General features: G+C 64.4%; 58 protein-coding genes (2 of these 58 only partly in view). 35 read left to right on the top strand and 23 right to left on the bottom strand.

The genetic code is table 11. The annotated features are described in order from the left end of the window. Positions 1-1,392 carry the 3' portion of a methyl-accepting chemotaxis protein gene (locus Q0603_RS00565; RefSeq protein ID WP_298720386.1) on the top strand. The gene continues 816 nt to the left of window position 1, outside the view, so the window shows 1,392 of its 2,208 coding nt (coding positions 817-2,208); its start codon lies off the left edge, out of view; its stop codon occupies positions 1,390-1,392. 92 nt (positions 1,393-1,484) lie between these two features. On the opposite strand, the gene Q0603_RS00560 is transcribed toward Q0603_RS00565, so the two are convergent. From Q0603_RS00560 to Q0603_RS00550, 3 genes are read right to left on the bottom strand one after another with little or no spacing between them, the layout of a single operon-like run. Then, positions 1,485-1,970 (bottom strand): hypothetical protein, encoded by a 486-nt coding sequence (locus Q0603_RS00560; protein ID WP_298720383.1) that lies wholly within the window; start codon positions 1,968-1,970, stop codon positions 1,485-1,487. A 19-nt stretch (positions 1,971-1,989) separates the two neighbouring features. Then, the gene (gene rlmN, locus Q0603_RS00555) at positions 1,990-3,132 is read right to left on the bottom strand and encodes a 23S rRNA (adenine(2503)-C(2))-methyltransferase RlmN (protein ID WP_298720620.1); all 1,143 of its coding nucleotides are present in this window, start codon (positions 3,130-3,132) and stop codon (positions 1,990-1,992) included. 50 nt (positions 3,133-3,182) lie between these two features. After that, on the bottom strand, positions 3,183-3,764 hold the full coding sequence (locus tag Q0603_RS00550) for an invasion associated locus B family protein (protein WP_298720380.1): 582 nt from the start codon (positions 3,762-3,764) through the stop codon (positions 3,183-3,185). 277 nt (positions 3,765-4,041) lie between these two features. Between Q0603_RS00550 and Q0603_RS00545 the strand changes: the two genes are divergently transcribed. Then, complete coding sequence (locus Q0603_RS00545) at positions 4,042-4,617, top strand: PAS domain-containing protein (protein ID WP_298720377.1); 576 nt, start codon at positions 4,042-4,044, stop codon at positions 4,615-4,617. Between the two features lie 26 nt (positions 4,618-4,643). Here the strand turns inward: Q0603_RS00545 and Q0603_RS00540 are convergent, their stop codons facing one another. Then, positions 4,644-5,540 carry a DMT family transporter gene (locus Q0603_RS00540; RefSeq protein WP_298720375.1) on the bottom strand — a complete coding sequence of 299 codons (897 nt, stop codon included), beginning with the start codon at positions 5,538-5,540 and terminating at the stop codon, positions 4,644-4,646. A 294-nt stretch (positions 5,541-5,834) separates the two neighbouring features. Here Q0603_RS00540 and sppA point away from each other — a divergent pair, with 294 nt between their 5' ends. The 5 genes from sppA to Q0603_RS00515 are packed head-to-tail and all read left to right on the top strand — an operon-like array spanning position 5,835 to position 9,557. Further along, positions 5,835-6,764: a signal peptide peptidase SppA gene (sppA, locus tag Q0603_RS00535; RefSeq protein ID WP_298720372.1), complete on the top strand. Its 930-nt coding sequence runs from the start codon at positions 5,835-5,837 to the stop codon at positions 6,762-6,764. 43 nt (positions 6,765-6,807) lie between these two features. Further along, complete coding sequence (gene ihfB / locus Q0603_RS00530; protein WP_298720369.1) at positions 6,808-7,113, top strand: integration host factor subunit beta; 306 nt, start codon at positions 6,808-6,810, stop codon at positions 7,111-7,113. A gap of 15 nt (positions 7,114-7,128) precedes the next feature. Beyond that, positions 7,129-7,485, top strand: coding sequence for a LapA family protein (locus Q0603_RS00525; RefSeq protein ID WP_298720367.1), 357 nt, complete (start codon positions 7,129-7,131; stop codon positions 7,483-7,485). Between the two features lie 9 nt (positions 7,486-7,494). Beyond that, on the top strand, positions 7,495-8,439 hold the full coding sequence (locus tag Q0603_RS00520) for an ornithine cyclodeaminase family protein (RefSeq protein WP_298720365.1): 945 nt from the start codon (positions 7,495-7,497) through the stop codon (positions 8,437-8,439). Beyond that, the gene (locus Q0603_RS00515) at positions 8,436-9,557 is read left to right on the top strand and encodes an FAD-dependent oxidoreductase (RefSeq protein WP_298720362.1); all 1,122 of its coding nucleotides are present in this window, start codon (positions 8,436-8,438) and stop codon (positions 9,555-9,557) included. Before Q0603_RS00520 ends, Q0603_RS00515 begins: the two co-directional genes overlap by 4 nt. Positions 9,558-9,692: 135 nt before the next feature. On the opposite strand, the gene ddpX is transcribed toward Q0603_RS00515, so the two are convergent. Further along, positions 9,693-10,259, bottom strand: coding sequence for a D-alanyl-D-alanine dipeptidase (gene ddpX / locus Q0603_RS00510; protein ID WP_298720360.1), 567 nt, complete (start codon positions 10,257-10,259; stop codon positions 9,693-9,695). Between the two features lie 53 nt (positions 10,260-10,312). Between ddpX and tsaB the strand changes: the two genes are divergently transcribed. From tsaB to Q0603_RS00490, 4 genes are all read left to right on the top strand, one after another. Then, a complete protein-coding gene (gene tsaB, locus Q0603_RS00505; RefSeq protein ID WP_298720358.1) occupies positions 10,313-11,497 on the top strand; it encodes a tRNA (adenosine(37)-N6)-threonylcarbamoyltransferase complex dimerization subunit type 1 TsaB in 1,185 nt (394 codons plus the stop codon). A gap of 100 nt (positions 11,498-11,597) precedes the next feature. Further along, entirely contained in the window at positions 11,598-12,041 is a 444-nt protein-coding gene (locus Q0603_RS00500; protein WP_298720356.1) for a MucR family transcriptional regulator, read from the top strand. Positions 12,042-12,178: 137 nt separating this feature from the next. Then, positions 12,179-12,619, top strand: a complete 441-nt coding sequence (locus Q0603_RS00495; RefSeq protein WP_298720354.1) for a Fur family transcriptional regulator — start codon at positions 12,179-12,181, stop codon at positions 12,617-12,619. 49 nt (positions 12,620-12,668) lie between these two features. Continuing rightward, on the top strand, positions 12,669-13,568 hold the full coding sequence (locus Q0603_RS00490; RefSeq protein WP_298720351.1) for a lysophospholipid acyltransferase family protein: 900 nt from the start codon (positions 12,669-12,671) through the stop codon (positions 13,566-13,568). A gap of 114 nt (positions 13,569-13,682) precedes the next feature. Here the strand turns inward: Q0603_RS00490 and Q0603_RS00485 are convergent, their stop codons facing one another. From Q0603_RS00485 to Q0603_RS00470, 4 genes are all read right to left on the bottom strand, one after another. Further along, positions 13,683-15,059, bottom strand: a complete 1,377-nt coding sequence (locus Q0603_RS00485) for an FAD-dependent oxidoreductase (RefSeq protein ID WP_298720348.1) — start codon at positions 15,057-15,059, stop codon at positions 13,683-13,685. Positions 15,060-15,066: 7 nt separating this feature from the next. Further along, positions 15,067-16,239, bottom strand: coding sequence for a polysaccharide pyruvyl transferase family protein (locus Q0603_RS00480; protein ID WP_298720345.1), 1,173 nt, complete (start codon positions 16,237-16,239; stop codon positions 15,067-15,069). Between the two features lie 347 nt (positions 16,240-16,586). Then, on the bottom strand, positions 16,587-17,333 hold the full coding sequence (locus Q0603_RS00475; protein WP_298720342.1) for a 2OG-Fe(II) oxygenase: 747 nt from the start codon (positions 17,331-17,333) through the stop codon (positions 16,587-16,589). A gap of 64 nt (positions 17,334-17,397) precedes the next feature. Continuing rightward, a complete protein-coding gene (locus Q0603_RS00470) occupies positions 17,398-17,772 on the bottom strand; it encodes a hypothetical protein (RefSeq protein ID WP_298720339.1) in 375 nt (124 codons plus the stop codon). A gap of 702 nt (positions 17,773-18,474) precedes the next feature. Here Q0603_RS00470 and miaB point away from each other — a divergent pair. The 18 genes from miaB (at position 18,475) to pnp (ending at position 38,002) form a co-directional block, all read left to right on the top strand. Beyond that, positions 18,475-19,848, top strand: a complete 1,374-nt coding sequence (gene miaB / locus Q0603_RS00465) for a tRNA (N6-isopentenyl adenosine(37)-C2)-methylthiotransferase MiaB (protein ID WP_298720335.1) — start codon at positions 18,475-18,477, stop codon at positions 19,846-19,848. Positions 19,849-19,895: 47 nt separating this feature from the next. Then, the gene (locus Q0603_RS00460; protein WP_298720332.1) at positions 19,896-20,987 is read left to right on the top strand and encodes a PhoH family protein; all 1,092 of its coding nucleotides are present in this window, start codon (positions 19,896-19,898) and stop codon (positions 20,985-20,987) included. Between the two features lie 18 nt (positions 20,988-21,005). Then, a complete protein-coding gene (gene ybeY, locus Q0603_RS00455; RefSeq protein ID WP_298720327.1) occupies positions 21,006-21,659 on the top strand; it encodes an rRNA maturation RNase YbeY in 654 nt (217 codons plus the stop codon). Beyond that, a complete protein-coding gene (locus Q0603_RS00450) occupies positions 21,656-22,543 on the top strand; it encodes a hemolysin family protein (protein WP_298720324.1) in 888 nt (295 codons plus the stop codon). The genes ybeY and Q0603_RS00450 overlap by 4 nt, the downstream gene beginning before the upstream one ends. Before the next feature lie 175 nt (positions 22,544-22,718). Next, positions 22,719-24,275, top strand: a complete 1,557-nt coding sequence (gene lnt / locus Q0603_RS00445; protein WP_298720321.1) for an apolipoprotein N-acyltransferase — start codon at positions 22,719-22,721, stop codon at positions 24,273-24,275. Between the two features lie 174 nt (positions 24,276-24,449). Next, positions 24,450-25,670: a methionine adenosyltransferase gene (gene metK / locus Q0603_RS00440; RefSeq protein WP_298720316.1), complete on the top strand. Its 1,221-nt coding sequence runs from the start codon at positions 24,450-24,452 to the stop codon at positions 25,668-25,670. Further along, complete coding sequence (gene trmB / locus Q0603_RS00435) at positions 25,671-26,393, top strand: tRNA (guanosine(46)-N7)-methyltransferase TrmB (RefSeq protein ID WP_298720313.1); 723 nt, start codon at positions 25,671-25,673, stop codon at positions 26,391-26,393. A 22-nt stretch (positions 26,394-26,415) separates the two neighbouring features. Continuing rightward, positions 26,416-27,096, top strand: a complete 681-nt coding sequence (locus tag Q0603_RS00430; RefSeq protein ID WP_298720310.1) for a hypothetical protein — start codon at positions 26,416-26,418, stop codon at positions 27,094-27,096. Positions 27,097-27,188: 92 nt separating this feature from the next. Continuing rightward, positions 27,189-27,380 (top strand): CbtB domain-containing protein, encoded by a 192-nt coding sequence (locus tag Q0603_RS00425; protein ID WP_298720307.1) that lies wholly within the window; start codon positions 27,189-27,191, stop codon positions 27,378-27,380. 18 nt (positions 27,381-27,398) lie between these two features. Next, complete coding sequence (locus Q0603_RS00420) at positions 27,399-28,133, top strand: CbtA family protein (RefSeq protein WP_298720304.1); 735 nt, start codon at positions 27,399-27,401, stop codon at positions 28,131-28,133. Positions 28,134-28,369: 236 nt separating this feature from the next. Further along, positions 28,370-28,888, top strand: coding sequence for a ribosome maturation factor RimP (gene rimP, locus Q0603_RS00415; protein WP_298720301.1), 519 nt, complete (start codon positions 28,370-28,372; stop codon positions 28,886-28,888). Between the two features lie 32 nt (positions 28,889-28,920). Then, positions 28,921-30,450, top strand: coding sequence for a transcription termination factor NusA (gene nusA / locus Q0603_RS00410; RefSeq protein WP_298720298.1), 1,530 nt, complete (start codon positions 28,921-28,923; stop codon positions 30,448-30,450). An 18-nt stretch (positions 30,451-30,468) separates the two neighbouring features. Then, positions 30,469-30,930, top strand: a complete 462-nt coding sequence (locus Q0603_RS00405) for a DUF448 domain-containing protein (RefSeq protein WP_298720295.1) — start codon at positions 30,469-30,471, stop codon at positions 30,928-30,930. An 85-nt stretch (positions 30,931-31,015) separates the two neighbouring features. Continuing rightward, complete coding sequence (gene infB, locus Q0603_RS00400; RefSeq protein WP_298720292.1) at positions 31,016-33,880, top strand: translation initiation factor IF-2; 2,865 nt, start codon at positions 31,016-31,018, stop codon at positions 33,878-33,880. Between the two features lie 33 nt (positions 33,881-33,913). Further along, a complete protein-coding gene (gene rbfA, locus Q0603_RS00395) occupies positions 33,914-34,393 on the top strand; it encodes a 30S ribosome-binding factor RbfA (RefSeq protein WP_298720289.1) in 480 nt (159 codons plus the stop codon). A gap of 29 nt (positions 34,394-34,422) precedes the next feature. Next, positions 34,423-35,295, top strand: coding sequence for a tRNA pseudouridine(55) synthase TruB (gene truB / locus Q0603_RS00390; protein WP_366132429.1), 873 nt, complete (start codon positions 34,423-34,425; stop codon positions 35,293-35,295). A gap of 18 nt (positions 35,296-35,313) precedes the next feature. Next, complete coding sequence (gene rpsO / locus Q0603_RS00385) at positions 35,314-35,583, top strand: 30S ribosomal protein S15 (protein WP_298720283.1); 270 nt, start codon at positions 35,314-35,316, stop codon at positions 35,581-35,583. 265 nt (positions 35,584-35,848) lie between these two features. Further along, positions 35,849-38,002, top strand: a complete 2,154-nt coding sequence (gene pnp / locus Q0603_RS00380) for a polyribonucleotide nucleotidyltransferase (RefSeq protein WP_298720280.1) — start codon at positions 35,849-35,851, stop codon at positions 38,000-38,002. Between the two features lie 81 nt (positions 38,003-38,083). On the opposite strand, the gene Q0603_RS00375 is transcribed toward pnp, so the two are convergent. Then, complete coding sequence (locus tag Q0603_RS00375; RefSeq protein ID WP_298720277.1) at positions 38,084-38,845, bottom strand: transporter substrate-binding domain-containing protein; 762 nt, start codon at positions 38,843-38,845, stop codon at positions 38,084-38,086. 274 nt (positions 38,846-39,119) lie between these two features. Between Q0603_RS00375 and Q0603_RS00370 the strand changes: the two genes are divergently transcribed. Then, on the top strand, positions 39,120-39,992 hold the full coding sequence (locus Q0603_RS00370) for a hypothetical protein (RefSeq protein ID WP_298720274.1): 873 nt from the start codon (positions 39,120-39,122) through the stop codon (positions 39,990-39,992). Here Q0603_RS00370 and Q0603_RS00365 read toward each other — a convergent pair whose 3' ends face one another. The 5 genes from Q0603_RS00365 to Q0603_RS00345 form a co-directional block, all read right to left on the bottom strand. Beyond that, positions 39,993-40,463 carry a PaaI family thioesterase gene (locus Q0603_RS00365; protein WP_298720271.1) on the bottom strand — a complete coding sequence of 157 codons (471 nt, stop codon included), beginning with the start codon at positions 40,461-40,463 and terminating at the stop codon, positions 39,993-39,995. Positions 40,464-40,724: 261 nt separating this feature from the next. Beyond that, positions 40,725-42,239 carry a tripartite tricarboxylate transporter permease gene (locus tag Q0603_RS00360; RefSeq protein WP_298720268.1) on the bottom strand — a complete coding sequence of 505 codons (1,515 nt, stop codon included), beginning with the start codon at positions 42,237-42,239 and terminating at the stop codon, positions 40,725-40,727. A gap of 1 nt (position 42,240) precedes the next feature. Further along, complete coding sequence (locus Q0603_RS00355) at positions 42,241-42,717, bottom strand: tripartite tricarboxylate transporter TctB family protein (RefSeq protein ID WP_298720265.1); 477 nt, start codon at positions 42,715-42,717, stop codon at positions 42,241-42,243. Beyond that, the gene (locus tag Q0603_RS00350; RefSeq protein ID WP_298720262.1) at positions 42,717-43,697 is read right to left on the bottom strand and encodes a tripartite tricarboxylate transporter substrate-binding protein; all 981 of its coding nucleotides are present in this window, start codon (positions 43,695-43,697) and stop codon (positions 42,717-42,719) included. The genes Q0603_RS00355 and Q0603_RS00350 overlap by 1 nt, the downstream gene beginning before the upstream one ends. Before the next feature lie 104 nt (positions 43,698-43,801). Next, a complete protein-coding gene (locus Q0603_RS00345) occupies positions 43,802-45,526 on the bottom strand; it encodes a PAS domain-containing sensor histidine kinase (RefSeq protein ID WP_298720259.1) in 1,725 nt (574 codons plus the stop codon). Positions 45,527-45,658: 132 nt separating this feature from the next. Here Q0603_RS00345 and Q0603_RS00340 point away from each other — a divergent pair, with 132 nt between their 5' ends. Together Q0603_RS00340 and Q0603_RS00335 are read left to right on the top strand one after the other, a co-directional pair. Continuing rightward, positions 45,659-46,978: a deoxyguanosinetriphosphate triphosphohydrolase gene (locus Q0603_RS00340; protein WP_298720256.1), complete on the top strand. Its 1,320-nt coding sequence runs from the start codon at positions 45,659-45,661 to the stop codon at positions 46,976-46,978. A 64-nt stretch (positions 46,979-47,042) separates the two neighbouring features. Continuing rightward, positions 47,043-47,528: a cell wall hydrolase gene (locus tag Q0603_RS00335; RefSeq protein WP_298720253.1), complete on the top strand. Its 486-nt coding sequence runs from the start codon at positions 47,043-47,045 to the stop codon at positions 47,526-47,528. A gap of 15 nt (positions 47,529-47,543) precedes the next feature. On the opposite strand, the gene Q0603_RS00330 is transcribed toward Q0603_RS00335, so the two are convergent. From Q0603_RS00330 to Q0603_RS00295, 8 genes are all read right to left on the bottom strand, one after another. Beyond that, a complete protein-coding gene (locus Q0603_RS00330) occupies positions 47,544-48,221 on the bottom strand; it encodes an amino acid ABC transporter permease (protein ID WP_298720250.1) in 678 nt (225 codons plus the stop codon). Between the two features lies 1 nt (position 48,222). Then, positions 48,223-48,714: an ABC transporter permease subunit gene (locus Q0603_RS00325; RefSeq protein ID WP_298720618.1), complete on the bottom strand. Its 492-nt coding sequence runs from the start codon at positions 48,712-48,714 to the stop codon at positions 48,223-48,225. 12 nt (positions 48,715-48,726) lie between these two features. Next, positions 48,727-48,903 (bottom strand): hypothetical protein, encoded by a 177-nt coding sequence (locus tag Q0603_RS00320; protein ID WP_298720247.1) that lies wholly within the window; start codon positions 48,901-48,903, stop codon positions 48,727-48,729. Further along, complete coding sequence (locus Q0603_RS00315; RefSeq protein WP_298720245.1) at positions 48,903-49,652, bottom strand: amino acid ABC transporter ATP-binding protein; 750 nt, start codon at positions 49,650-49,652, stop codon at positions 48,903-48,905. Before Q0603_RS00315 ends, Q0603_RS00320 begins: the two co-directional genes overlap by 1 nt. A 37-nt stretch (positions 49,653-49,689) precedes the next feature. Continuing rightward, positions 49,690-50,535 (bottom strand): transporter substrate-binding domain-containing protein, encoded by an 846-nt coding sequence (locus Q0603_RS00310; protein ID WP_298720243.1) that lies wholly within the window; start codon positions 50,533-50,535, stop codon positions 49,690-49,692. An 88-nt stretch (positions 50,536-50,623) separates the two neighbouring features. Beyond that, positions 50,624-51,574: an N-carbamoyl-D-amino-acid hydrolase gene (locus Q0603_RS00305; RefSeq protein WP_298720240.1), complete on the bottom strand. Its 951-nt coding sequence runs from the start codon at positions 51,572-51,574 to the stop codon at positions 50,624-50,626. A 6-nt stretch (positions 51,575-51,580) separates the two neighbouring features. Continuing rightward, complete coding sequence (gene hydA / locus Q0603_RS00300) at positions 51,581-53,050, bottom strand: dihydropyrimidinase (RefSeq protein WP_298720237.1); 1,470 nt, start codon at positions 53,048-53,050, stop codon at positions 51,581-51,583. A 129-nt stretch (positions 53,051-53,179) separates the two neighbouring features. Further along, complete coding sequence (locus tag Q0603_RS00295; protein WP_298720234.1) at positions 53,180-54,115, bottom strand: LysR substrate-binding domain-containing protein; 936 nt, start codon at positions 54,113-54,115, stop codon at positions 53,180-53,182. Between the two features lie 163 nt (positions 54,116-54,278). Here Q0603_RS00295 and Q0603_RS00290 point away from each other — a divergent pair, with 163 nt between their 5' ends. The 3 genes in view from Q0603_RS00290 to Q0603_RS00280 are tightly spaced (at most 8 nt apart) and all read left to right on the top strand, a layout consistent with a single transcriptional unit that may run on beyond the window. After that, positions 54,279-54,938, top strand: a complete 660-nt coding sequence (locus Q0603_RS00290) for an aspartate/glutamate racemase family protein (protein WP_298720231.1) — start codon at positions 54,279-54,281, stop codon at positions 54,936-54,938. 8 nt (positions 54,939-54,946) lie between these two features. Further along, on the top strand, positions 54,947-55,600 hold the full coding sequence (locus Q0603_RS00285) for a flavin reductase family protein (protein ID WP_298720228.1): 654 nt from the start codon (positions 54,947-54,949) through the stop codon (positions 55,598-55,600). Next, on the top strand, positions 55,597-55,779 hold the beginning of the coding sequence (locus Q0603_RS00280) for an FAD-binding oxidoreductase (RefSeq protein ID WP_298720226.1). Its footprint extends 1,230 nt past the window's final position; 183 of the gene's 1,413 nt are visible here — the first part of the coding sequence; the start codon lies at positions 55,597-55,599; its stop codon lies off the right edge, out of view. The genes Q0603_RS00285 and Q0603_RS00280 overlap by 4 nt, the downstream gene beginning before the upstream one ends.

Below are 55,779 nucleotides of genomic sequence, written 5' to 3'. Positions count from 1 at the left end.
ATCACCACCCAGCGGATCGATGCGATCAACCGCGTGCGCGACCGCATCGCCGAGGACCTGCAGGCCATCTGCAAGCAGCTGCTGGCGATGCCCGCCGATGGCGGCCTGCGGCGCGCGCTGCAGATCGGCTTCGGCGTGGCGCGTCTGCTGGCCGTTTTCTTCGGTGGCAGCAAGCGGCTGGCCGAATTGCATGAGACCTATCGAATCTGGCGCGCCGGCGCGGAAAAGCGCCACGAGCAAGCCCGCGCCGCCGCTGCGGCCCGCGATACCGAACAGCAGCAGCAGGCCGAACGCCTCGCCCGCGAACGCGTCGCCGCCGTGGAAGTCACCGATCTGGTCAACCGCATCGTCGCCGGCGATCTCAGCAGCCGCCTGTCGCAGGACGGCAAGGATGGCTTCTTCCTGCAGCTCAGCCAGCAGCTCAATCGCCTGGCCGAAATGCTGCAGGCGATGGTCGGCGAACTGGCGGCCGTGACCGAAGCGCTGGGGCAGGGCGATCTGACCCGCAAGGTGGAAGGTCATTACGAGGGCATTTTCGGCCAGCTGAAGGACAGCGCCAATCGCATGGCGGTGCTGCTGGGCGATTTCTCGCTGCGGCTGGCCGAAAGCGCCGAAGCGGTGCGGGTCGCCTCCAGTGAAATCTCCGCCAGCAGCCAGGACCTGGCGCAGCGCACGCAAAGCCAGGCCTCATCTATCGAGGAAACCGCTGCCTCGATGCACGAAGTCACCGTCACCGTGAAGCACAATGCCGATAATGCCCAGGCGGCCAATCAGCTCGCGATGTCGGCGCATGAGATCGCGCAGAAGGGCGGCCATATCGTGCAGGAAGCGGTAGCCGCTGTCGAACGCATCGAAGGCAGTGCGCAGAAGATTTCCGACATCATCGGCCTGATCGACGAGATCGCCTTCCAGACCAATCTGCTGGCGCTGAACGCATCCGTCGAAGCCGCCCGCGCAGGCGATGCCGGCAAGGGCTTTGCCGTCGTGGCGCAGGAGGTGCGCGCCCTGGCGCAGCGCTCGGCCAATGCGTCAAAGGACATCAAGGCGCTGATCGCGGAATCCAATGCCCAGGTGAAGGCGGGCACCGGCCTGGTCAACCAGACCGGCAGCGCGCTGAGCGAGATCGTCGCCGCGATCAAGAAAGTCTCCGATATCGTCGGCGAGATCGCGGTGGCCTCGGCCGAACAGGCCACGGGCCTCGATCAGATCAACAGCGCCGTGTCGAATCTGGATGAGATGACCCAGCGCAATGCGGCAATGGCAGAACAGGCCACGGCTTCAGCCAGCACGCTCAGCCATCAGGCCAGCCAGCTTGCTGCGCTGGTCGGCTTCTTCAAGCAGCAGTCGGATTTTGACGACGAAGACGAACTCGCGGCAGGAAAGGCTGCCTAGGCTGCCAGTCAGATCATACCGGTCAGATCATACCGGTCAGATCATACCGGTCAGATCACGCCAGTCAGATCACGCCAGTCAGATCACGCCAGTCAGATCACACTGGGCAGCTTGTCGAGCACTTCGCCAGTGGATGGCCGCACCAGCACGACGTCTGAGCCTATGACGTAGCGCTGGGTATCCGGCCGGCGCGGCGGCAATTCGCGGGTCAGCGGTTTGGGCAGCAGCCGCAGCTCGGGCAGCAGCGACAGCGGCAGGGTCTCGCCGATCTCCGGGCTTTTGGTCAGCCCCTCAGGCAGCTCCCGCTTCTCGCCCTTGCTGCGCGAGGCATGTTTCCGCTGGCTGCGCAGCTTGGTGAAGTAATAGGGAATCAGCCAGCGTTCGGAGCGGCTGAAGGCGACGCTTTGGTCAATCGGCGTCTGCGGTTCTGTTGGCGCCACCTGAATGGCGGGCGGCGGAATCTGGGCCTCCGGCGGAGGCATCTCAAAGAACGATGCGGCATTCTGCGCCGCCGCCGGCATCGCCGCAGCGAGCGACAGCGTCACGATGGCAGCCGGTATGATCGCCGCGCCTTTCATGCACTCCTATCCATGCGCCTTACACCGGCAGGTTTGCGGCCGCCGCTTCCTTGGCGGCCTGCTCGCGCAGGATTTCTGCCTTGCTGCGCTTCACGCTGGCCGATTTCAGCTGGCCGCAGGCGGCCATGATGTCGCGGCCGCGCGGCGTGCGCACCGGCGAGGAATAGCCGGCGTTGAAGACAATGTCGCTGAATTTGCGGATCGCCTCGTCGCTGGAGCATTCGTAAGGCGCGCCGGGCCAGGGATTGAACGGAATCAGGTTCACCTTGGCCGGAATGCCCTTCAGCAGCCGCACCAGTTCCTTCGCATCAGCTGCGCTGTCGTTGATGCCCTTCAGCATCACGTATTCGAAGGTGATGCGGCGCGCATTGCTCAGGCCCGGATAGCTGGCGCAGGCCGCCAGCAGTTCCTTGATCGGGTATTTCTTGTTCAGCGGCACGATCACGTCGCGGATGTCGTCGCGCACGGCATGCAGGCTGATCGCGAGATTGACGCCAAGCTCCGCGCCGCAGCGCTCGATCATCGGCACCACGCCTGCAGTCGAAAGCGTGATGCGGCGCTTGGAGATCGCGATGCCTTCATTGTCCATCACGATCTTCAATGCCTTCGACACATTGTCGAAGTTATACAGCGGCTCGCCCATGCCCATCATGACGATGTTGGACAGCATGCGGCCTTCCGGCGGCGAGGGCCATTCGTTCAGATGATCGCGTGCCAGCATCACCTGGCCGACGATCTCGCCGGCCGAAAGATTGCGCACCAGCTTCATCGTGCCGGTATGGCAGAAGCGGCAGGTCAGCGTGCAGCCCACCTGGCTGGAGACGCAGAGCGCGCCACGGTCTTCCTCTGGAATGTGCACGCATTCGGCTTCTTCGCCATCGGCGAATTTCAGCAGCCATTTGCGCGTGCCGTCGACGCTTTGCAGATCGCGCGAAGCCTGCGGCCGGCTGATGCAGAATTTCTCGGCCATGCGCTCGCGCATGTCCTTGGCCAGCGTGGTCATCACGCTGAAATCCCGCACGCCGCGGTAATAGATCCAGTGCCAGAGCTGATTGGCCCGCATCCTGGCCGATTTCTCGGGCTCGCCGGCAGCGATCAGCGCGGCAGCGATCTCGGCCCGCGTCAGGCCCAGCAGATCGGTCCGGCCATCGGCGGACGGCATCGCCGCCGGTGCGCGTGCGGCAATGTCAGGAACGATGGCAGCTTGAGCGGTCACGAAGTCGCCCCGGCGATGTTGCAGGCCTTGTCGATGGCTTGCAGCGCAGCGGTAAAGCCGCTCAGGTCATAGGTGTCGGTGGTCTTGGTGCCGCGCACCGACTCGCCCTTGACCACCAGCGTCTTGCCCTTGCGCAGGGCCTCGACCAGCTTGTTGTCGGTCGCGGCATCGGCGGCCCAGGCGGCTTCCTGATGGGTGAACATGTCGATCACGGTGGGGCCGATCACGGCCTGCGCGGGAACATTCTCCTTCAGCGGATAGCCGAAATAGATGCTCACCTCGTTGCGGATCTTCTCCTTGGGCTTGTGGGTGACCAGGATGTAGATCTCGCCGCGCTTGGCACCGGCCGGCTCCTTCTTGTCCGGCTGGGCGTGCAGATAGCAGAGCTTGATGCCCTTGTCGGTATGCTCGTAGGCATCCCATTTCTGGAAGCTGCCGATCCGCTTGGTTTCGCTCTTTGGCTCGCTCTTGGCCGCCGGCTTCGATTGTGCGGCGGCATCGCCCAGCGGGGCGGCAAGGAAAAAGGGGAGCGTGGCAAGCAGCAAGGCTGCCGATCTGAAAGCCGTCTTGTCGATCATGGGGGCGAACATAGCGACGGCGGCTGGCGATTTCCACCCCGGATTCGCCCCGGTTGCCGCCTGTTTACCCCCTTTGCGCCGGCCTCGGTTGCCGTAACGCCAGCCTGACTGCCGCTTCCCGCGGACCCGGCGGAAGAAAAGTACGGCCCTCAGCGATACTTTAGGGCTCAAAGATTCCCCGTACGGTTGTAAGTCGTTGAAATGAAATAAAAACTATCTGACTGTCTCGTCATGTGATTCGTTTCCCACCGCGTTGTTCATCGAGTACCCCGCTCCTGTGACATCTGGTCTGTCCCTGCCTTTTGCCGACGACCGCATCCTGCTCAATCTGGCCGCCTACTGGTCGGCCAAGCGGGGCAGTGCAATGCTGCCGCCGCGGCGATCGATCGATCCGCTGGATATGCCCCGCCGTCTGCTGCCTTATCTTTCGCTGGCCGAGCCGACCGGGCAGGGGGCTGTGGTGCGATTCCGCCTGCTCGGAACCGAACTGGTGCAGCGCGCCGGCCGGGACGATACCGGCAAGACCAGTGCCGAAATCATGCACGGCCCTTATCGGGATTATATCGAGCAGCTTTACGCTACGGTGATCGCCGATGCTCAGCCGCTTTATGCCGAGACCAGCCGCACCTGGCCGGAAGAGGGCATGAGCCGGGTGCGCCGCCTGCTGCTGCCGGTGACGGGGGATGATGAGACGGGCCGCGTCGCCTTCGTGCTCGGCGCGCAGAGCTGGAGCCCGGCAACCGAAACTGCCGGCAAGCAGCCGCCGCGCCCCAGGCAGAAGCCGATTGCGGTTGAATCGCTGGAGAAAGGTGTGCTGCAGGCCACCTTCCGTGGCCTGCTCGATGCGATCTAGACAGGCTTAGGGCGATCTAGACAGGCTTAGGCGGCCGCAGCCTTTTTCCGCAGCGGCCAGCGCACCAGCACCAGCAGGTTGCCGAACAAAATCAGCGCCAGGCCGGCGAAGACGCGCGGTGTCCAGTGATAATCCTCGGCAAAGGTCGAGATGCCCAGGGCCACGATCGGATACAGCACCGAGGAATAGGCGGCGCGCTCCGGCCCGATGCGGCCGAGCAAAGTGAGATAGCAGCCAAAGCCGAAGATCGAGCCGACCACCGCCAGGAAGACGAGCGATCCCGCATAGACCGGCGACGGATCGAACAGGATCGGCTGTTGCATGACCAGCACATATAAGGTGACGGCCAGCGCGCCATAGCCCATGCCCCAGGCATTGCCCTGCAGTACCGGCAGGCCGGCCATCTGGTTCTTCGCCGACAGCATGTTGCCGAGCGAGGCCGAATAGGTGCCGAGCAGGCAGAGCAGCAGGCCAAGGCTCGCGCCGCTGGTCGGATCGAAGGCGAGAATGTCGGACCAGAAGGTGACGCTGATGCCTGCCAGGCCGAAAACGGCGCCGACGGCGACGCGGCGGTCGATCGGCCGGCCAAGGAAAATCGCGCCATTCGCCATGTTCATCGGCACGATCATCGAAAACACGATGGCGACCAGGCCGGAGGGCAGATACTGCGTGCCGTGGTAGATGAGCATGAAGTTGGTGCAGAACAGCGTCACCCCCATCAGCGCAACATGGCCATGGCGCGCCAGCGGCAGGCGCAGCGGCAGGCCGCGCAGCAGGCACCAGGCGAACAGGATCGCGGCGGCCAGCCAGAAGCGATAGGCAACCGACACCGCAGGCGGCACCACGCCGAGCTGCAGTTTCACCGGCAGCCAGGTGGCGCCCCAGATCAGCACGATCCCGATATACAGCAGCAAGGTTTGCATGGTGAGGAATGAGATACTGGGTGAGGCGAGACTTTTGCTCAGCTTTACGCGCCGCCGCTTCGGCGGGCAATCGTGACAATGCAGTCAATTCGGGTTGACGATGCGTCTCGTCCTGCCGGCCATGCGGCGCTGTTGCGCCGCGCGAGCCAGGAAGACGTCTTTGTGGCCTGACGAATGATCGCCCCGTACCCCATCTTCCCGCTGCCGTTTTTTCCTGACGGCGTCCCTGCGTTACAATCCCGGCCCGACCAACCGGTCCTTGGCAACTTGGCACCCCGCGCTTAAGGTCTTGGCATGTCCTTCGATACCGATGCTTGGCTGGAACGCCGCAAACTCGCCCGCCGTGTTAATTTCTGGCGCTTCATCGCCGTTTTGGCCGTGGTGGCCGGCGCCATTGGGCTGCTCTACTGGATCGATCCGGGCCAGGTGATCCAGCGCCGCCAGGATCACGTCGCCCATCTCGAAATCGGCGGCATCATCGCCGAGAACGACTGGTGGATGGAGAAGCTGCGCGAGATCGCGGAAGACGACCGCAGCAAGGCGCTCATCCTCTACGTCAACTCGCCCGGCGGCAGCACCTTTGGCGGCGAGGCGCTGTTCGTCGCCACCCGCAAGGTGGCCGAACGCAAACCCGTGGTGGCCGTGATCGGCACGCTGGGCGCCTCGGCGGGCTACATGACGGCGATTGCCGCCGACCGCGTCTATGCCCGTGAGACCTCGCTCACCGGCTCCATCGGCGTGCTGTTCCAGACGGCGGAGTTCTCCAAGCTGATGGAAAAGCTCGGCATCGGTGCCGAAAGCATCGCCTCCGGCCCGCTCAAGGACCAGCCCTCGCCGATCAAGCCGCTCAGCCCCGAAGGCCGCGCCCAGATCCAGCGCATGGTGATGGAAACCTACGACTGGTTCGTCAATCTGGTGGCCTCGCGCCGGAATCTGCCGCGCGAGCAGGTGCTGGCTTTGGCCGATGGCCGGGTCTTTTCCGGCCGCGCGGCGCTGGAACACGGCCTGATCGATGCACTCGGAGGGGTTGAGGAGGCCCGTGAATGGCTCGCGCAAAACCATGGGATTTCGACCCAATTGCCGCTCCGGGAGGTGCCGCCCGAGCGCCCGCGCGACGGCTGGGAAGGGCTTGCCGGCCGGGCCTTCTCGGCGCTTTTTGGAAAAAGCCTTTTCCCCGAACGGCTTAGGCTTGACGGCCTGATTTCGCTTTGGCACCCTGAATAAATCCAAAGGGGGGCACCCGCCGCCTTTGCGCAGGGAAACGCCGATGATCAAGTCCGAACTTATCAATCGCTTGGCTGAACGTAACCAGCATCTGACCCAACGCGATATCGAACGTATCGTCGGAACGATCTTCGATGAGATCGCCACGGCGCTGTCGCGCGGCGACCGCGTCGAATTGCGCGGTTTCGGGGCCTTTTCCGTGAAGCGCCGGCCGGCACGCACCGGCCGCAATCCACGTACCGGCACCGCCGTTGAAGTGCAGGAGAAATTCGTGCCGTTCTTCAAGACCGGCAAGGAGTTGCGCCAGAAGCTCAATCTCCAGGCGAAGCAACCCGCCGACGCCGAGTAAGCGAAGAGCGCCGCGATGCGCTTCCTGCGCGTACTGATAGGCGCCCTTCTTCTCATCCTGCTGATTGTCTTCGCAGTAGCCAATCGACAGCCGGTCGATGTCAGTCTCGATCCGCTGCCCTTCCTGATCGAACTGCCGCTTTATCTTCTCGTCTTTCTGGTTTTCATCGCCGGCCTCGTCATCGGGGCGGTGGCCGGCCGCTGGAATGCCTGGAGCGCCGCCCGCAAGGCGCGACAGCAGGCGCAGCGCAAGGCGGCACAGCAGCGCGAGAGCCAGCCGGCGTCCGCCATAGCGCCCGCCACCGCTTCTTCCGCCACGGACGGGACCAGCGACAGAACCGGCGGGCCGCTGCCTCCCGCTCCCGTCGTCTAGCAGGTCCGCATGCGCATCATCGAAGCCGCCGCCGTCCATGCGGCACTGCCCTATGACAAGCTCACCGCGCATCTGCGCGAGGCGTTTTGCATCGGCGGCGAAGTGCCGCTGCGCAGCCACTACCATATCGACACGCCGGGCAGCGCCGCCGGCGGCACCTTGCTGATCATGCCGGCCTGGCAGCCCGGCCGTCATATCGGCATCAAGGCGGTCAGCGTCTTTCCCGACAATGCCAGGGTCGGCCTGCCATCGGTGATCGGTGCCTATCTGCTGCTTGACGCCAATACCGGCGCGCCGAAGGCGGTGATCGATGGCGTTGCGCTCACCTTGCGCCGCACGGCCTGCGCCTCGGCGCTCGCTGCCCGCTATCTGGCGCGCAAGGATGCGCAGCATCTATTGATGGTCGGCGCCGGGTCGCTGGCGCCGCATCTGGTGCGCGCCCATCACGCCGCGCAGCGCTACAAGCGCATCGAGATCTGGAACCGCAGCCGCGCCCGCGCCGAAGCCCTGGCCGCAAAGCTGAGCGATCTCGATGCTGCGGTTGTTGTTGCCGACGATCTGGAATCCGCGGTGCGTGCTGCCGATGTGATTTCCTGCGCGACCTTAAGCCGTGAGCCGCTGGTGCGCGGCGACTGGCTGCGGCCCGGCACCCATGTCGATCTGGTCGGCGGTTTCACGCCGGAGATGCGTGAGGCCGACGATGCGGCGGTCCGCAAGGCCAGTATCTTTGTCGACAGCCGCGAAGGCGCCTTGAAAGAAGCCGGCGATCTGGTGGTGCCGCTTAAATCGGGCCTGCTGAAGCCTGAGGACGTGCGCGCCGATCTGTTTGAGCTTTGCCGCGCCGATCGGCATGCCCGGCAGAGCGAAAACGAAATCACCCTGTTCAAATCGGTGGGGCTGGCATTGGAAGATCTGGCGGCTGCCGAACTCGTTGCGGAAAGCGTCATTTCATGAAAGTCGCGATCGTCGGCGGTGGCATTGTCGGTCTGTCCACCGCCTGGGCGCTCAAGCGCGCGGGTTGCGACGTCAGCGTCATCGAGCAAGGCCCGCTGCCCAATCCGCTGGGCAGCTCGGTCGATCAGCATCGCCTGATCCGTTATCCCTATGGCGTGCAGCGCGGCTATCTGCGCATGGTGCGCGAGGCCTATCACGCCTGGGAGCGCGTCTGGAGCGATCTTAAGATGCGGCTCTATGCCGAAACCGGCACGCTGGTGCTGAGCGGCGAGGGCGATAGCTGGGCCAAGCAGAGCTGCATCGCGCTGGCTGCCGAAGAGGTCGAGCATCTGGCCTTCGACGGCGAAACGGTTGCTGGCCGTTATCCGATGCTGAACGGCGATGGCCTGCAGGATGCCTATTACTGTCCCTCGGGCGGGCTTCTCTTCGCCGAGGCCATCGTGGCGGCGCTGTCCCGCCACTTGCGCGACCGCATGGTGACGCTGCTGACCCAAACCAAGGTCGCCGGCATCGATGCCAGTGCCGGCATCGTGCGTCTTGCCGATGGCGGGCAGGTGCAGGCGGACCGCATCCTCGTCGCGGCGGGGCCCTGGACGGCGCAGTTGCTGCCCGATCTGGCGCCGGTTTCGCGGCCCTCGCGCCAGGTGGTGGTCTATCTGACGCCGCCCGGCGATCTGATGGCGGCCTGGCATGCAGCGCCGATGCTGCTGGAGATTGGCGAGACCAAGGGCTTCTACCTGGTGCCGCCGCGCGTCACCCGCGATGGCATCCGCACCGGCCTGAAGATCGGCGACCACCGCTTCGGCTCCACCGCCGATCCAAGCGGCGACCGCGAACCGCGCCAGGACGAGATCGACGCGCTTCTGCACAATGTGCGCCACCGCATCATGGCGCTGGAGCAGTATCGCATCGCCGCGGCGAAGACCTGTTTCTACGACGTGGAGGCGGAAGAACGCTTCCAGTTCCGCCAGCTCGGCCCGCGCGCATTTGCCTTCTGCGGCACGTCCGGCCATGGCTTCAAATTCGGCCCCGTGATCGGCGAACGCATCGCCGCCGTGCTGCAGGAGAAGGCGGATTTCGCCGCCACCGCCCGCTGGGCGGCGGGGCATGTGGAATAGGCGGCGCTTTCACCTTCACCCTCCCGGCCTCCCGCAAGCGGAAAGGGGGGAGAAGGCGAGCGCAAACCCATTCCCCTCGCTCGCGTCAGCGGAAGAGAAAGGGGCCCATCGCGCCAGCGTTGGGAGGGTGAGGGATCACATCATCCTTGTCCCCGCCGCCGCATCGGACAGAAGCGGGAAGCGCCGCGGCTGGAACAGCTGATAATGCCACCATTCGTTGCGATAGAAGTCCCAGCCCGCTGCGGTCATGATCCCCAGCAGCAATGCGCGGTTGCGCTGCTGCTCGGGCGTGATTTCCAGCGCGCCATGGAAGGCCAGCGGCGTGAAGGCGTCGAAATCGGTGCCCATGTCGAGATCCTCGCCATCGGCATCGACCAGCGTCACATCGACGGCGGCGCCGCGCGAATGCGGCGAACCCTTGCGCGGATCGGCCAGGAAATTCGGATCGGGCGTATGATTCCACAGCGCCCAGGCGGCCTCGGTCGGGCGGAAGGCGTCGAATATCTTCAGCCTCAAATCCATCTGGGCGGCCAGAATGATCGCCCGTTTGAGCAGACCGGCGGCTTCAGGGTTGAGAAAACAGGCAGCCCGTTTATAGATCGGCGCGCCGGTGAGGTTGTCGGCGCTGGCATAGCGCAGATCGATCAGCACCGGAAATTCCGGCGGCGTGATTTCGACAAGCCCGCTCTCGACGAGAGACATTGCATGAACTCCAAGCCAGGATTGGCATCCTCCTATCATCGCGGAGCGGCGACGTGAAGCTGCTGGGCCTTGATACCGCGCTGAATGCGTGTTCGGTGGCGATCATCGAGGGCAGCCCTGAGGGCGAAGCGCGCGTGCTGGCGCGCATTGTTTCGCCCGGCGGCAAGGGCAATGCCGAACGCCTGCTGCCGGTGCTGGAAGACGCGCGCCGTCAGGCCGGGCTTGAATTGCAGGAGCTTTACGGCATCGCCGCCACCATCGGTCCCGGCTCGTTTACCGGCATCCGCACGGCGCTGGCGACTGCGCGTGCTTTGGGTCTTGCGCTGTCCAGACCCGTCTGGGGCATCACCACAACGGAAGCGCTGGCAACCGCCGCGGCCCAGCCAGGCATCGCCACCATTGCCGCAATCGATGCGCGCCGCGATGAGGTCTACATCCAGGCTTTCGCGGCTGCTGCAAACGGTCTGGGCGCGCCGCTGCAGGAACCGGCCCTGCTGCCGGTTGCGGCTGCCGCCGCGCAATTGCCATCCGGCCCGCTGACGCTGGTCGGCAGCGGCGCAAAATTGCTGCGCCAGGCAGCGGGCCCGCGCGATGATCTGCAGCTTTCGCCTGCTGCGCCGGATCCCGATCCAGCCATTGTTGCGCGCCTGGCCATGCAGCGTCCGGCGCCTGCACGCGCGCCGGCGCCACTTTACATCCGCCCGCCCGATGCAGCCTTGCCTGCTGTCGCGCAGCCGCGCGCGCAGCTTGCGGTCACCATTCAGCCTTGCGGCGTCGAAAGTGCTGCGCTGCTGGCGGAGCTGCATGGCGAAGCTTTCGCGCAGGATCGCCATGGCGGCTGGAGCAGTCAGGCTTTCACCGATCTGCTGGCCATGCCGGGCGCCTTTGCGCTGCTTGCCGTGCATAACGATCAGCCGGCAGGCTTCGTGCTGCTGCGCAAGGCGGCCGATGAAGCCGAAGTGATCACGCTGGCGGTGCGGCCGCGGCTGCAGCGGCTTGGCATCGCGCGCGGCCTGATGCGCGAGGGATTGCAGCGGCTGAATCAGGAGGGCGCTGCCGCCTGCTTCCTCGAAGTGGCCGAGGACAATCACGCGGCCCAGGCGCTTTACAAGGGGCTGGGCTTCGCCGAGGTCGGTCGCCGCGCGGGCTATTATGAGGGGCCCGCCGGTTCGTCCTCATCTGCCGCATCGCGCGTGAATGCGATCGTCATGAAGATTTCGACGGCGAATCCGGCCTGATTTTGCCCGACTTCTGGCAAGTCTTTGCTAGATTACTTTCCCGTTACGGCGTATTATTTGATTTAATACTCCGTAATACTTGCCTGGAAGGACATGCGGCATGGCCGACAGCGCCGATAAGGCCCGTCACGCGGAAAAGTCGGAGTTGCTGGCGCTGACCGCCGAGATCGTCGCCGCCCATGTCTCCAACAACAAACTCGATGCTTCCGAACTGCCTGGGTTGATTCGCCAGGTCTACGGCACGCTCGCAGGCATTGGCGGCAATGGCGCGGCGGTGCGGGAGAAAGCGCCCGAACGCCCGACGCCGGCCGTGGCGGTGAAGAAATCGGTGATGCCCGATTACATCATCTGCCTGGAGGACGGCAAAAAGCTGAAGATGCTCAAACGGCATCTGATGAGCCACTACGGGCTGACGCCGGAACAGTATCGCGAACGCTGGGGTCTGCCTGCGGATTACCCCATGGTGGCGCCCAATTATGCCTTGCAACGTCGGGCACTGGCGAAGAAAATTGGCCTCGGCAAGGGCCGCCGCCGCAGCCGTTGACGAGAGGCCGCAAGGGCGCCGAAAGGCTTGCCCTGAGCACGCGACTGCGGTAGTTCGCCTGTCATTAGTGACGCGATATCGTCATCCTACTGACGATAAAGCGGGTGGGCGAGTGACTAACAGGAAGGCTTCGGTGCATGAGCAGCCGTCTTGAACAGCTTTGTGAACAGCTCGGCATGCGGATGACCGATCAGCGCCGCGTCATCGCGCGCGTTCTCAGCGCTGCCGACGATCATCCCGATGTCGAGGAGCTGCATCATCGCGCCGCTGCGATCGATCCGCGCATCTCGATCGCCACCGTTTACCGCACCGTGCGCATGTTTGAGGAAAACGGCATCCTCAGCCGCCTCGATCTCGGCGATGGCCGCGCGCGCTACGAGGAAATGCCGGAAGCGCACCACGATCACCTGATCGACATGCGCAGCGGCAAGATCATCGAATTCAACGATCCGGAACTCGAAGAGCTGCAGGAAAGGATCGCTGCCAAGCTTGGCTACAAGCTGGTCGATCACCGGCTGGAGCTGTTCGGCGTGCCGCTCGACGACACCGAAGCCGCGCCCAAGAAAGGCAAAGCTTGATCGCAAGGCAAGGCTTGATCGCGGCCAGCTCCAGGCGCGGTATTTTTCCATGATGACCGCTCGCGCAATTGCAACGCTTGTCCTGTTTCTGATCTGGACGGCGCTGCTGATCCCGTTGCAGATGCTGCTGATCAAGATCGGCAGCCCCTGGCGGCGGTCGCTGCCGCATTTCTATCATCGCAGCGTCGCCTGGCTGCTGCGCATCAAGGTACGCAGGATCGGTGTCGCCGCTGCGCCGGCGCCGGTGCTGTTCGTCAGCAATCACATCTCCTGGCTCGACATCGTCGTGCTGTCGGCGGCCTTGCCGGCGAGTTTCATCGCCAAGAAGGAAGTCAACGACTGGCCCTTCTTCGGCCTGCTGGCGCGGCTGCAGCGCACGGTCTTCGTCGAGCGCAACAACCGCCATCGCACGGCCGAGCATCGCGACGAGATGCGCGAGCGGCTGGAGCAGGGCGACAACCTGATCCTGTTCCCTGAGGGCACGTCCTCGGACGGTCTGCGCATTCATAACTTCAAATCGGCGTTCTTCGCCGTGGCGGAACAGCCGATCAGGGGCAGGCTGCCCTTCGTGCAGCCGATCAGCCTGGGGTATGCCAAGCTGAACCACATGCCGGTGGGCCGCCGCTGGATGCGCATCTTCGCCTGGGTCGGCGATGAGGACCTGGTGCCCCATTTGTGGCGCTTTCTGAAATCGGGCCCGAGCGAAGCCGTCGTCGAGCTGCATCAGCCGGTCACCATGGCGGATTTCGCCTCGCGCAAGGGCATGGCCGCCTGGTGTCATCAGCGCGTGCTGGAAGGCTTGAGCGACATCAACGCCGGCCGCGAGCCCGGCCCGCGTACGCCGCCCAAGCCGCTGCACGTCACGCCGTCGCAACCGCAGGCGCAGGCTTCTGCGCCTGGGACTTCTGTGCCTGAGCAGAACGGCGATAGCGTTCCGCCGGCAGCGTAAAAACAGCAAGAATCCTCGCCCTCCCGTCGTCCCATTCCCAATGGGAGAAGAAGGAGACCCACCATGTAAACGGTGGGGAGGGAGAGAGCTTCATCGCCAGCTAAACCGAATTGCTCACACTATCGCACCCTGCCGGCGCAGCTCGATCTGCACGGCAGACGCCAAAACCTGGCGGGGCGGGCATCGGTTGCGGCTGGCGAGCGCTGCGCAGACGCCGGCAGCCTGGCCGGTGGCCATCGCAGTGGGCGTGACGCGATAGCTGCTATGAGCTTCATGGGTGCCGCTGATACTGCGGCCTGCCACCAGCAGGCCGTCGACATCCTTCGGCACCAGGCAGCGCAGCGGCACTTCATACCATTCGCCCTGCGGCAGGCGGCGCAATGTCGTGCCGCTGCCGGCCGGATTGTGGATGTCGACTGGATAAGAGCAGCGCGCGATGGCATCGGAAAATTTGCGCGCCTGCAGCACGTCTTCGACATCCAGCGTGTACTCGCCGACGATGCGCCGCGTCTCGCGCACGCCGATATGAGTGCCGCTCTGCACGATATAGGCGTCCGCAAAGCCCGGCACGTATCGCTTCAAAAAGCGCATGATCTGCCGCATCTGCCGCCGTGCCTCGCCCTCGGCGCGCGACAGGTCGAACACGTCGGTGCCGTTCACGCCGGTCACCCGCGTGCAGTTGACCGACAGTTCTCGCGGATGCGGCGTGGCAAAGAAAAGAATGTCCTCGCGCGGCAGATCCAGCTCGCCCGCCGCGCGGGCCTTTTCTATCAGGTCCCACAGGCCATGCACGCCGCGCCATTGATCCGGATGCTCACGCACATAGGCGGCAAAAGCCTCGCGGTCGAAATCGGCGATGCGAAACATCAGGGTCATCGGCTGCACGCGGCCGTCTTCCTCGCGGCCGATATGGAAACGCGCGCCAGCCTTGGCCGCCAGATCGCCATCGCCGGACGCATCGACAATGACATTGGCGCGGATCAGCAAGGGACCGCTCTTGGTCTCGAAGACCGCGCCGCAGAGCTTGTCCTCATCTGTCCACACATCGTTGGCGAATGCATGCAGCAGTACGCGCACGCCGGCCTGCTCCATCGTCTCCTGCGCCACGGCTTTGTAGATTTCAGGATCGAACGGCACGGTGAAGCCGGTCGCCTGCGTCGGCGCCAGCGCGCCATCGGCGGCAATCAGATTGGAGACAAAGGTTTCCAGCGCACCGGCTACGATGGGCTCGCCCGGCCCGTGATCCTGCGGCAGCAGCCTTGTCGGATCGATCTCGCTCGGCGGCGCTTTCTGCGTGTGCCAGGACATCAGCGGATTGACCAGGGCCACCGTCGGATTGCCGCCGAGGAAGCCGAAGCGCTCGGTCAGCAATACATCGGCGCCGGCCCAGGCAGCCCCTAAGGCTGCCGCCATGCCCGCCGGCCCGCCACCCACCACCAGAACGTCGCAGCGCGCCGCCACCCGCGCGCGGCGCGGTTTCAGCGTCACCATCTGGACGTCAGAAGGAGAGCGGAGGGTTGGCAAGATCTTCTCCGGTGCGAATGGAGGGCATGGTGTCGACGCCGGGGCCGCGGCCGATCACGCTCAGGGCATGCAGCGGCGTGCGCCGCGCCAGCTGCTGCAGGGCCGGCAGGCGCTCGTTGATGGCGGCGCGCTGCGCCGTGCGGTTGTCCCACAGCCGGTCGAGCGTGGCGAGGAAGCTGCCGGTGCGCGCATCGCCAGCATTCATGTATTCCTGCACGCCGAGGCTGGAGACGAGATCCTGGACTTTCGGCGCATAGGGCAGGGCGACGATCGGCGTGCCCATCACGGCGGCGAAAATCAGAAAATGCAGACGCATGCCGGCAACGAAGGAGAAGCGCTCGGTCAGTCCCATGATCTCGCGCGGATGATAGTCGCCGCGCAGAACATGGGCGCGGTCGGACTGCTCCATCAGCGCGATTACCTGATGAATCTCGTTGCGGTCGATGCGCTCCATCGGCACGAAGACAGCGTCGGCCTCATAGCGCCGCACGCAGAAATCGGCCACATCGGCAATCACCTCGTGATAGCGCGCCTTCTCCAGATCGGGCGCTGCGCCGCCACGCTCGCGCACGGAAAAGCCGATCAGCCGGCGATCCGGCGGAATGCTCTCGCGCACCAGCATCTGATCGGTGAACGGCATGGGATCGAGCAGCAGGGCCGGATCGGCGGTCACTTCAATGGGGATGGTCACGCCGATTTCCTGGCACAGCCGCTTGGCGCTTACCTCGCGTACGGTAATCCCCGCCATGCGGTTCAGCCCGTCGCGCACGGCGGCGCGCTCCTCGACATGGCTCAGCGGGCCGATGCCCACGGCGTAGGCGAAAGTCGGCAGACCGATCTCATGGGCAAGCTGCACTTCGCGCAGATAAACCCGCGCCTCGCGGTCGTACAGAATGCCGCCGCCGCCCAGCAGCAGCATGTCCAGCCGCTCCAGCTCGGGCAGCACCTGCTCGCGCAGCGCGGTGCGCGCATTGATGGTGCGGTCCACGGCATGGCGCATGCGGGTATGCTCGGCATTGCGCGAGAAGACGACGATCTCGATCTCCGGCTCCAGCGAGCGGAGCTGGTCGACCACGGAGGCGAGAATTGCCTCATCACCAAGATTAAGGCCGCCATAGGAGCCGATGATTCCGACCACGGGGGGCATGCGCTCTCCTGTCGCTTTGCGGATTCGAGATATTGTGGAGGTGAAGGGCGAACAGGGTCCCCGGGTTCCAGCGGGGACCAGAATCGTCACGGACGGATAGGAACGCCTACTAATGCGGCGAAGTTATGACCGGCCGATTGAGATGGAAGCCGATTGAGATGGAAGAAGAGAAGTCGTCATCCCGGCAGGCCGGCAAGTAATGGGATCCCGGCTCGCGCGGCGCAACGACGCCGCTTGGCCGGGATGACGGGTTTCTTTACTTGTCGGCTTTTCCGTTATCCCGGGCGCGTGCGTGCTGGCGCAAGACCCGGGATTTCGTTTCGTCACGCGCCGAATCTGTCGGCCAATCACCGCGCGTCGTGGAAGATCACGCCCAGCGTGAAACGCTGGCCCGAGCGCAATCGCGAAACGCCGTGGCGCATGTTGACGCGATAGATGCCGCGCGTGCCCTTCACCGGCCGATGATGCACGGGGAAAATCACGCCTTCGCCCTGCCGCAGGGGCACGACTTCGGCGCGCGACTGCATGCGCGGGCGCTGCTCGGTCAGCACGAATTCCCCGCCGGTGAAATCCTTTTCCGGATCGGACAGCATAAAGGCGACCTGCAGCGGAAACACCTCGTCGCCATAGAGGTCCTGATGCAGGCAGTTGTAATCGCCCGGCCCATAGCGCAGCAGCAAAGGCGTCGGCCGCGTCTGTCCGGCCGCGTGGCAGCGCGCAAGATACGCCTCGTGCCGTTCGGGATAGTGCATGGCAATGCCCATCTGCGCATTCCAGCGATTGGCGATCCCGGCCAGGGCCGGATAGAGCGCCGCGCGCAGCCATGCGACCGTTTCGGGCAGCGGATAGGCGAAGTATTTGTACTCGCCCGAGCCGAAGCCGTGGCGCGCCATCACCACGCGGCTGCGGAAAATGCTGCTCTCGTCATACAGCGCGGCCAGGCTGCGGCACTGGGCAGCCGAAAGCAGCGGGCCGGTCGTCGCGCAGCCGAATTTCTCCAGCGCAGCCTCGATGCCCGGCCAGTCGAGGGACAGGCCAGGTGCGGCGGTCAGCGGTTTTGTCTCGGGAGATTCTGTCGCGGTCAGCAATGGCATGGAGCAGATATAGCGCGCAGCGCTGTGATCGGCTTCCCGGAACTTGCGGAGCGAGCAGGCCTTTTCAGGCTGTTCTCACCGGCATCTCCCACCGGCATCTCTCATCGGCATCCTGGGGGTGATCGCCACGCCGGCGCAGCCTGGACGCAAGGCCGAATTCCGATCCGTGTAAAAGAAAACCCGTGCGGATCCTCTTTTGCCCATCGGATGGCGTCATGACCAAGCCAGGAAGAGCGCTTTTTCTGCTCGCACAGGACTTACGGCTGGGCATGGCGAAGGATGTTTGATCCTTGTTTGTTGGGCTTTTCCAGGCAGCCGATAAAAATGCCGTGACAGGAGATCGTGCGTCTGAATAGCGCAGCGCGGGAAAGCTCTTCGCGAGCATATCGGCAAAACCGCGCCCGTTGGTTTGGGTCATCCAGACATAGCGGGTTTTCATCGCGCTGTGCCTTGTGACGGGTGACTTGTGACGTGTGACTTGTCATGACCGCCTTCCAAGCCTGCGTTCTTTTTGAGCCACGCTTCGGCCCGATCACAAACGTCCTGTGCAAATTTTTGGATGATCCTTGTTGAATGCTTCAGGCTCTTTTCACTCACCGGCATCCGAAAGCCGCCGAGCTTCTGCCCCGGAAGGGCTCTTAAGAGCCAAAGCCTGTCGGCCTTTCGTCGGCTCATCCCGATCGAAAGGCAGGGGAGGACATCATCGCCCGGGGCAGGACTTTTGAACGAGAACATAAATCATATAGCTGCAGACACTATTCCTCATTATAAATTATTATACACTTTATGTTCCTATTTTCACGCTGATATTGATATAACGAGCCGTCGAGACCATCCAAGCTGGTTTAAGGCGGATCGCAGCGGCGTATTGAGCATCCCGAACCGCTCTTTCAGGGCCGCCGCGTCGCTGCGATGGCGGCATTTGCGGGGGCCAGCTGCAACGACGCCTGTTAAGTCATTGATCCTTATGTGAAGAATCGATTACGCCCGCAGCAAAGGCCAAGCGGGGAGCTTGATTCCAAAGTCCCGGCCGCTTACCTTGGACCCATCGTTCACCCCGTCATGAAGGAGCGTCTGGGGCAGGTCGGTCAGGCCACGCGATTGGCGGTCTGATCAGGCAATGCCCCGCTGAAAACCGGACTTGGCCAAGAAGCTGTTCATCAAGACCTACGGCTGCCAGATGAACGTCTACGATTCCGCCCGCATGGCGGATGTTCTGGGACCCTTAGGATACGCCAAGACCGAGACGCCCGATGACGCCGATATGGTGATCATCAACACCTGTCATATCCGCGAGAAAGCCGCCGAGAAGGTCTTCTCCGAGCTTGGCCAGTGGCGCCTGCGCAAGCTGGAAGCGCGCCAGGCCGGCGGCGATGTCACGATTGCCGTGGCCGGCTGCGTGGCGCAGGCCGAGGGCGAGGAGATCATCAACCGCGCGCCCTTTGTCGATCTGGTGGTCGGACCGCAGGCCTATCACCGCCTGCCCGAGCTGCTGGCCAAGGCCGAACGCGTGCGCGCCACCAAGACCGGCAAGGGCCGCGGCATTCTCGATACCGAATTCCCGGTCGAATCGAAATTCGATCATCTGCCCGAACAGGTGGCGACGCCGCCCGGTCCCGTCGGCTTCCTCGCCATCCAGGAAGGCTGCGACAAGTTCTGCACCTTCTGCGTTGTGCCCTATACGCGCGGCGCCGAATATTCCCGTCCGGCTTCTGCCGTGCTGGCCGAGGCCGAGCGGCTGATTGCGGCCGGCGCGCGCGAGATCGCGCTGCTCGGCCAGAACGTGAATGCCTGGCATGGCGAAGGGCTGGATGGCAGCACCTGGTCGCTTGGCCGCCTCCTGCGCGAGCTCAACGACCGCCATCCCGATCTGCGCTGGCGCTACACCACCTCGCACCCCCGCGAGATGGATGACGATCTGATCAAGGCGCATGGCGAATTGTCCGGCCTGATGCCCTTCCTGCATCTGCCGGTGCAGTCGGGTTCCGATGCCGTCCTGCGCGCGATGAACCGCGGCCATAAGGCGGAAGATTATCTGCGCATTGTCGAAAAGCTGCGCGCCGCCCGGCCCGATATCGCCCTGTCGTCGGATTTCATCACCGGCTTTCCGGGCGAAACCGACAGGGATTTCGAAGCCACCATGGCTCTCGTGCGCGAGGTCGGCTTCGCCTCCGCTTACTCCTTCAAATACAGCGCCCGTCCCGGCACGCCGGGCAGCCTGATGCCCAATCAGGTGCCGGACGAGGTCAGCTCCGAACGGCTTTACGCGCTGCAGGCCCTGCTGATGGAGCAGGCCACGGCCTTCAACCGCGGCATGGTCGGCCGCCAGCTCGATGTGCTGCTGGACCGGCCGGGCCGCCATCCGGGCCAGCTATTGGGCCGGTCGCCCTATATGCAATCGGTGGTGATCAACGACAGCGCCGCCGCGATCGGCGACCGCGTGACGGTGACGATCACCGCTGCTTCTGCCAGTTCCCTGTCCGGCGAGATTGCCGGCCAGCTTGAGGCTGCGTGACGCGGACGCGGCATAAAGAGTTCTTGAGCACCGAAAGGCTGAAGCCTGTGAGCGAAGCGCGTGGTCCGGACAATGCCGGACAGCCGACTGTTCTGGAATTCGACGACAACCGCCTGCTGGCGCTCTTGTTCGGCGAGCATGACCGTCATCTTGCGCGCATCGAGCAGCAGCTCGGCGTGGCTGTAACCCCGCGCGGCAACCGTCTGATGATCAGCGGCTCGGCCGAGGGTCAGGGCAATGCGCGCCAGGTTCTCGAAGAGCTGTACGGCCGGCTGGAAAGCGGCCGCATGATCGAAATGGGCGATGTCGATGGCGCCATTCGCATGGTCAAGGCCGAAAGCGGCTTGGCCGAACGCAACCCGGGAGGTCCGATGAACGCTCCGATGACGGCCAAAGCGCGCGACCGCAACCCGGCTGCCGGCGACAAGCCGCTGCCGGAAGGCGCGGTGCGCACCACCAAGCGCCTGATCATCCCGCGTTCGCCGACCCAGAAGAAATATCTTTCCGAACTGGCCAGGCATGAACTGGTCTTCGGCCTCGGCCCGGCCGGCACCGGCAAGACCTATCTGGCGGTGGCCATGGCGGTCTCAATGCTGCTGGAAGGCCGCGTCGACCGCATCATCCTGTCGCGTCCCGCCGTCGAAGCGGGCGAACGGCTCGGCTTTTTGCCGGGCGACATGCGCGAGAAGATCGATCCCTATCTGCGTCCGCTTTACGATGCGCTCTACGACATGCTGCCGCCCGAGCGCGTGGTCAAGGGGCTTGAGAGCGGCGAGATCGAAGTGGCGCCGCTTGCCTTCATGCGCGGCCGCACGCTGTCGAACGCTTACGTGATTCTGGATGAAGCGCAGAATACCTCGCCCGTGCAGATGAAGATGCTGCTCACCCGCCTAGGCGAGAATTCGCGCCTGGCGGTGACCGGCGATCTGTCGCAGATCGATCTGCCGATCGGCGTGCCCAGCGGGCTGCGTCATGCGCTGGACATCCTCGAAGGCATCGAAGGCATCTCCTTCGTGCGCTTCTCGGAATCCGATGTGGTGCGCCATTCGCTGGTCACCAAAATCGTGCGCGCTTATGCCCAGCATGAGCAGGATCTCGGCCTGGTCCGTCCGGATGCCTCCGGACGGCCGCGCCGCTGAGGGAGCGCTGCTGCAATCATGTCCGACGGCCCTAGTAGTCCTGGCAGTTCCCGCTCCCGGATCACGATCGATATCCGCATCGCCAGCGCCGGCTGGCGCAAGGCTTTGCCCAATCCGTCAGCCGCCATCCGCCGCGCCGTTCAGGCCGCGCTGAAATCCGAATTGCCCAAAGGCGCCGTCACGGCTTTGAGCATCCTGCTCACCGACGATGCCGAGATGCAGCAGCTCAATGCCGGCTGGCGCGCCAAGGACAAGCCGACCAACGTGCTGTCCTTTCCCGCTGAATCCGCCGTCGATCCGTCCCGGCCGCCGGAATATCTTGGCGATATCGCGCTGGGGCTGACCACCTGCCGCCGCGAAGCGAAAGAGCAGGGCAAGCGCTTCGCCGATCATGTCGCGCATCTTACCGTGCATGGCGTGCTGCATCTGCTCGGCTACGACCACATGGATGAGGAGCAGGCCAATGCAATGGAGCCGCGGGAAGTGGAAATTCTCGCAGGCCTTCGCATTGCCAATCCCTATCAGGTCATCGTCAAGAAGAGTGTCGCGCGCAACGGCGCGAGAAAGCCGGCTCGTGCGAAATCAGTTGCCAAGAAAGTCGTTGTGAAGAAAACCGTGAAGAAGAAGGTGACAAAGACAACATCCCCAGCCGCGCGGCGGAGGGCGGCATGAGCGAGATACGCGAAACCAACGGCACCTCGACCTTCTGGCGGCGCATGCTGAATCTGCTGCGCGGCCGGCCCAACGAGGAATCCCTGCGCGAAAGCATCGAGGAATTGCTGGAGGAGCATGCAGGGCTGGCGGCAACGCCGGAGGAAACGGCTGAGCGCGCCTTGCTGCGCAACGTGCTGGAAGTCGGCGAGATGCGGGTCGGCGAAATCCGCGTGCCGCGCACCGATATTGTCGCCGTGCCGCACGATATCGGTTTCGACGATCTGGTGAAGATGCTGATCGAGGCCGAGCATTCGCGCCTGCCGGTTTATCGCGGCACCTTGGATGACGTGATCGGCATGATCCATGTGAAGGACGTGCTGCCCTATCTCGCCGGCCGCGAAGGCTTCACGCTGGAAAAGGTCACGCGCAAGCTGCTGGTGGTGCCGCCGTCGAAATCGGTGCTCAATCTGCTGCGCGAGATGCGCGATACCCGCACCCATATGGCCATCATCGTTGACGAATATGGCGGCGTGGATGGCCTGGTGACCATCGAAGACCTAGTCGAGCAGATCGTCGGCGAAATCGATGACGAGCATGACGAAACCGAAGGGCCGCTGCTGATCGAGCGCGCCGAAGGGCTGTATGAAGCCCATGGCCGCTGCCCGGTGGAAGATCTCGAAGAAAAACTTGGCCGCACCTTGATCGATCCGGAGGAGGACGAGGAGGTCGATACGGTGGGCGGCCTGATCGTCGCCCATATCGGACGCGTGCCGCATCGCGGCGAGCTGATCGAGCATCCAGCCGGCCTTGCCTTCGAAGTGCTGGATGCCGATCCGCGTCGCATCAAGCGCGTGCGCATCCGCATGGCGCCGCCGCAACAGCCCACCGCAGATGCGGCGTGAGGATGGCTGTCGTCAGCTGCCATGCCAGGATCAAAATGCGATCCCGGCTCGCGCGATGCGAAAAGACATCGCTTGGCCGGGATGGCGGTTGGGATGACGGTTGGGATACTGTCTTGAGTGTTGTCGTCACCCCGGGCTTGATCCGGGGTCCCATTTTTTCCAGCCGATGATGCGCTTGCACCACTTTCTCACCCGGCTGCGGGACCTTGCCGGCTGGCGGCGTGCGCTGCTGGCGGCTTTGCTCGGCGCGCTTTGCGCCGCGGCCCAGGCGCCGCTTTATCTCTGGCCGCTGGCCTTTGTCGCCTTCATCGCCCTGCTGCTGATCAATGGCGGCAAGCCCGGCTGGCGCTCATTCTTCACTATCTATGCCTTCGTCTATGGCTATTTCGTCGCCGGGCTGTACTGGATCGGCATTTCCTTCTTCGTCGATGCCGAACGCTTCGCTTTGCTGGTGCCATTGCCGGTGCTTGGCCTGCCGCTTCTGCTGGCGCTGTTTCCAGCTGGCGGCGCCTGGATCGCGCAGCGGCTGGCGGGGCGCAGCGAGATCTATCGCATTCTGCTCTTTCCGGTCGGATGGACGCTCGGCGAATGGCTGCGCTCCTTCGTGCTGACCGGATTCCCGTGGAATCTGATCGGCTATATCTGGGGCGACTGGCCGGCTGCCATGCAAAGCGCAGCCGTGTTCGGCAGCCATGGCCTCGGCGCGCTGACGCTGTTCGCTGCCGCCGGTCTGACGCTGCTGATCCGGCCGGGAACCAGCCGGCGCGTGCGCATCGCAGCGCTGACTTTGCCAGCGGCGCTGATCGTCAGCATCGCAGCGGGCGGCCTCAGGCTGATCCAGGCGGAACCGGAGACGGTTGCGGGCGTGCAGCTTCGCCTGGTGCAGCCAAGCCTGCCGCAGACGCTGAAATGGCGCGATGAGCTGCGCCAGAAGAATCTGCAGCAGCATGTCGATCTCAGCGTCGCACCGGCTGAAAAGGCGCCGACCCACATCATCTGGCCAGAAACGGCAATTCCCTATCTGCTGGACGAGTCTGATGTCCTGCGCACAAGCCTCGCGCGGCTGGCGCCTCCAGGCGGCGCGCTGATCGCTGGCAGCATCCGCCGCAGCTTCGATGCCGAGCAGAAGCTGGCTGTCTACAACAGCCTCTTCGCCCTCGACGAGGCGGGCGAGATTCAGGCGCGCTATGACAAGCTGCATCTGGTGCCGTTCGGCGAATATCTGCCGTTCCGCCGCTGGCTGGCGCCGCTGGGGCTCGATGCGCTCGCGGTTGGCAGCGTCGATTTCTCCGATGGCGGCCCGGCTTCGCCGGTTGCCATTCCGGGCCTGCCGTCCAGCCGCGTCCTGATCTGCTATGAGGCGATCTTTCCGGCCGAGATTGTGCCGCGCGGCGAGGCGCGGCCGGGCCTGTTGCTCAACATTACCAACGATGCCTGGTTCGGTTATTCCTCAGGGCCATATCAGCATTTCGCCGCCTCGCGCTTTCGCGCTGTCGAACAGGGGCTGCCGCTGGCCCGCGCCGCAAATAACGGGGTGAGCGCCATCGTCGATTCGTACGGCCGCGTGATTGCCAGGCTCGATCTGGATGAGGTCGGCACAGTGGATGGCCCGCTGCCCGTCGCGCTGCCGCCCACGCCCTATGCGGGCTGGGGTGACTGGCCGGTCGTGCTGTTCAGCATGGCGCTACTGTTATTCGCCGCGCTGCTGGGACGCCGGCAGCGGCGGGGATGATCCCCTGCGGTCGATGGCCGCAGTTCGGTCACAGCTTCCGCTTGACCCCCGGGGCAAGCTCTGCGAAATAGCGAGACCTTTTCGAGTTTCCCAATCCCGGCGTGCGCCAAGCGTCGGTGCGGGACGAAAGTGACTTCGGGCCGGTTGGCGCGGCCGCTTGAGGAGAATAACAACGTGGCGCGTAACAACTCTTCTTATCTGTTCACCTCCGAATCGGTCTCGGAAGGCCATCCGGATAAGGTCTGCGACCAGATCTCCGATGCCGTGCTCGATCTCTTCCTGAAGGAAGATCCCTATGCCCGCGTCGCCTGCGAGACGCTGACCACCACCAACCGCATCGTGATCGCCGGCGAAGTCCGCGGCCCGAAGAGCCTGGTTTCGAAGTCGGGCGCGGTGAACAAGAAGAAGATCGAAGAGGTCGCCCGCGCCACCGTCAAGAAGATCGGTTACGAGCAGGACGGCTTCCACTGGAAGAAGGCCAAGGTCGATGTGCTGCTGCACGGCCAGTCGGCCGACATTGCCGTTGGCGTCGATGCCGCCGGCAACAAGGACGAGGGCGCCGGCGACCAGGGCATCATGTTCGGCTTCGCCTGCAACGAGACGCCGGAACTGATGCCGGCGCCGATCCAGCTGTCGCACAACATCCTCAAGCTGCTGGCCGAAGCGCGCCACAGCGGCAAGGAGCCGCTGCTGGGCCCGGATGCCAAGAGCCAGGTCACGCTGCTCTACAAGAACGGCAAGCCGACCGGCGCGACCGCCATCGTCGTCTCAACCCAGCATCTGCCCAAGGACAAGAAGGGCCGCGAGCTTGAGTCCGGCGACATCAAGCGCATCGTGAAGCCCTACGTGCTGAAGGCCCTGCCGAAGGGCTGGATGTGCGATGACGAGCATTTCTACGTCAACCCGACCGGCCGTTTCGTCATCGGCGGTCCGGACGGCGATGCCGGCCTGACCGGCCGCAAGATCATCGTCGACACCTATGGCGGCGCGGCCCCGCATGGCGGCGGCGCCTTCTCGGGCAAGGACCCGACCAAGGTCGACCGCTCGGCGGCTTATGCGGCCCGCTATCTGGCGAAGAACGTGGTTGCCGCCGGCCTGGCCGAGCGCTGCCTGATCCAGCTGTCCTACGCCATCGGCGTGGCGCATCCGCTGTCCGTCTATGTCAGCACCTTCGGCACCAGCAGGGTCGACGAGACCAAGATCGCCAAGGTGCTGCCCGATCTGATGAACCTGTCGCCGCGTGGCATCCGCGAGCATCTCAAGCTCAACCGGCCGATCTATGCCCGCACCGCCGCTTACGGCCATTTTGGCCGCAAGCCGGACAAGGATGGCGGCTTCTCCTGGGAGAAGACCGATCTGGTCAAGGACCTGAAGTCGGCCTTCAACATTCGGTAAGTGAGCGACCATACGCGTAATGACGCGGCCGCGTCGCGGCGCCTGATCTATGGGCGCCGGCGCGGCCGCAAACTTTCTCCGACCCGCGAAACGCGGATGGCCGGCTGGCTGCCGCGTGTCAGCTTCCAGTTGCCTGCGCCGGGCACGGCGCTCGATCCGGCGTCGCTGTTTGGCGCGCCCATGCGCGAATACTGGGTCGAAGTGGGTTTTGGCGATGGCGGGCATCTGTTTGCCCTGGCCGAGCGGCATCCCGAGATCGGTTTCATCGGCGTCGAGCCTTACGAGCATGGTGTGGCCAAGCTGGTGACGCGCATTGCCGAGCGCATGGAGCAGGGCGGCGCCGACAATATCCGCATCCTGATCGATGATGCCCGGCTGCTGCTCAAGGCTTTGCCAAAGAATTCCGTGCAGCGCGGTTTTGTATTGTTTCCCGATCCCTGGCCGAAGAAGCGCCATCAATGGCGCCGCATCGTCAACGCTGAAACGCTGGCCGATTGGGCAGGCCTGATCCCCTCAGGCGGCGAGCTGCGGCTGGCCACCGATGTACCCGATTATCAGCGCTGGATGCTGCGTCATGTGCTGGCCGAGCCGCGGTTTGTCTGGACGGCGGAACGCAGCGTGGACTGGCTGCGGCGGCCAGACGATTGGCCGGCCAGCAAATACGAGCAAAAGGCCATCGCCGCCGGGCGCACGCCGCATTACTATCGCCTGCGGCGCATCTGAGCAAAACCCGGGAGGAGGCGTCATGCCGGTTCGCCTCGGGGCCGCCGCGGCGATGGCGGCCATCCTGGCCACATTGGTGGTGTTGATCGTGCGGGCCATCATCGACCCGCCGGTGGTACCCAATATCGCCAGCCGCGAAGCCTTCCTGTTTCAGATGATCGGCATCGGCTGCGTGGCGGGGCTGGTTTACCAGCTGATCTTTTTGTGGCTCGGCGTGCCCAGCTATCGCGGCGGGCTGGCCTGGGGCCTGGGCGGTTTTGCGGCCGCTGTCCTCGCGCCTTTGCTGTCATTGCCCGACCAGCCGGCCGGGGTGATGCCGGCGGGCGATGGAGGCGCCCTGCTGTTTTGGAGTTTTGTGGTTGCGGTCAGCGGTGCGGGGCTGATGCTGCTGTTGCTGGGCCGGGGCAGACAGCGCCTGTTCGGTCTGGCACTGCTGCTGGCGCCGCCGCTGGTGGCGCCGGCTTCCACCTGGCGGGAGCAGACGGGCTATGCCGAAACCCCGCCCGGCGATGTCTCCGGTATGCTCACTGTGGATCCGCTCTCTTCCGGATCCGCCTCGCTGGACCCGCTGCCGGACATACCGCTGGAAGCGGCGACGGGTGGCGACACGGTGCTGATGCTGGGGCTGAACCTGCTCTTCTGGCTGCTGCTGGGGGTGTTTTCCGTCCTGGCCAACCGCCGCGTGGTGCAGCGGCGGCCCTGAACGCTCCGATGCCTCTGGCCAAGCGCCGGACTTGGCGTCATTATCCGGCCATATAACCATCCAAATACAGCGATTCGAGGGAGCTTCGGGCCATGCAGGCGAAGACCACCACCACCGCCGGTGCAACCATCGTCAGCCAGCGCAAGGCCGCGACGTTGCTGCAGGTCGGCATGGCAGCTCTGCTTGGCGTCTTTCTGGTCTGGGGCGCGGGATTCTCGCCCATCGCCGCGGTCCACAATGCCGCGCATGACGCCCGCCATTCCAACGGCTTCCCCTGCCACTAATCTTTGCTGAAGCGTTCCGTGGCGCTGTTCCGTAGGATTTTCTGGGTTGCCGCCCTGGCGGGCCTGCTGGCCGGTTTGCTGACCACGGCGGTGCATCACGTCAGCACCGTGCCGCTGATCCTGCAGGCCGAGATTTTCGAAGCCGCCGGCGCGTCCCCGCACGATCATGGGCATAGCCACGGCGCCCATGATCACGGCGCGGCGGGCAGCAGCGATGACGGCCACGCTGATCATCATCACCACGATGATGACGCCTGGGCGCCGGAAGACGGCCTGGAGCGCTTCGGCTACACCGCCCTGGCCCATGTGCTGACCGGGATCGGTTTCGCCCTGCTCTTGGTCTGCGCCTATGTGGTCAGCGGCCGCGAGGTGGGCTGGCGCCAGGGCCTGCTCTGGGGCCTGGCCGGTTTTGCCGTTTTTACCCTGGCCCCGGGACTTGGGCTGCGGCCGGAACTGCCGGGCACCGAAACCGCCCCGCTTGAGGCGCGCCAGATCTGGTGGCTGGCCACCGCGCTTGCCACCGGCGCCGGTCTTGCCCTGATCGTTTTCGGCCGCCGGCCGTTGCTCGCCCTGGCGGGGGTGCTGCTGCTGGTCCTGCCCCATCTCTATGGCGCCCCCCTGCCCGAGACCCATCACAGTGCGGCGCCGGAAACCATGGCGCAGCTTTTCGCCCAGCAGGCTTTTGCCGCCAACCTGTTGTTCTGGGCCGGATTGGGTGCGTTGACCGGCTTTTTTTATCAGCGGTTCCGCTAGGCCGGATCGGCGAAAAGCCTTGCAATCACTGAATTTGCCGCTATAACAGCCTCCAACATTGCTGGCCTGGTCCATGGTCGGATCGGGGATTTGAGATGGGCCGGCGCGGCCCATTTTTTTTGGGTCGGACCCCAAGTCCGGGGCCTCATGCCCGAGGTTCCCGGGCCGGCTGCTGTCAATCGAGGCCAGTTTTCAATCAAGGCCAGTACGACGTTAAGGACGAAGACGCCGAATTCATGGATGCGGCTGATCGGATTGCGAACATGATTACGCCCACGCTCGAAGCGATGGGCTTCCATCTGGTGCGCGTCAAGCTGATTGGCGCGCAGCGGCCGGTGCTGCAGATCATGTTCGAGCGTGAAACCCAGGCGCCGCATGACGGCGGCATCACGGTCGAGGATTGCGCGGATGTCAGCCGCGCCGTCAGCGCGGTGCTCGATGTCGAGGACCCGATTGCCGGGGCCTACCGCCTGGAAGTCTCCTCGCCGGGCCTGGACCGGCCGCTGGTCAAGCCGGCGGACTTCCAGCGCTTCAAGGGCTTTGCGGCCAAGGTCGAGCTGGGCCGTCCGCTGGACGGCCGCAAGCGCTTCAAGGGCCGGATCGAGGGACTGAGCGGCGATAGCGTGCTGCTGCGCGATGAGGACAGCGACACCGAGCAGCGCCTGCCAATCGCCGAAATCGCCAGCGCGAAGCTGATCGTCACCGACGATCTGATCGCCGCGAGCCTGGCGGGCCGTCCGGCGCCAGTGAACTGAGATTAGGTAAGAGAGTTCGAGGAACAGGAACGATGGAAACGGTGACCAGTTTCAACCGGCTCGAGCTGCTGCAGGCGGCCGATGCCGCTGCGCGCGAGAAGGCGATCGACCGCGATGTCGTGCTGATGGCGATGGAAGACGCGATCCAGAAGGCGGCGCGCTCGCGCTACGGTCTGGAAAACGACATCCATGCCGAGATCGACCGCAAGACCGGTGAGATCCGCCTCGAACGGCATCTGCAGGTGGTCGAGAAGGTCGAGAACGACGCCATCGAGATCGGCCTCATCGAGGCGCAGCGCCGCAATCCGGATGCCCAGGTGGGCGACGTGATCGCCGAGCCGCTGCCGCCGATCGATTTCGGCCGCATCGCCGCCCAGACCGCCAAGCAGGTGATCGTGCAGAAGGTGCGCGAAGCCGAGCGCGAGCGGCAGTACAACGAATACAAGGATCGCATCGGCGAGATCGTCAACGGCCAGGTCAAGCGCGTCGAATACGGCAACGTCACCGTCGATATGGGCCGCGCCGAGGCCATCCTGCGCCGCGATGAATTGCTGCCGCGCGAGACGTTCCGCCAGGGCGACCGCGTGCGCGCCTACATCTACGACGTGCGCCGCGAGCCGCGCGGGCCGCAGATTTTCCTGTCGCGCTCGCATCCGCAGTTCATGGCCAAGCTGTTCGCCCAGGAAGTGCCGGAAGTCTATGACGGCATCATCGAGATCCGCGCGGTTGCGCGCGATCCGGGCAGCCGCGCCAAGATCGCCGTGGTGTCGAACGACAACTCGATCGATCCCGTCGGCGCCTGCGTCGGCATGCGCGGCAGCCGCGTGCAGGCCGTGGTGAACGAACTGCAGGGCGAGAAGATCGACATCATCAAGTGGTCGCCCGATCCGGCCACCTTCATCGTCAACGCGCTGGCTCCGGCGGAAGTCGCCAAGGTCGTGCTCGACGAAGAAGCCAATTCGGTGGAAGTCGTGGTGCCGACCGATCAGCTGTCGCTGGCGATTGGCCGCCGCGGCCAGAATGTGCGTCTGGCCTCGCAGCTTACCGGCTATGACATCGACATCCTGACCGAGGAAGAGGAAAGCGAGCGCCGCCAGAAGGAATTCCGCGAGCGCAGCCAGCTCTTCATCGATGCGCTGGATGTGGACGAGACCCTGGCCCAGCTTCTGGTCACCGAAGGCTTCACCAAGGTCGAAGAGCTTGCCTATCTGCCGGTCGAGGAACTGGCCGAGATCGAGGGCTTCGACGGCGATATCGCGCACGAGCTGCATGAGCGCGCGCTCGAATATGTCGAGAAGCTGAACACCGAGCTGGAAGACAAGCGCAAGGCGCTGGGCGTCAGCGACGAGGTTGCCGCCATCGAGGGCCTGACGCCGGCGATGCTGGTGGCCCTGGGCGAAAAGGGCGTGAAGACGCTGGATGATCTGGGCGATCTCGCGGGCGACGAATTGCAGGAAATCGTCGGCGAGGGGCTTTCGAATGAAGATGCGAACGCCATTATTATGGCGGCGCGTCAGCATTGGTTCGACGGCGAGGAGCAGAACGGCGGTTCGGCGGCATAAACCCGGCTCCCGGCAGGAATGCCTGGCGAGGAAAACCATCCTCTGCGCCGGTGTTTGCTGACCGGACAGCGGATGGCGCCGAACCGGATGCTGCGTTTCGCCGTTGATATGGCAGGCGCGGTCATCCCCGACCCGGAACACCGGATGCCCGGACGCGGCCTTTGGCTGGCGCCGGGACCCGGTGCGGTAGAAACAGCAAGGGCCAAGGGCGTGTTTGCCCGTGGCGCCAAGCGCAAGGTGCAGGTGGCGCCGGATCTGGCGGCCCGCGCCCTGGAGGCCTGGACGGCGCATGCCGCTGCCCAGGTCGCCAAAGCCCGGCGTGCCGGGCTGGTATTACACGGTAACGGTGCGGCCGGGGCTGAGACCCTGGCGGTGACGGGGCCGGAAAACGAGCGGCTGCTGTTGCGGCAGGCGCCGTTTAGCCGCCGTGTGGCGGCGGATCTGGCGCTTCTGGCGGCGCTGCGATCCGGGGAAGGTTGACGGGCCAGTGACGCGGTGCGATGAGCTTGGCGCGCCTCGGGCAAGGTGAGCGGTAGTTTTCAAGCGGTAGGCGGAAGCGGATTAGATGAGCGACGTGAACGAGCAGGACAAGGACAAGACGGCAGCCCGGCCCAAGCGGCTGGAGCTGAAGAAGACCGTCGAGACCGGCCAGGTGAGGCAGAGCTTCAGCCATGGCCGGAGCAAGGCGGTGACCGTCGAGGTCCGCAAGAAGCGCACGATCGTGCCGCCGGGCGCCGCCAAGGCCGCTACTCCGGCCGCCGAAGCGCCGGCGGCTGCCAAGCCCGCTGCGCCGGCTGCGCCCGCGGCGCCGAAGCCGGCTGCCCCCGCGCCGACGGTCCATGTTCCCTCGCGCGCCGAGATCCTGGCCGAGCATGAGGCCAAGGCGGCTGCCGAGGCTGCCGCCCGCGCGGCCGAGGCTGCAAAGGCGGCGGAAGCTGCCAGGCCGGCCGAGCAACCCCAAACTGCCTCCGAGCCCGCGACAACTGCTGCTGCCGCTCCGGCGGCCGCGCCGCGTCCGGCCGAGCCGCCGCGTCCTGCTGAAGCGCCGCGCCAGGGGCCGCGCATGACCGCACAGCCGACCGGCGAACTGCGCCCGGGCCGCGATCGCGGTCAGGCTTCGCGTCCGCAGCGTCCGACCGGCATGGTCCTGAAGTCGCTGACCGAGGAAGAGAAGGCCGCGCGCACCCGCGATGCGCTGCTGCGCAGCCGCGTTGGCGAGATGCGCCGTGCGGCCGAAGAGGATATGCGCCGCCGCCAGGACGAGCTGTCGCGCGTCCATGCCGAACGCGAAGCCGCCTTGCGCCGCCAGGCCGAGGAAGAGGCGCGCAAGCGGGCTGAGGAAGAAGCGCGCAAGAAGGCTGAAGCCGAGGCCGCGCGCCGTCTGGCCACGCCCGAGACGACGGCTGGCTCTCCGGCCTCGCCGGGCGCACCGGCGGGCCGCGTCATCGAGGATGAGGATGACGAGGCTGGCGCCAAGCGCCGCGGCGCCAAGGCTGTGGCGCCCAAGGCGACGCCGGGCCGCGGCCGCGATGGCGCCCAGCGCCGCTCGGGCAAGCTGAGCATCACCAGCGCGCTGGATGAGGAAGAGCGCGTGCGTTCAGTGGCGTCGTTCCGCCGCCGCATCGAGCGCGAGAAGCGCGCCCATCACCAGGGCACCGAACAGCAGCAGAAGATTCTGCGCGACGTGGTCATCCCGGAGACGATCACCGTGCAGGAGCTCGCCAACCGCATGGCCGAGCGCGGCGTCGACGTGATCAAGGCGCTGATGAAGATGGGCGTGATGGCGACCATCAACCAGACCATCGACGCTGACACCGCCGAGCTGGTGGTGAGCGAGTTCGGCCACCGCGTGCAGCGCGTGGCGGAATCCGATGTCGAGCTGGGGCTGGGCGGCGAGAAGGATCCGGAAGACGCGCTCAAGCCGCGTCCGCCGGTCGTCACCGTCATGGGCCATGTCGACCACGGCAAGACCTCGCTGCTCGACGCGCTGCGTCAGACCGACGTGGCCAGCGGTGAAGCCGGCGGCATCACCCAGCATATCGGCGCCTATCAGGTGCATCTGAAGTCGGGCAAGGCGATCACCTTCCTCGACACGCCAGGCCACGAGGCCTTCACCCAGATGCGCGCCCGCGGCGCCAAGGTCACCGACATCGTCGTGCTGGTGGTCGCTGCCGATGACAGCGTCATGCCGCAGACGGTGGAAGCCATTCACCACGCCAAGGCGGCCAATGTGCCGATCGTGGTGGCGATCAACAAATGCGACAAGCCGCAGGCCAATCCGCAGAAGGTGCGGCAGGAGCTGCTGAATCACGAGATCGTGGTCGAGCAGCTGGGCGGCGACGTGCAGTCGATCGAAGTCTCGGCCAAGACCAAGCAGGGCCTGGATGCGCTGGAAGAAGCGATCCTGCTGCAGGCGGAAATCCTCGACCTCAAGGCCAATCCCGACCGCAAGGCGGAAGGCGTCGTGGTGGAAGCCAAGCTGGAGCGCGGCCGCGGCAGCGTCGCCACCGTGCTGGTGCAGCGCGGCAGCCTGCATGTCGGCGACGTCTTCGTTGCCGGCACCTCCTGGGGCCGTGTGCGCGCGCTGATCGACGACAAGGGCAAGAATGTCGCCGTGGCCGGCCCTGCCGTGCCAGTCGAAGTGCTCGGCCTGCAGGGCACGCCGGAAGCCGGCGACGAATTCGTCGTGGTCGATAATGAAGGCCGCGCCCGCGAGGTCGCCGAGTACCGCGAGCGCAAGCAGCGCGAAGCCAAGACCGTCGTCTCGGCGCGCGGCTCGCTCGATCAGATGTTCGCCAAGATCAAGGCCGGCGAGCAGAAGGAACTGCCGATCGTCGTCAAGACCGACGTCCAGGGCTCGCTGGAAGCCATCGTCGCGGCAGCCAACAAGCTCAGCACCGACGAAGTCGCGGTGCGCATCCTGCATGGCGCCGTCGGCGGCATCAACGAATCCGACGTTGCTTTGGCGGCGGCCTCGAAGGGCGCCATCATCGGCTTCAACGTCCGCGCCTCCAAGCAGGCGCGCGACCTGGCCGAGCGCGACGGCGTCGACATCCGCTACTACTCGATCATCTACAACGTGCTGGATGATCTGAAGGCGCTGCTCAGCGGCATGCTGGCGCCGACAGTGCGCGAGCGCTTCCTCGGCTATGCCGAGATCCGCGAGGTGTTCAACATCTCGAAGGTCGGCAAGGTCGCGGGCTGCATGGTCACCGAGGGTCTGGTCAAGCGCGGCGCCAAGGTGCGTCTGCTGCGCGACAACGTGGTGGTCCACGAAGGCCAGCTGTCGACGCTCAAGCGCTTCAAGGACGATGTCCGCGAGGTCAAGCAGGGCATGGATTGCGGCATGTCGTTCGAGAATTACGACGACATCAAGCAGGGCGACGTCATCGAGTGTTTCGAACTCGAGACCGTGGCGCGCGAGCTGTAAGCCGCGCGCCATAGCCGGACGGAGAGCAAAGACATGGCGCGACGCAGGAGCGCGGCCGGCAGCGGCGCGCGCAGCATGCGCGGCGAGATGCCGGGCGGCCGCAGCCAACGCCAGCTGCGCGTCGGCGAGGAACTGCGCCATATCCTGAGCGAGATTCTGCTGCGCGGCCATTTCCGCGATCCGGATCTGATCAGCGGCGCCTCCGCGATCACGGTGACCGAGGTGCGCGTCAGCCCCGATCTGCGCAATGCCACCGCCTTCGTCATGCCGCTGGGCGGCGAAGATGCAACGAAGACCATAGCGGCGCTGAACCGCGCGCAGGCCTATATTCGCACCGAGGCGGCCCAGCGCATCAATCTGCGCCTGGCGCCGAGCTTTTCGTTCAAGCTGGACGAGAGCTTCGATGAAGCCGAGCGGGTCGAACGCCTGCTGCGCTCGCCGCAGGTGCAGGCCGATCTGCGAAAGGCTGATTCCGAACAGGATCAGCCCGAAGACGGGTCCGAAACCGAATGAAGCGTAAGGGCCGGCCGGTTCATGGCTGGGTGATCGTCGACAAGCCGCTGGGCCTGACGTCCACGCAATGCCTGGCCCGGGTGCGGCGCATGACCGGGGCTGCGAAGGCCGGCCATGGCGGCACGCTCGACCCGCTGGCCACAGGGATCCTGCCCATTGCGCTGGGCGAGGCGACCAAGACCGTCGCCTACGTCATGGGAGCGGGGAAGACCTACCGTTTCACTGTCCAATGGGGAGCGGCCACGGCCACCGACGATGCCGAGGGCGAGGTGATCGCCCGCTCGGACAGCCGCCCCGACCGCACCGCCATCGAGGCCATTCTTCCGCGGTTTACCGGGGAAATCATGCAGCGTCCGCCGGCCTATTCGGCGCTGAAGGTGGACGGCGCCAGAGCCTATGACCTGGCCCGGGCCGGTAATGCGCCCGCGCTTGCGCCGCGCCCGATCCGCATCGATGCCATCCGCCTCATAGACCTGCCCGACGCCGATCATGCCGTTTTCGAGGTGGATTGCGGCAAGGGCGCCTATGTGCGGGCCCTGGCGCGGGATTTGGGAGAGGCGTTAGGCACTTACGGGCATGTCACCGCCCTGCGCCGCACCCGTGTCGGCCGCTTTAGCGAAGACCGGGCTTTTTCGCTGGATTCATTGGACGATCTATGCCACAAGGACGCCGCGCACGCGTATCTGTTGCCGGTTGAAACCGCGCTGGACGACATCCCGGCCCTGGTTGTGACCGGCCCTCAGGCTGAACGCCTCAGGCATGGCCAGTCGATACGGATCGCGGTTGCGGCCCCCGGACTTCCCCCGGAAGGAGAACTCCTGGTCATGGCAGATGGCAAGGCCGTCGGCATGGCCGAGCGTTCCGCCGATGAAGTCAGGCCGCTGCGTTTGTTCAACCTATGATGTCGCGGAGAAACACCGATGTCGATTACTGCCGAGCGCAAGTCCGCTCTGTTGTCTGAATACGCCACCAAGAAGGGCGATACCGGTTCGCCGGAAGTCCAGGTGGCCCTGCTCACCGAGCGTATCAACAACCTCACTGAGCATTTCAAGACTCACAAGAAGGACGTGCATTCGCGCCGGGGCCTTTTGATGATGGTCAGCAAGCGTCGCCGCCTGCTCGATTATCTGAAGAAGACCGACGCGCCGCGCTATGATGCGCTGATCCAGCGTCTGGGTCTTCGCAAGTAAGGATATGGTTGCTGCACCGACAGTGAGTGTCAGCAGCCGTAAACCGGACACGACTTTTCTCGCCCGCCTCCGGCACCGAATGCCGGTGGCGGGCGTTGGTTTTATGGCGTGTTCCGGACAGGCCGGGTGTCGGGATGGGCTCGACGGCCGGTTCGCCATGTGCGGCTGACGATCAGTCGCGCTGGCCGGGCGGGAGGCGATGGGCGCCGTCCCGCCGGGCATCGTCGGTCAGGGACCACGATGTCTTAGGAGGAAGAAGGTCAATATGTTCAACATCCACAAAACTGAATTGATGTGGGGCGGGCGCAAGCTCGTCATTGAAACGGGCAAGATCGCCCGCCAAGCCGACGGCGCCGTGATGGTGACCTATGGCGAAACCACCGTGCTGTGCACCGCCGTGGCCGCGAAGTCACCGAAGCCGGGCGTGGATTTCTTCCCGCTCACCGTGAATTACCAGGAGAAGGCGTTCGCCGCCGGCAAGATCCCGGGCGGCTTCTTCAAGCGCGAGGGTCGTCCGAGCGAGAAGGAGACGCTGGTCTCCCGTCTGATCGACCGTCCGATCCGTCCGCTTTTCGCCGAGGGTTTCCGCAACGAGACGCAGGTCATTGCCACCGTGCTGGCACATGACATGGAGAACGATCCCGACATCGTCGCCATGGTCGGCGCCTCGGCGGCGCTGACGCTGTCGGGCATTCCGTTCATGGGCCCGATCGGCGCCGCCCGCGTTGGCTATATCGATGGCCAGTTCGTGCTGAACCCGACCGCCAAGCAGCAGCCGAACAGCCAGCTCGATCTGGTTGTCGCCGGCACGGCCGATGCGGTGCTGATGGTGGAATCGGAAGCGCAGCAGCTTCCCGAGGACGTCATGCTGGGCGCCGTGATGTTCGGCCATAAGATGTTCCAGCCGGTCATCGAGGCGATCATCGGCCTGGCCGAGCGCGCCGCGAAGGAGCCGATGCCGCTGGCCGAGCGCACCGGCTATGAGGCCTGCGTGAAGAAGCTGGCTGAGTCTGGCATCGAGGCCGAGCTGCGCGTCGCTTACCAGGAGAAGGTGAAGCAGACGCGTTACGCCAAGATCGCCGAGGTGAAGGCCAAGGCCAAGGCGCTGTTCGCCGAAGGCGAGGCCGATCCGGTCGATATCGCCGACGCCTTCAAGGATCTCGAAGCCAAGGTCGTGCGCTTCAACATCCTCGATACCGGCCTGCGCATCGACGGCCGCGACACCAAGACGGTGCGTCCGATCGTGGCGGAAGTCGGCGTGCTGCCGCGCGCCCATGGCGCCGCGCTGTTCACCCGCGGCGAAACCCAGGCGCTGGTCGTCACCACGCTTGGCACCGGCACGGATGAGCAGATCATCGACGCGCTGGAAGGCGAGTATCGCGAAAGCTTCATGCTGCATTACAACTTCCCGCCCTATTCGGTCGGTGAAGCTGGCCGCATCGGCTCGCCGGGCCGCCGCGAAATCGGCCACGGCAAGCTGGCCTGGCGCGCGATCCGTCCGCTGCTGCCCAGCAAGGAGGAATTTCCCTACACGATCCGCGTCGTGTCGGAGATCACCGAGTCGAACGGCTCCTCCTCGATGGCCACCGTCTGCGGCAGCTCGCTGTCGCTGATGGATGCCGGCGTGCCGCTGAAGGCGCCGGTGGCGGGCATCGCCATGGGCCTGATCCTGGAAGGCGACCGCTATGCCGTGCTGTCGGACATCCTCGGCGACGAGGATCATCTCGGCGACATGGACTTCAAGGTGGCCGGTACCGCCCAGGGCGTGACCTCGCTGCAGATGGACATCAAGATCGCCGGCATCACCGAGGAGATCATGAAGGTGGCGCTGGCCCAGGCTCGCGAGGGCCGCATCCACATCCTGGGTGAGATGGCCAAGGCGATCACCGAGACCCGCGCGGGCGTGAAGGAAAATGCGCCGCGCATCACCACGATGACCGTGCCGAAGGACAAGATCCGCGAAGTGATCGGCTCCGGCGGCAAGGTGATTCGCGAGATCGTCGAGAAGACCGGCACGAAGATCGACATCGAAGACGATGGCACGATCAAGATCGCGTCCTCCGACACTGCCGCCACCGAAGCGGCGGTGCAGTGGATCAAGTCGATCGTCTCCGAGCCCGAGGTCGGCATGATCTACAAGGGCAAGGTCGTGAAGATCGTCGATTTCGGCGCCTTCGTGAACTTCTTCGGCAGCCGCGACGGCCTTGTGCATGTCTCGGAAATGGCGCCCAAGCGCGTCAACAAGCCGAGCGATGTTGTGCAGGAGGGCCAGGAAGTCCGCGTCAAGGTGCTCGGCATCGACGAGCGCGGCAAGGTCCGCCTGTCGATGAAGGTGGTCGATCAGGCCACCGGCGAGGATCTGTCGCTGAAACCGAAGGCCGAAGCCGCCGACGCCGAAGGCGCCGCGCAGGCCGAGTAAGGCCGGGCGCAAGCCAAACATGAAAGGGCCGGGAGCAATCCCGGCCCTTTTGCTTTACCGGATCGGATAAAGTTCATGCGATCACAGCAGCGGCTCATGCAGCGGCACCATGATCCGCGCATAGCTGCCATCGGCGCGGCGTTTCGCATAAGCTGCGCGCAGGCGCTCGATCAGCGCAGGCGTCAGGTTGGCCGAAGCCGCGATCCAGAAGGCCATGACGGCGAAACTTTTGCCGCTGCGCAGCTCAGAGGGCGCGTAGCCCAGTTCCCGCCAGGTGGCGCGGCCAACCGCGCGCAATGTGAACCAGCCATCGATCCGGCCTGCCCGCAGCAGCCGCGCATTGTCGATTTCCGAATTGTTATGTTCGACGGTATCGAGGCCGAAGGACTGCAGCAGAGCCGTGAGCTCCGAGCCGCGCATCACGCTGATGCTTTTCAGTTGCCGCGCGCTGTCCAGATCATCGACGACTGGCGCAGAAGCGCGCGTGTAGAATACAGCCTGGTCGGCAAAGACCTCGCCGATCCAGACATACTTGCTTTCACGGGCTGGCGTGCGCAGCAGGGCAGGATAGATCGTGTCGCCCTGATCCAGGGACCGCACGGCGCGCTGGAAGGGCATGATGCGGACCTGGGGCGGAATGCCGACATCGCGGGCCAGAAGCTGAACAAGCTCCACCGCCGGTCCGCTGGCGATGCCATCGCGGTCGACGACGTAAGGCGGCCGCGCCGCGCCTACGATCTGCGCGACGGCTGTCTGGGCCTTGCTCTGCGGCGCGGCAGCGCCGGCAAACAGCAGGAAGACAGGGATCAGCCGGACAAAGACGGCATGACATGCCTTGAGCAAGGCGGACACTCCGGTGAATCGGCTGAAGTAAATCGGCTTGGTGAAGATAGACGTAAAATCCTTAACTTTCCCCCTCTTTCCCTTCCAGGGGGATGCACGTCACGCGATGGTCATGCGGTAAAAAGCCGCATCCTATGCGATGGTCGTGCAGAATAGGCTTCTCGCCCGATTCTTGCCGCTTTTAAACGATTTGCTGCAAGCCATGGGGGCCATTGAACGAATTAACCAGACGCGAATTAGCCAGAAGCAAATTAGCCAGAGGAGGCGCGGTGCCATGCTCGATCTGTGGACCAAGCCGATGCGGCGCTTTGCCGGCCTCTCGCTCATCCTGGCCTGCGCCTGGCAGGCAACTGCCGCCGCGCAGACCGAAGGCCTCAACGTCCGGGACCGAAGCAGTGCGCCGCCGGCTGAAACTTTGATGGAAAGTCCCGTCGAGGACATCACCCAAGGGGCAACCATTGTGCGCGGCCGCTATGCCGAGGCCGGCAGCGAGACCGAATGGGAAGCCGCCGTCCGCAACGGCCAGCCCGAGCGCATTGTCGAATGGCGCAGTTTCAACGAGGGCGGCACAGCCAATACCATCTTCAACTTCTACAATGGCGCGCTGATGCATTACGCCGAACGCTCGCAGCGCCGCAATGCAGCCGCCGGCCCGGCGGGTGAGCTTGTCAATGTCGAGCTGGATCTGTCGTTCCAGCAGGGCCGCTACAGCCATGGCAGCAAGGTGATCAACGGCCGCGTGATGGAGCCGAGCGATACCGACATCCGGATCGCGACCGAGCATGCTCAGGCTGCAATGCAGCGGGTTTCGGTCACGCGCTCGGCCTGGAGCGAGCGGCAGGGCTCAGCCTTCAGCCTGGTACAGATCCCTGAGCCGTCCGGTCCCTCGGCCGATACCCGCCGCCTGGCGGGCGATGGCGATCAGATCGTGTTCCGCTGCCAGGAGGAGAGCCTGTTTGCCATTCTCGGCTCGGCCGATACGCTGGTGGTGGCGCCGCCGGGCAAAGATCCGGTCGTACTGGCGCGGCAGCCGCGCGGCTCGCGCTACGACTATCTCGGCAATGGCTGGGGCGCGGCCCGGCGCGGCGACGAGCTGCGGCTCGAAGAGGCGTCCGGCCGCGCCATCTTCTGCCGACGCGGCAACTGATCAGCCCCTCTTCTTGTCGATGACCTTGAAGACCGCCGTCGCCTTGTTGGTGACGACATCGCCGGCGCGCAATTCGCAATGGGCGGTGACAAAATCGCCCTCGCGCTCGATGCCGGTGAGATGACCTTCCAGCCAGGCGCCCATCGGTGCCGGGCGCTTGTATTCCATGGTCAGGCGCACGGTCCACATCGTGCCGATCTCCGGCCGCTGGTGGTGGACGAAGGCTGCCATGAACGTGTCCGCCAGGGTGGCGAGAAAGCCGCCATGGCCAGTGCCGTGGCGGTTGGCATGCTTGGGGCGCACATGCAGGCCATAGACCGGCGCAGTGCCGTCGCCGGCGTCTTTGACATAAACCTTCCCCAATGTCGCGAAGAAGGCTGAGACCGGCGGCAAGGTGACAAAGCCTGGCGGCACGGGATGGGGAGGGGAGCGGCGGGATGCCGCAGGACGGGATGTTTTCTTGCGAACCATGACGGTCTTGATGACCCATGCGCGCGCGGAAGACAAGCCATGCCGGAACAGCAAACCGGATATTGCAGGCAAAAAAAGAGGGACGATCTTGCGATCGTCCCTCAGTTTGGGGGGATTCATCGGGGAGGAAATGCGGGACGGAAAAATGCTGCTTCATCCTTCCGTCCCAGTGCGAAAAGAAGACGCTGCTTCATCATTCCGTTCGCAGGATTGAATATAGGGATGCGCTGTCCCGTTTACAGTGACGACCATCACGTAGCGTCAATTGTCATGATGATGGCGAAAAGGTGATCGCCGCTGCACCATCCGGCGGCGCAGCAGGATCGGCCCCAGTAACAGAACTGCTGCAATGATCAGAAGGGTCAAGCTCAAAGGCCGGGTGACGAAGACCGTCAGATCGCCGCCAGAGATCGTCATCGCGCGGCGGAATTCCTGCTCGGCGAAGGGGCCAAGGATCATGCCGATGATCACCGGCGCGGTCGGATAGTCGAAGCGCCGCATCAGATAGCCCATGCCGCCAATGATGTAGAGCAGGATCAGATCGATCGGCGACTGGCTGATGCCATAGGTGCCGATGGTGGCGAAGACCAGGATGCCGCCATAGAGCCATGGCGCCGGAATGGCGAGCACCTTGGCCCAGAGCCCGGCCAGCGGCAGGTTGAGGATCAGCAGGATCACGTTGCCGACATACAGCGAAGCGATCAGGCCCCAGACCAGTTCTGGCTGGCTTTGCAGCAGAAGCGGCCCGGGATTGATCCCATAGGATTGAAACGCCGAGAGCATGATCGCTGCGGTGGCCGAAGTCGGCAGGCCAAGGGCCAGCATCGGCACCAGAACGCCGGCGGCGGAAGCATTGTTGGCGGCTTCGGGGCCAGCCACGCCTTCGATGGCGCCATGGCCGAATTCTTCCGGATGCTTGGAGAGTTTCTTCTCGACGTAATAGCTGACGAAGGTCGGCACTTCGGCACCGCCGGCCGGCAGGGTGCCGAACGGGAAGCCGAGTGCCGCGCCGCGCAGCCAGGCCTTCCATGAGCGCGCCCAGTCGCTGCGCGTCATCCAGCCGCGGCCTTTCAGCGGGGCGATGCTGCCGTGGTATTTCGGCCGCGCTGCCAGATAAAGCGTCTCGCCCACCGCGAACAGGCCGACCGCGACGACGATGACGTTGATGCCATCGAGCAGTTCCGGCAGGCCGAAGGTAAAGCGCGGCTGTCCCGTCTGCATGTCGATGCCGACAAGGCCCAGCAGCAGTCCCAGGCCAAGCGACGTCAGGCCGCGCAGCACCGAACTGCCCAGCACGGCAGAAACCGCGATGAAGGACACGACCATCAGCGAAAAGTAATCCGCCGGTCCGAATTGCAGCGCCAGTTCCACCAGCGGCGGCGCCAGAAAGGTCAGTCCCAGGATACCGATGGTGCCGGCAACGAAGCTGCCGATTGCCGCCGTCGCCAGGGCGGCCGCCGCGCGGCCCTGGCGCGCCATCTTGTGGCCTTCCAGCGCCGTGATGATGGTGGCGCTTTCGCCGGGCGTATTCAGCAGGATCGAGGTGGTGCTGCCGCCATACATCGCGCCGTAATAGATGCCGGCAAACAGAATGAAGGCGGCGGTGGCCGGGACGCTGAAGGTGATCGGCAGCAGCAGCGCGATAGTCAGCGCCGGGCCGAGGCCGGGCAGAACGCCGACGGCTGTGCCCAGCGTTACGCCCAGCAAGGCCCAGAGCAGGTTGGCCGGTTGCAGCGCGATGGCGAAACCATCGGCAAGGAAGCCGAGCGTTTCCATCTCAGAGCAATCCTTCCAATAGGCCTGCCCCGATATTGATGCCCAGCAGCTTGGCGAAACCGAAATAGGCGATGGCGGCAAACACGGCGCCGATCAGCAGGTCGCGGAAGGGACGGAAGCTGCCGAAGGCGCGCGCCGTGCAGGCAAACAGCAAAGCCGAAGCCGGCACGAAGCCAAGCGGGCCGATCAGGCCGACATTGAGCACCAGACCGGCCAGCAGCCAGCCGACGCTGCGCCATTGCACCGGTTCAGAGGCTTCTGCCTCGGCGTCTATCTGCCAGCGGCCCAGCCAGGCCTGGATGAGCGACGCGACGCCCAGGCCCAGCAGCAGAATGCTGGCGGCATAGGCCATCGCGGTTGGTCCCACCTTGGCATAAAGCGGCGAGACCGGAATCCGCCAGGTCTGATCCAGCGCCACCAGTCCCAGCGCGATGACGCCCAGGGACAGCAGCACCTCCGGCCGGGCAAGCCGCCGCATCAAGCCAGGCCAAGTTCGGTCAGGATGCCTTCGATCCGCTTGTTCTCGGCTTCGATATATCTGGCATAGTCATCGCCCGCGAGGAAAAGCGGCGTCCAGTCCTTGGCCTTGAGCTGCTCCTTCCAGGCGGGACTGTCATTCATCTTGGCCATCAGGTCGATCATCGCGTCGCGATCCTGCGGCTTCACGCCGGGCGGCGCGAAGACGCCGCGCCAGTTGACCAGCTCGACATCCACGCCTTGCTCTTTGAGTGTCGGGATGTCGATGCCTGGCTGGCGCTTGTCCGCCGAGATGCCGAGCGCGCGCAGCTTGCCGGCCTTGATCTGCTCACCGAACTCGCCATAGCCCGAAATGCCGCAGGTCACCTGCGCGCCGAGCAGCGCTGCCTGGGCCGGGCCGCCGCCCGGATAGGCGACATAGGCGACCTTCTTCGGATCGCCACCGGATGCCTTCGCAATCATGCCCGCCAGGATATGGTCCGATCCGCCTGCCGAGCCGCCGGCCCAGGAGACCTTGCTGGGATCGGCCTTGAAGGCGGCGATGAGATCCTGCATCGATTTGTGCGGCGAATTGGCCGGCACCACGACGACCTGATATTCACCGGTCAGCCGCGCAATCGGCGTCACCTGAGTCAGCTTGATCGGCGACCTGTTGGCGATCAGCGCGCCGACCATGACCATGCCGCCGACCATCAGCGCGTTGCCCTGGCCTTTCCACTGATTGACGAATTGCGGCAGGCCGACTGCCCCGCCCGCACCGCCGACATTGGTGACCTGCGCGCCCTTGATCAGTCCGGCGGCTTTCAGCGCCTGCTCCATGCTGCGCGCGGTCTGATCCCAGCCGCCGCCGGGATTGGCGGGAACGAACAGCTTCAGCGTGTCGATGGCCTGGGCCTGAGCGCTGCGGCCGAATGCCATGGGCAGAGACAGCGCGGCGCTGCCATAAAGCGCCATACGGATGAAATCGCGGCGTTGCATCATGGTTTCTCTCCCTGGCGATTGTTTATGGTTTACCGAATTTGTGACGCGTCGCAGGCACGAAGGCAAGGGGCGTGCGGTGACCTTGGCGGCGATGCGGGCGGGTATCAGGCCGGCAATGCAACTTCGACGCTGGTACCCTGGCCGGGCTGGCTGCGGATTTCCAGCCGGCCGCCATGCAACTCGACCAGGCTGCGGCAGATCGACAATCCCAGGCCGGCGCCGCTATTGGCGCGTGTACGATAGACATCGGCGCGATGGAACGGCTGGATCGCGGCGCGGCTTTCGGCAGGGCTCATGCCGATGCCGGTATCTTCGACGGTCATCCGCAGGATGCCATGCATCATCGAGGCCTTGATTTCGACCTTGCCGTCCGGGCGGTTGAACTTCACGGCATTGCCCAGCAGGTTGACCAGGATCTGCGTCAGGGCGCGTTCGTCCGCCCGCACCGTCAATTTGGTCGGCGCAAAGACCAGCTTCACCTGCGCCTGCTGCGCCTGCGGCTCGACCATCGCCAGGGCTGCCTCGGCCAGCCGGTCGAAGTCGCAATCAACGATGTTCAGATCGAGCTTGCCGCTTTCCAGCCGCGACAGATCGAGCAGGTCGCTGACCAGACGCAGGAGATGTTCGCCGGACTGATAGATATGCGTGACGTAATCCTGCTGCTGTCCGGCAAGCTGGCCGAGATAGCCTTTCATCATCATCTCGGCGAAGCCGATGATGGCATTGAGCGGCGTGCGCAGCTCATGGCTCATATTGGCGAGGAAGACGCTTTTGGCACGGCTGGCGGCCTCGGCAGCCTCGCGCTGCTCGATCAGCTGGATTTCGGTTTCCTTCAGCCGGGTAACATCGATGCCGCAGGTGATCACGCCCTGAATGTCGCCGGCTGAATCGCGCAAGGGCATCTTCAGGGCCCAGATCACCACGGGCTTTCCGTCCGGCCCGGTCCAGCCTTGCTCAATATGCGTCGGCTCGCCGGTCTTCAGGATTTGGCGGTCGATGTCCTCCACGACTGTGGCGACATCGGCGCCGGCGATCTCCGACCAGGTGCGGCCGATGACATCCTCGCCATAAGGCTTCAGCAGCGCGCGCATCTGCCGGTTCACGATGCGATAGCGCAGGTTGGTGTCCTTGTAGGTCATCGTCGCCGGCATGCTGTCCAGCACGGTTTCCAGAAACTGGCGGGTATCGCGCTCGGTCTCGCGTGCCTGGCCCTCACGCCGGCGGGCATTGTCCAGCTCGATCATGATCAGGCCGAGGCCGGTCAGAAGATTGGTGAAGATAGAGAGAGCCAGCGGCAGGTCGAGCGACTGCTGGCGTTCCGCCAGCAGGGTGGCGACATAAAGAGCCTGCAAGCCGCGATAGAGCAGCAGAATACCGGTGCCGACATACAGCACCGAATGGCGCTGCCAGATCAGCATCGCGCCGCCATAGAGCACGATGGCGCCAGTCACGGCCGATGCGCTGGGCTGGCGCAGGGATGGATAGAGATGCTGCACGATGCTGACAACGATGGTCAGCCCGATGCCGATCAGCAGCGCATGGCCAAGGCGATCAGGCTTTCCAAGCAGCACGCGGATGCCGGCGACCAGCAGCACGGACCAGATCAGCGTGGAAGCCGTGGCAGCGGCAAGCAAAGGCCAGGGCAGCAGGTCGCGGGCGCTTGCCGGAACGAAGCCGACCACGGCAATGCCGGCCGCCAGCGCGGCATGGGCGATGGCCCAGAAGGACAGGTGGCGGCCGCCATCCAGCTTGCGGAGCACATAGACGCAAAGCAGGGCAACGACCAGGGGCGCGGCGGTCGCGATCGCGGCAATGATGGGGGTGTTCATACTGGTGGCCTGCTTCCCTGACCGTCATATCTTCGGGTTTTAACCGATAATATTTCAATCAAAAACTGTGCGTGGCCGAGCGGCTGCGGCCAAGTGCTTGAAAGGCGGTCTTCTTGTCTTCAAAGTGCGCGCATGACGATGCAATGGTCCCAGCTTCTGTCGGCCCAGCGGCTTGGCCATCGTAGCGCCGAACCGGTCACCGCGGCGCGCAATCCATTCCAGAAGGACTGGGACCGGGTAGTGTTCTGCTCCGCCTTCCGCCGTCTCCAGGACAAGACCCAGGTTCATTCGCTCCCCGAGAGCGATTATGTGCGCAACCGGCTGACCCATTCGCTGGAAGTCTCCTCGGTCGGCCGCTCGCTCGGTGCGCAGGTCGGCCAGGTCATCGTGGAGCGTCATGGCGCCGATCTCGCGGGCTTAAGCGCTGCCGAGTTCGGCCATATCGTTGCGGCCGCCTGCATCGGCCATGATATCGGCAATCCGCCCTTTGGCCATTTCGGCGAGGCGACCATCCAGCATTGGTTCCGCTCCGGTCCCGGCAGCTCCCTGCTGGAGCCCCTGTCGGAACAGCAGCGCCGCGACTTTTTGCATTTCGAAGGCAATGCCCAGGGCTTCCGGGTGATGACCCGGCTGCAGAACTGGCGCGACGCAGGCGGCCTGCGGCTGACCTGCGCCACCCTGGCCACTTTCATGAAATATCCCTTCGGCTCGCTGGCCGCCGATCCGGCGAAAGGCAAGTTCGGTCATTTCGCGGCCGAGACCGCGCTGTTTGAGGAAATGGTGGAAACCGTCGGCCTGGTGCGGCTGGGGCAGGACCGCTATGCGCGGCATCCGCTGACCTACCTGGTCGAGGCGGCGGATGACATCTGCTATTCGGTGGTCGATATCGAGGACGGCTACAAGCTCGGCCGCCTGCGTTTCGAGGAAGCTGAAGAAAGGCTGCTTGCCCTGCTGCGCCGTCAGCCGCCGCGCTACAAGGAAATCTCCGATGAGCCGTGGAAGATCGCCTATCTGCGCGCCAAGGCGATCGGCGATCTGATCGACTTTGCCGTCGAGGTTTTCCTCGCGCAGGAAAGCCTCATCATGGCAGGCAAGATGCCCGGCGATCTGATGGCGCAAACGCCGGTTGCATCCCAGCTCGATGAGATTGCCGCCTTCACGCGGAAGCGCATTTTCGAAACACGCGAGCGTTTCCAGACCGAAGTGATGGGCGGCGAGATCCTGACCAGCCTTCTGGAGGCTTTCTGCTCGGCGCATCTTGATTTCGAGCGGTCCGGCGGCAGGCTGGAGGCGCTGGCGCCGCGCCAGAAGGCGTTACTGCGCCTGATGCCGCAGCCGCCGAAGGCAACTGCCAGCCGTTACGAATGGCTGCTGTCGGTGACCGACTTCATCAGTGGCATGACGGATTCCTATGCGTTGAAGCAGTTCCAGCGCTTGCGCGGCTTGCAATAGGGCGTGACATGCAGATCGACAACGATTTCCCGCCTCGCATTCAGTCCACGCGGAGATGCCTGGCGTGACGCACGGGGCGCTTCCGAAGATCGCCTGCGGCGCCTTCCTTCTGGCGCTGTGGCCGGTATTTGCCAAAACGCAGCCGGCTGCGCCGCATCTGCTGCAGGACGAGACGCAATGCCTGGCGCTCGCTGTCTATTGGGAAGGCAAGACGGAAAGCCGCAAGGGCCAGCTTGCCATCGCGCATACGGTGCTCAACCGCACCAGGAGCGAGCATTTCCCCAGCACGATCTGCGGCGTGATCTCGCAAAAAGATGACACGGCCAAGGGACGCTGCCAGTTCAGCTGGTATTGCGACGGCAAAACCGACCGGCCGCAAAGCGAAGACGAATGGGCCATGGCGCTCGACGTGGCGCAGGAAGCCATGCAGGGCGGCAGCCGCGATCCTACCGGCGGGGCGCTGTTCTTTCACAGCGCGAAGGTGAAGCCAAACTGGGGCGGCAAGCGCAAGCGGCTGATGCGCATCGGCGATCACATCTTCTATCGCTGATGCAGCCTTTGTTACTCAGTGCCGGCCGACCATGTTCTTGTGTTCCAGCCGGCTGAGCAGGCGGACCAGGGGCCAGAGCAGAGCCAGGTAGATCAGGGCTGCCAGAACAATCGGCGACGGATTGTAAAGCAGCGACTGGGCATCGCGGGCGACACGCAGCAGTTCCGGCAGGGCGACCACGCTGGCCAAGGTGGTGAGTTTCACCACTTCGATACTGTTGCCGATCAGATCGGGCAACACGTTGCGGGTCGCCTGCGGCACCACGACATAGGTCAGCGCCTGCAGCCGCGTCAGCCCGGTGGAGCGCGCCGCCTCCATCTGGCCCTGCGGCACGGCCAGCAAGCCGGCGCGGAAAATCTCGCCGTAATAGCTGGCATTGTTGAGCAGGAAACCGAGCGCAACCGCCAGCAGCTTGGGCAGCTCGATCCCCAGGAACGGAAAGCCGAAATAGATGAAGATCAGCAGCACCAGCGGCGGCATGGCGCGGAATACGTCGACATAGACCGCGATCAGGACGCGGATCAGGCGGTTTTCGGTCTGTGTCCCGGCAAGCGCGACGAACAGCCCGCCTGCCAGACCCAGCGGGATCACCAGGGCGGACAGGCCAACAGTGGTCAGCAGGCCCTGCAGCAGATACGGCAGCACCTCCTGGAAGACGCCGATGTTGAAGAAGTTGTGCAGGATGGCGTCCATCTCAGATCTTCCACTGCCAGCGGGCTTCCAGGCGGCGTGCCGCCAGGATGACGGGAATGAAGATCACCAGATAGGCCGCGGCGGCCATGGTCAGCGGCGTCGGATTGCCGGCATTGCTGGTGGCGGAATGAGCGTTGTTCAGCACCTCGCTGAGCGCCACCACCGAGCCAAGCGCGACATTCTTGCTGATGGCGATGACGCGATTGGTCAGCGGCGGCACCGCGATCCTGAAGGCCTGCGGCAGGATCACATACAGCATGGTCTGCCACCAGGTCAGGCCGGTTGAGCGCGCCGCCTCAGCCTGGCCGCGCGGCAGGCTCAAGATGCCACCCCAGATGCATTCCTCGGCATAGGCCGCCAGAACCAGCGACAGGGAAAGCCAGGTCGCGGTGAAGGCGGACATGGCAAGGCCAATCAGCGGGAAGGCAAAGAAGAAGATGATGATGACGACCAGCGGCGGCAGGGCGCGCATGATGTCGACGAAGGCAACAATCGGCAGCGACAGTCAGGGCCGTTGCATGGCGCGCAGGACTGCCAAGGCCAGACCAAGCGCCAGGCCGGTCACTGATACGGCCGCGCCCACGCCCAAAGTCACGCCCGCGCCGGCGATGATGTCAGGCCAGTAGCGCGCGGCCACCTCGGCGTTGAAGAAGGTGTAGAGAAAGCGTTCGAGACCGTCCATCAGTGATGGCCGTTGGTATAGCGGGCCAGGAAAGCCTTGGTGCGGTCATGTTGCGGCGCACCGAAGACCTCTTCCGGTTTTCCCTGTTCGACGATCACACCGCCATCCATGAAGACGACGCGGTCGGCGGCGGCGCGGGCAAATCCCATCTCGTGGGTGACCACCAGCATGGTCATGCCGTTCTCGCGCAGCTGGCTCATTACCTTGAGCACTTCGCCCACGGTTTCCGGATCAAGCGCGCTGGTCGGCTCATCGAACAAAATGATCTTGGGCTGCAGCACGATGGCGCGGGCAATGCCGACACGCTGCTGCTGGCCGCCGGAAAGCTGGCCGGGATAGACCGGCGCCTTATCAGCAAGGCCGACGCGCTCCAGCGCTGCCATGCCAAGCTGATCGGCTTCTTTACGCGACTTGCCCTGAACCTTGCGCAAGGCCAGCGTCACGTTTCCCAGCACCGTCAGGTGGGGATAAAGATTGAATTGCTGGAACACCATGCCGATATGCTGGCGCACGGCATTGATGTCGACATCGGGGCGGCTGATATCCGTGTCGCCGACCAGAATCTGTCCGGCCTGAAACTCTTCCAGCCGGTTGCAGCAGCGCAGCATGCTGCTCTTGCCCGACCCCGACGGGCCGATGACGCAGACCAGTTCGCCGGGATAGACCCGCAGGTCTATCCCGCGCAGAACTTCCAGGGAGCCGTAGGCCTTGCGCAGGCCTACGAGCTCCAGAATGGGCTTCCTACTCATACCGGCAATCGCCAAAATGCCCCTCGTGCAATGACGCTTACGAGCATTTCAGGGTGACCGGCGTCGGGTCGTAGCCCTCCATGTTCGGCACGCCATGGCCCGGCGCGATGGCGACCGCAGCGGCCTCCGGGCCCGGCTTGAAGCCGAACCACTTCTCGGCGATCTTGGCGACGAAGCCATCCTTCTTCATGCATTTCAGCGCCATGGATGCGGCATCGCGGCCGGCCTTGTCGTCGGCGCGGAAGGCCAGCGCCCAAACAAGGCCGGTGCTGATGGTGTAGGTCGTCTTGACTTCGGGATTCTGCTTCGCCGCCCAGGCCGAGACGGTGTTGCCGCCCAGATTGGCATCGGCGCGGCCGGACTGCACGGCCTGGATCGCGTCGGCGTTGCTGCCATAGACGTCATACTTGAAGCCGTACTTTTCGGCATTGTCGCGCGTCCAGGCTTCGTAGGCCGAGCCCTTGTTGACGGCAATGGTCTTGCCCTTCAGGTCCTCCAGCGACTTGATGCCCGGCGCGGACTTCTTTTCAACAAAGGTGAAGTCGGTGTTGAGATAGCCTTCGGTGAACAGAAGGCTCTTGGCGCGCTCCGGCGTCACGGTCACCGGCGCCAGCACGAAGTCATACTTCTTGGCGTTCAGGCCGGGAATGAGACCGGAAAACTCCGTGCCCTCGACTTCCAGCTTCTTGCCCAGGCGCTTGGCCAGCTCTTCGCCCAGATCGATGTTGAAGCCCTGCAGCCCGCCGCCCAGCTTGACCATCGCATGCGGGGCGAAGGTGGCGTCCACGCCGGTTTTCAGCGTCTGCGCGGCCACCGGTCCGGCAAAGGAAATCATCAGGGCGCCGGCTGTGGCCAGCCCGAGGTTAAGTCTGAAGAACGTCATGAATACCCCCTTGTTGTTGGCTCTAGGATCAGTCGCAGCTTCTTGCTGACAGCATCAAACTCTCAACATCCAGCTCACCGCGCAGAACTCACTCCGGCGGTGTACCAAGCGGCGCTCCGGCGCCGGTACGCTCGACGATGAGACGGTAATGTTCCGGCCGGCGGTGCTTGGCGAAATTGAAGACGTGCTCACGGAAGGTCTCGCCCAAGGCCAGATCGGCATTGGTGAAGATCACCTCGTCTTCCTCGCTCTGCGCCTGGGCGGTGATTTCGCCGGTGGGCGCCACGATCGCGGAGCCGCCGATCATGTGGAAGCCGTCTTCCTTGCCGCATTTGGCGGCGGCCGCCACCCAGAGGCCGTTCTGATAGGCATTGGCCTGCAGGGACAGCAGATGATGGAACATGCGCAGATGCACCGGCTCGTTCCAGTGGATGTTGTGGCTCGGCGTGTTGTAGCCCAGCGCGACGATCTCAGCGCTTTGCAGGCCCATCACGCGGTAGGTCTCGGCCCAGCGGCGGTCGTTGCACAGGCACATCCCGATGCGGGCGCCGAGCGTCTCCCAGACCTTGAAGCCCTCGTCGCCAACTTCGAAGAATTTCTTTTCCAGATGCTGGAACGGCGCAGTCTCGATGTGATGCGAATGGCCGGGCAGATGGATCTTGCGATAGCGGCCGACGATCTTGGCCTTCTCGTCCACCAGGATGGAGGTGTTGAACCGGCGGCCATCGGGCGTGAGCTCCGCATAGCCAAGGTAGAAGCCGATCTCCAGCTCGGCGGCCTTCTCAAACAGCGGCTTGGTCTCCGGCCCGGGCATGCTGCGCTCGAAGAAGCGCCCCACGGCTTCTTCCTCGGTCATCCAGTAGCGCGGGAAGAAGGTGGTCAGCGCCAGTTCAGGAAAGACAACCAGCCGGGCGCCGCGGCTCTTGGCCTCGCATAGCAGCTCGATCAGCCGCTTCACCACCGATGCGCGGCTATCGGCCAGATGAACCGGGCCCATCTGGGCCACCGCGATGCCATAGGGACGCTTCAGGGTACTCATGATCGTTCAGACTCCCATTCCAACCAGGCTGCGCAGCATCTGGCGCGCGACGGCGGCCGAGATGCCCGTGGGATTGGTCAGCATTTCGGAAGCCTTGCGCTTCAAGAACTGACCCGAACCCCGCTCCACCTTGAGCTCGTTGTTTTCGATCACCACGCGGCCGCGGCTGATCACGATTTCCGGCCAGCCTTTCAGCTTGCGGCCCTCATAGGGCGTGTAGCCGACATTGTCGTGCAGCATGCTGGCGGTGACGGTGACTTCGCGATCCGGATTCCAGATGCCAAGATCGGCATCGGCGCCGACAGCGATCGTGCCCTTGCGGCCGCTCAGGCCATACATCCGCGCATGGTTCGTGGCGGTCAGCGCGACAAATTCCTGGATGGTGATCCGGCCGGCCATCACGCCCTCGGAGAACAGCAGCGGCAGGCGCAGTTCCAGGCCCGGCACGCCATTGGCCATGTCCTTGAAGGTGGTGGCATCGCCCTTGGGCAGCTTGCCGCTTTCATCGAAGCGGTAGGGCGCGTGATCGGAGGAATACGTGTAAAGCGTTCCGTCCTTCATGCCCTTCCAGACCGCCTCCTGCGATTCCTTGTCGCGCGGCGGCGGCGAGCAGCAGAACATTGCGCCCTGCAGGCCCTCGCGGTCGAGATCCTCCTGGGTGAGGAACAGGTATTGCGGGCAGGTTTCCGCATAGACGGCGGCGCCGCGGCCCTTGGCGCGCCGGATCGTATGGATCGCCTCCCGGCCCGAGACATGCACGATCAGCAGCGGCACGCCCAGCAGGCGGGACAGCGCGATGGCGCGGTTGGTCGCCTCGCTCTCAGCGATGGGATCATGCGCCACGGCATGGAATTTCGGCGCCGTATGGCCCTGTTCCAGCAGGCGATGCGCCAGCCAGCGGATCATGTCGTGGTTTTCGGCGTGCACCATGACCAGCGCCTGTTCGCGCGCGGCGACGGCGAGCACGTCGAGCAGCTGATGATCGTCCAGCTTCAGCTTGTCATAGGTCATGTAGACCTTGAGCGAGGTGATGCCGTCGCGGATCGCCTGCGGCAGGTCGGTGTTGAGCGCGGTCTCGTCCGGATTCGCCAAGATGAGATGGAAGCCGTAGTCGATCACCGCCTTTTCGGCGGCGCGGCGGCTGTAATCGGCCAGCACGTCCGGAATCTTCATGTTCCGGTGCTGGGCGGCGAAGGGAATGATCGTGGTGGTGCCGCCGAAGGCGGCGGAAACGGTGGCGGAATAGAAATCGTCCGCGCACATCACGCCCATGCCGGAGAGCTGCTCCACATGGCAGTGGCTGTCGATGCCGCCCGGCAGCACCCAGCGTCCGGCGGCATCGATCTCGCGCACCCCCCGGCCGCAGCCTTTCGCTATCTCGACTATCACCCCGTCGCGGACCGCGATATCGGCCTCGAAAACGTCGCTCGCAGTGGCGATGCGGCCATTGCGCACCACCAAGTCGAAATCACTCATCCTGCTCCACTCGGTTGCTGATTAGGACCAGCGTTTGCGTCCAAATCTTCGCAATGCAGCACCAGAATGTCGCATGCTGGTTTGTCGGCCGCCCTTAACACGATGTTAAGGGGAGGCTGCGGGTCATCCTTAATGACGCCAGCCTCCTTCCTGACGGTCGTCCTTCAGGGAGAAGCCGTTGGCCGCCATCAGTTTGCGCAATATCTGCACAAACGACTGCGCCAGCTGCGACATCGGCTCAAAACGCAGGAAAGCCAGATTGGCCATCATCACCGGTGCGCCAGCCACAGGCCGCGCCATCAATTGCCCGTTCGGCCAGTTATGCAGCGAGAATTCGTCGACCAGCGCGATGCCGGCACCGGCCTGCACCAGTGCGCAGGCGCTTTGCGGCGAGCCGACTTCGATGGTGGATTTCAGCGGCAGGCCCGCCTCATTGTACATCTGCGTCACCATGCGGCCGTAAGGCGTCTCGCGGTCATAGGAGATCAGTGGATAATCGGCGAGATCGGCCAGGCTCAGCATGGCTTTCTGCGTCAGCGGATGATCCGCCGGGCAGACGCAGCAGACGGTGCTTTCGCCTAAGGGCTTGGTTTCCAGATTGGGGTGATCGATCGGCGTGCTGATCACGCCGATATCAGCCTGATGATTGAGCAGCCTGTCCCGCAGCGGCGCGTAATTGAGGAAATTGAAGGTGACTTTTGCATCAGTGAATTGCTGGCAAAGCTGTGCAATTGCCTGCGGAATCAGCACATGGCCGATACTTGGGCTGGAGACGACATGCAGCACGCCCTGCCGCCGCTCGGCCAGCGAATGCGCCACCTCATTGACCCGCTGCACGCCAAGGTAGACATGATCCACCTCGCGGAAAAGACGTTTCGCCTCAGGGGTTGCATAAAGCCGCCCCTTGATGCGTTCGAAGAGCGGGAAGCCGACGCGGGTCTCCGTGTAGGACAAGAGGCGGCTGACCGCGGGCTGCGAAACATGCAGAACCTTCGATGCGCCGCTGATCGATCCCGTGCTCATCACCGCGCGGAAAACTTCGATCTGCCTGAGATTCAACGACATGCGGGCCTCCCATACGCCGTCTGAATTGGTCATCGCATGAAGCGCCGAAAACCGGCTGCCCCATAACATCGCGTTAAGGGCGCAAGACAAATAAGCAAGGAGCATGCCACCGACAGATTGATCGCGCTGGCTTAGACTATCCGCGTCTGCCGGAGGTCGCGCGATGACGCAAACAATCCTTGTGATCAACCCGAATTCGAATGAAGGCGTCACAGCCGGAATCGATGCGGCGCTGGAGCCGCTGCGGCTTGCAGGTGGTCCGGCGATCCGCACGATGACCTTGAAGGAAGGTCCGCCGGGCATTCAAAGCCAGCATGATGTGGAGACGGTGACGCTGCCGCTGGCGCGGCTGGCCAAAAGCCACGAAGCCGAAGTCGGCGCCTTCGTCATTGCCTGCTTCAGCGATCCGGGCCTTTATGTCGTCCGCGAAGCCGTGAAGCGTCCGGTGCTGGGCATTGCCGAATGCGGCGTGCTGACGGCGCTCACCATGGGGCACAGCTTCGGCGTCATCGCCATTCTGGAAGGCTCGATTCCGCGCCATCTGCGGCTGTGGGGCGCCATGGGCGTGCGGGACCGTCTGGCAGGCGAGCTTGCCATCGGACTGACCGTGGCGGAGCTGGCCGACCGTGAGCGCACATTGGCGCGCATGATCGAAACCGGAAAACGCCTGCGTGATGAACGTCAGGCCCATACCATCGTCATGGGCTGCGCCGGCATGGCGGTGTTCCGCGATCCCCTGCAGGAGGCGCTGGGAATCCCGGTGATCGAGCCTACCCAGGCAGCCGTGACCATGGCGCTTGGCCGTGTGCGCCTGGGCTGGTGACCGCTGCGATGGATATTGCCGCGTCTTCCCTGCCGCCTGACCGGATCTACAAGCTGCTGGTCAGCACGGTGATGCCGCGCCCGATTGCGCTGGTTTCCACCTTAAATGCCGATGGCGGCCTGAATGCCGCGCCATTCAGCTTCTTCAACGTCTTCAGCAATGCGCCGCCGCTGCTGATCATCGGCATCGAGGGCAGCAAGCGCGACGACGGCAAGCCGCACAAGGACACCGCCCGCAACATTCTCGAGCGCGGCGAGTTCGTCGTGAACCTGGTCAGCCATGACATGGCTTTGCCGATGGTCGCCAGCGCCATCGACTTCCCCGAAGGGGTCAGCGAGTTTACCGAGGCTGGTTTCACCCCGCGTTACTCCAGGCAGATCGCGGTCCCTGGCATTGCAGAATCCCCGGTCAGCTTCGAATGCCGGCTGTTCAACACGGTTTCGCTGCCGTTCAACCGCACTTTGGTAACCGGCGAAATCCTGCATCTGCATATCGCGGACAACGCCATCGACGACAATCTGCATGTCGATCCCGATGCGCTGGACCTGATCGGCCGCATGCATGGGGCGGGCTGGTATACCCGCACTCGCGACCGCTTCGAGATTCCGCGCATGTCACCTGACGAATGGCGGGTCAAGAATCGGCAGATCACGCGCAAATGACCGCCATTCCCGATCAGCTGGCCGGCATCGTCGGCAAGGATCATGTCCTGACCGCGGATGCGGATCAGCAGGCCTATGTCGTCGACTGGATGAAGAAATACCGCGGCCGGGCTCTGGCGGTCGTGCGGCCCGGCAGCACCGAAGAGGTTGCTTCCGTCTTGCGTTTCTGCAGCCAGCAG

Source organism: uncultured Ferrovibrio sp., assembly GCF_937960835.1.
Classification (GTDB): domain Bacteria; phylum Pseudomonadota; class Alphaproteobacteria; order Ferrovibrionales; family Ferrovibrionaceae; genus Ferrovibrio.
The sequence above is the reverse complement of the archived record's forward strand: the minus strand, read 5'-3'. Positions and strand labels throughout refer to the sequence as shown.

Excerpts from the sequence above, each read along its gene's own strand:
- Q0603_RS00560 (WP_298720383.1), bottom strand. The coding sequence starts at position 1,970 with ATGAAAGGCGCGGCGATCATACCGGCTGCCATCGTGACGCTGTCGCTC.
- rlmN (WP_298720620.1), bottom strand. The coding sequence starts at position 3,132 with ATGCCGTCCGCCGATGGCCGGACCGATCTGCTGGGCCTGACGCGGGCC.
- Q0603_RS00550 (WP_298720380.1), bottom strand. The coding sequence starts at position 3,764 with ATGATCGACAAGACGGCTTTCAGATCGGCAGCCTTGCTGCTTGCCACG.
- Q0603_RS00540 (WP_298720375.1), bottom strand. The coding sequence starts at position 5,540 with ATGCAAACCTTGCTGCTGTATATCGGGATCGTGCTGATCTGGGGCGCC.
- sppA (WP_298720372.1), top strand. The coding sequence starts at position 5,835 with ATGTCCTTCGATACCGATGCTTGGCTGGAACGCCGCAAACTCGCCCGC.
- ihfB (WP_298720369.1), top strand. The coding sequence starts at position 6,808 with ATGATCAAGTCCGAACTTATCAATCGCTTGGCTGAACGTAACCAGCAT.
- Q0603_RS00525 (WP_298720367.1), top strand. The coding sequence starts at position 7,129 with ATGCGCTTCCTGCGCGTACTGATAGGCGCCCTTCTTCTCATCCTGCTG.
- Q0603_RS00520 (WP_298720365.1), top strand. The coding sequence starts at position 7,495 with ATGCGCATCATCGAAGCCGCCGCCGTCCATGCGGCACTGCCCTATGAC.
- Q0603_RS00515 (WP_298720362.1), top strand. The coding sequence starts at position 8,436 with ATGAAAGTCGCGATCGTCGGCGGTGGCATTGTCGGTCTGTCCACCGCC.
- ddpX (WP_298720360.1), bottom strand. The coding sequence starts at position 10,259 with ATGTCTCTCGTCGAGAGCGGGCTTGTCGAAATCACGCCGCCGGAATTT.
- Q0603_RS00500 (WP_298720356.1), top strand. The coding sequence starts at position 11,598 with ATGGCCGACAGCGCCGATAAGGCCCGTCACGCGGAAAAGTCGGAGTTG.
- Q0603_RS00495 (WP_298720354.1), top strand. The coding sequence starts at position 12,179 with ATGAGCAGCCGTCTTGAACAGCTTTGTGAACAGCTCGGCATGCGGATG.
- Q0603_RS00490 (WP_298720351.1), top strand. The coding sequence starts at position 12,669 with ATGATGACCGCTCGCGCAATTGCAACGCTTGTCCTGTTTCTGATCTGG.
- Q0603_RS00485 (WP_298720348.1), bottom strand. The coding sequence starts at position 15,059 with ATGGTGACGCTGAAACCGCGCCGCGCGCGGGTGGCGGCGCGCTGCGAC.
- Q0603_RS00480 (WP_298720345.1), bottom strand. The coding sequence starts at position 16,239 with ATGCCCCCCGTGGTCGGAATCATCGGCTCCTATGGCGGCCTTAATCTT.
- Q0603_RS00475 (WP_298720342.1), bottom strand. The coding sequence starts at position 17,333 with ATGCCATTGCTGACCGCGACAGAATCTCCCGAGACAAAACCGCTGACC.
- Q0603_RS00470 (WP_298720339.1), bottom strand. The coding sequence starts at position 17,772 with ATGAAAACCCGCTATGTCTGGATGACCCAAACCAACGGGCGCGGTTTT.
- ybeY (WP_298720327.1), top strand. The coding sequence starts at position 21,006 with ATGTCCGACGGCCCTAGTAGTCCTGGCAGTTCCCGCTCCCGGATCACG.
- Q0603_RS00450 (WP_298720324.1), top strand. The coding sequence starts at position 21,656 with ATGAGCGAGATACGCGAAACCAACGGCACCTCGACCTTCTGGCGGCGC.
- Q0603_RS00430 (WP_298720310.1), top strand. The coding sequence starts at position 26,416 with ATGCCGGTTCGCCTCGGGGCCGCCGCGGCGATGGCGGCCATCCTGGCC.
- Q0603_RS00425 (WP_298720307.1), top strand. The coding sequence starts at position 27,189 with ATGCAGGCGAAGACCACCACCACCGCCGGTGCAACCATCGTCAGCCAG.
- rimP (WP_298720301.1), top strand. The coding sequence starts at position 28,370 with ATGGATGCGGCTGATCGGATTGCGAACATGATTACGCCCACGCTCGAA.
- nusA (WP_298720298.1), top strand. The coding sequence starts at position 28,921 with ATGGAAACGGTGACCAGTTTCAACCGGCTCGAGCTGCTGCAGGCGGCC.
- Q0603_RS00405 (WP_298720295.1), top strand. The coding sequence starts at position 30,469 with ATGCCTGGCGAGGAAAACCATCCTCTGCGCCGGTGTTTGCTGACCGGA.
- infB (WP_298720292.1), top strand. The coding sequence starts at position 31,016 with ATGAGCGACGTGAACGAGCAGGACAAGGACAAGACGGCAGCCCGGCCC.
- rbfA (WP_298720289.1), top strand. The coding sequence starts at position 33,914 with ATGGCGCGACGCAGGAGCGCGGCCGGCAGCGGCGCGCGCAGCATGCGC.
- rpsO (WP_298720283.1), top strand. The coding sequence starts at position 35,314 with ATGTCGATTACTGCCGAGCGCAAGTCCGCTCTGTTGTCTGAATACGCC.
- pnp (WP_298720280.1), top strand. The coding sequence starts at position 35,849 with ATGTTCAACATCCACAAAACTGAATTGATGTGGGGCGGGCGCAAGCTC.
- Q0603_RS00370 (WP_298720274.1), top strand. The coding sequence starts at position 39,120 with ATGCTCGATCTGTGGACCAAGCCGATGCGGCGCTTTGCCGGCCTCTCG.
- Q0603_RS00365 (WP_298720271.1), bottom strand. The coding sequence starts at position 40,463 with ATGGTTCGCAAGAAAACATCCCGTCCTGCGGCATCCCGCCGCTCCCCT.
- Q0603_RS00360 (WP_298720268.1), bottom strand. The coding sequence starts at position 42,239 with ATGGAAACGCTCGGCTTCCTTGCCGATGGTTTCGCCATCGCGCTGCAA.
- Q0603_RS00355 (WP_298720265.1), bottom strand. The coding sequence starts at position 42,717 with ATGCGGCGGCTTGCCCGGCCGGAGGTGCTGCTGTCCCTGGGCGTCATC.
- Q0603_RS00350 (WP_298720262.1), bottom strand. The coding sequence starts at position 43,697 with ATGATGCAACGCCGCGATTTCATCCGTATGGCGCTTTATGGCAGCGCC.
- Q0603_RS00345 (WP_298720259.1), bottom strand. The coding sequence starts at position 45,526 with ATGAACACCCCCATCATTGCCGCGATCGCGACCGCCGCGCCCCTGGTC.
- Q0603_RS00340 (WP_298720256.1), top strand. The coding sequence starts at position 45,659 with ATGACGATGCAATGGTCCCAGCTTCTGTCGGCCCAGCGGCTTGGCCAT.
- Q0603_RS00330 (WP_298720250.1), bottom strand. The coding sequence starts at position 48,221 with ATGGACGCCATCCTGCACAACTTCTTCAACATCGGCGTCTTCCAGGAG.
- Q0603_RS00320 (WP_298720247.1), bottom strand. The coding sequence starts at position 48,903 with ATGGACGGTCTCGAACGCTTTCTCTACACCTTCTTCAACGCCGAGGTG.
- Q0603_RS00315 (WP_298720245.1), bottom strand. The coding sequence starts at position 49,652 with ATGAGTAGGAAGCCCATTCTGGAGCTCGTAGGCCTGCGCAAGGCCTAC.
- Q0603_RS00310 (WP_298720243.1), bottom strand. The coding sequence starts at position 50,535 with ATGACGTTCTTCAGACTTAACCTCGGGCTGGCCACAGCCGGCGCCCTG.
- Q0603_RS00305 (WP_298720240.1), bottom strand. The coding sequence starts at position 51,574 with ATGAGTACCCTGAAGCGTCCCTATGGCATCGCGGTGGCCCAGATGGGC.
- hydA (WP_298720237.1), bottom strand. The coding sequence starts at position 53,050 with ATGAGTGATTTCGACTTGGTGGTGCGCAATGGCCGCATCGCCACTGCG.
- Q0603_RS00295 (WP_298720234.1), bottom strand. The coding sequence starts at position 54,115 with ATGTCGTTGAATCTCAGGCAGATCGAAGTTTTCCGCGCGGTGATGAGC.
- Q0603_RS00290 (WP_298720231.1), top strand. The coding sequence starts at position 54,279 with ATGACGCAAACAATCCTTGTGATCAACCCGAATTCGAATGAAGGCGTC.
- Q0603_RS00285 (WP_298720228.1), top strand. The coding sequence starts at position 54,947 with ATGGATATTGCCGCGTCTTCCCTGCCGCCTGACCGGATCTACAAGCTG.